The organism is Pseudomonas sp. 13B_2.1_Bac1 (genome assembly GCF_025466155.1).
Classification (GTDB): Bacteria; Pseudomonadota; Gammaproteobacteria; order Pseudomonadales; family Pseudomonadaceae; genus Aquipseudomonas; species Aquipseudomonas aylmerensis.
The window spans coordinates 57,672-115,342 of sequence record NZ_JANLOH010000053.1 but is presented as its reverse complement, the minus strand read 5'-3'; the positions used below and the strand labels follow the sequence as shown (position 1 = coordinate 115,342).

The 57,671-nt window shown below is 62.0% G+C and carries 51 protein-coding genes (2 of these 51 cut by a window edge); 18 read left to right on the top strand and 33 right to left on the bottom strand.

The annotated features are described in order from the left end of the window. On the top strand, positions 1-35 hold the 3' portion of the coding sequence (locus NTD80_RS13160; protein ID WP_262133949.1) for an RNA polymerase sigma factor. Its footprint begins 463 nt before the window's first position; the window shows 35 of its 498 coding nt (coding positions 464-498); the start codon falls outside the window, past its left edge; it ends in the stop codon at positions 33-35. Beyond that, positions 32-799: an anti-sigma factor family protein gene (locus NTD80_RS13155; RefSeq protein ID WP_262133948.1), complete on the top strand. Its 768-nt coding sequence runs from the start codon at positions 32-34 to the stop codon at positions 797-799. The genes NTD80_RS13160 and NTD80_RS13155 overlap by 4 nt, the downstream gene beginning before the upstream one ends. Before the next feature lie 2 nt (positions 800-801). Here the strand turns inward: NTD80_RS13155 and NTD80_RS13150 are convergent, their stop codons facing one another. From NTD80_RS13150 to NTD80_RS13140, 3 genes are all read right to left on the bottom strand, one after another. Continuing rightward, positions 802-1,821, bottom strand: coding sequence for an AraC family transcriptional regulator (locus NTD80_RS13150; RefSeq protein ID WP_262133947.1), 1,020 nt, complete (start codon positions 1,819-1,821; stop codon positions 802-804). Positions 1,822-1,839: 18 nt separating this feature from the next. Continuing rightward, positions 1,840-2,661, bottom strand: coding sequence for an SDR family NAD(P)-dependent oxidoreductase (locus NTD80_RS13145; RefSeq protein WP_262133946.1), 822 nt, complete (start codon positions 2,659-2,661; stop codon positions 1,840-1,842). 112 nt (positions 2,662-2,773) lie between these two features. Then, complete coding sequence (locus tag NTD80_RS13140) at positions 2,774-3,715, bottom strand: LysR family transcriptional regulator (RefSeq protein ID WP_262133945.1); 942 nt, start codon at positions 3,713-3,715, stop codon at positions 2,774-2,776. Positions 3,716-3,872: 157 nt separating this feature from the next. Here NTD80_RS13140 and NTD80_RS13135 point away from each other — a divergent pair, with 157 nt between their 5' ends. From NTD80_RS13135 to NTD80_RS13125, 3 genes are all read left to right on the top strand, one after another. After that, positions 3,873-5,192, top strand: coding sequence for an MFS transporter (locus NTD80_RS13135; protein ID WP_106804858.1), 1,320 nt, complete (start codon positions 3,873-3,875; stop codon positions 5,190-5,192). 13 nt (positions 5,193-5,205) lie between these two features. Beyond that, the gene (locus NTD80_RS13130; RefSeq protein ID WP_262133944.1) at positions 5,206-6,435 is read left to right on the top strand and encodes a Zn-dependent hydrolase; all 1,230 of its coding nucleotides are present in this window, start codon (positions 5,206-5,208) and stop codon (positions 6,433-6,435) included. 78 nt (positions 6,436-6,513) lie between these two features. Further along, a complete protein-coding gene (locus NTD80_RS13125; protein WP_262133943.1) occupies positions 6,514-7,539 on the top strand; it encodes a histone deacetylase family protein in 1,026 nt (341 codons plus the stop codon). Positions 7,540-7,673: 134 nt separating this feature from the next. On the opposite strand, the gene NTD80_RS13120 is transcribed toward NTD80_RS13125, so the two are convergent. The 7 genes from NTD80_RS13120 to NTD80_RS13090 form a co-directional block, all read right to left on the bottom strand. Further along, a complete protein-coding gene (locus NTD80_RS13120) occupies positions 7,674-8,558 on the bottom strand; it encodes a hypothetical protein (RefSeq protein ID WP_262133942.1) in 885 nt (294 codons plus the stop codon). A gap of 83 nt (positions 8,559-8,641) precedes the next feature. After that, a complete protein-coding gene (locus NTD80_RS13115) occupies positions 8,642-10,576 on the bottom strand; it encodes a response regulator (RefSeq protein ID WP_262133940.1) in 1,935 nt (644 codons plus the stop codon). Then, a complete protein-coding gene (locus NTD80_RS13110; protein ID WP_065899383.1) occupies positions 10,566-11,429 on the bottom strand; it encodes a sensor histidine kinase in 864 nt (287 codons plus the stop codon). The genes NTD80_RS13115 and NTD80_RS13110 overlap by 11 nt, the downstream gene beginning before the upstream one ends. Next, entirely contained in the window at positions 11,422-12,429 is a 1,008-nt protein-coding gene (locus NTD80_RS13105) for an ATP-binding protein (RefSeq protein ID WP_106804854.1), read from the bottom strand. The genes NTD80_RS13110 and NTD80_RS13105 overlap by 8 nt, the downstream gene beginning before the upstream one ends. Beyond that, positions 12,420-12,824, bottom strand: coding sequence for an ATP-binding protein (locus NTD80_RS13100; protein WP_065899382.1), 405 nt, complete (start codon positions 12,822-12,824; stop codon positions 12,420-12,422). Before NTD80_RS13100 ends, NTD80_RS13105 begins: the two co-directional genes overlap by 10 nt. After that, positions 12,821-13,183, bottom strand: a complete 363-nt coding sequence (locus tag NTD80_RS13095) for an STAS domain-containing protein (RefSeq protein ID WP_027604299.1) — start codon at positions 13,181-13,183, stop codon at positions 12,821-12,823. The genes NTD80_RS13100 and NTD80_RS13095 overlap by 4 nt, the downstream gene beginning before the upstream one ends. Before the next feature lie 2 nt (positions 13,184-13,185). Next, positions 13,186-14,037 (bottom strand): STAS domain-containing protein, encoded by an 852-nt coding sequence (locus NTD80_RS13090; protein ID WP_106804852.1) that lies wholly within the window; start codon positions 14,035-14,037, stop codon positions 13,186-13,188. Positions 14,038-14,370: 333 nt separating this feature from the next. Here NTD80_RS13090 and NTD80_RS13085 point away from each other — a divergent pair, with 333 nt between their 5' ends. After that, positions 14,371-15,273, top strand: coding sequence for a LysR family transcriptional regulator (locus NTD80_RS13085; protein WP_065899379.1), 903 nt, complete (start codon positions 14,371-14,373; stop codon positions 15,271-15,273). On the opposite strand, the gene NTD80_RS13080 is transcribed toward NTD80_RS13085, so the two are convergent. Both NTD80_RS13080 and NTD80_RS13075 read right to left on the bottom strand, forming a co-directional pair. Next, entirely contained in the window at positions 15,265-16,023 is a 759-nt protein-coding gene (locus tag NTD80_RS13080; protein ID WP_262134015.1) for a substrate-binding domain-containing protein, read from the bottom strand. The genes NTD80_RS13085 and NTD80_RS13080 overlap by 9 nt on opposite strands. Then, the gene (locus NTD80_RS13075; protein ID WP_065899377.1) at positions 16,023-17,327 is read right to left on the bottom strand and encodes an MFS transporter; all 1,305 of its coding nucleotides are present in this window, start codon (positions 17,325-17,327) and stop codon (positions 16,023-16,025) included. Before NTD80_RS13075 ends, NTD80_RS13080 begins: the two co-directional genes overlap by 1 nt. Positions 17,328-17,523: 196 nt before the next feature. On the opposite strand from NTD80_RS13075, the gene NTD80_RS13070 reads away from it, so the two are divergent. Beyond that, entirely contained in the window at positions 17,524-17,667 is a 144-nt protein-coding gene (locus tag NTD80_RS13070) for a hypothetical protein (protein WP_016971360.1), read from the top strand. Positions 17,668-17,743: 76 nt separating this feature from the next. Here the strand turns inward: NTD80_RS13070 and NTD80_RS13065 are convergent, their stop codons facing one another. Next, the gene (locus NTD80_RS13065) at positions 17,744-17,923 is read right to left on the bottom strand and encodes a hypothetical protein (RefSeq protein WP_065899376.1); all 180 of its coding nucleotides are present in this window, start codon (positions 17,921-17,923) and stop codon (positions 17,744-17,746) included. Between the two features lie 129 nt (positions 17,924-18,052). On the opposite strand from NTD80_RS13065, the gene NTD80_RS13060 reads away from it, so the two are divergent. After that, a complete protein-coding gene (locus NTD80_RS13060) occupies positions 18,053-18,976 on the top strand; it encodes a LysR substrate-binding domain-containing protein (protein WP_106804849.1) in 924 nt (307 codons plus the stop codon). Positions 18,977-19,055: 79 nt separating this feature from the next. Further along, positions 19,056-19,418, top strand: a complete 363-nt coding sequence (locus NTD80_RS13055) for a 5-carboxymethyl-2-hydroxymuconate Delta-isomerase (RefSeq protein ID WP_065899374.1) — start codon at positions 19,056-19,058, stop codon at positions 19,416-19,418. A gap of 15 nt (positions 19,419-19,433) precedes the next feature. Here the strand turns inward: NTD80_RS13055 and NTD80_RS13050 are convergent, their stop codons facing one another. The 4 genes from NTD80_RS13050 to NTD80_RS13035 form a co-directional block, all read right to left on the bottom strand. Further along, entirely contained in the window at positions 19,434-20,369 is a 936-nt protein-coding gene (locus tag NTD80_RS13050) for a LysR family transcriptional regulator (protein WP_262133935.1), read from the bottom strand. A 137-nt stretch (positions 20,370-20,506) separates the two neighbouring features. Beyond that, on the bottom strand, positions 20,507-21,694 hold the full coding sequence (locus NTD80_RS13045; protein ID WP_262133933.1) for a cyanate transporter: 1,188 nt from the start codon (positions 21,692-21,694) through the stop codon (positions 20,507-20,509). 217 nt (positions 21,695-21,911) lie between these two features. After that, a complete protein-coding gene (locus NTD80_RS13040; RefSeq protein WP_262133931.1) occupies positions 21,912-23,354 on the bottom strand; it encodes an aldehyde dehydrogenase family protein in 1,443 nt (480 codons plus the stop codon). Next, on the bottom strand, positions 23,351-24,976 hold the full coding sequence (locus NTD80_RS13035; protein WP_262133929.1) for a 5-guanidino-2-oxopentanoate decarboxylase: 1,626 nt from the start codon (positions 24,974-24,976) through the stop codon (positions 23,351-23,353). The genes NTD80_RS13040 and NTD80_RS13035 overlap by 4 nt, the downstream gene beginning before the upstream one ends. A 111-nt stretch (positions 24,977-25,087) precedes the next feature. Here NTD80_RS13035 and NTD80_RS13030 point away from each other — a divergent pair, with 111 nt between their 5' ends. After that, entirely contained in the window at positions 25,088-25,966 is an 879-nt protein-coding gene (locus NTD80_RS13030) for a LysR substrate-binding domain-containing protein (RefSeq protein ID WP_262133928.1), read from the top strand. A gap of 686 nt (positions 25,967-26,652) precedes the next feature. Here the strand turns inward: NTD80_RS13030 and NTD80_RS13025 are convergent. The 3 genes from NTD80_RS13025 to NTD80_RS13015 form a co-directional block, all read right to left on the bottom strand. After that, entirely contained in the window at positions 26,653-27,111 is a 459-nt protein-coding gene (locus NTD80_RS13025; RefSeq protein WP_106803884.1) for an REP-associated tyrosine transposase, read from the bottom strand. A gap of 623 nt (positions 27,112-27,734) precedes the next feature. Then, complete coding sequence (locus NTD80_RS13020) at positions 27,735-28,583, bottom strand: NmrA family NAD(P)-binding protein (protein ID WP_262133925.1); 849 nt, start codon at positions 28,581-28,583, stop codon at positions 27,735-27,737. A gap of 100 nt (positions 28,584-28,683) precedes the next feature. Then, a complete protein-coding gene (locus tag NTD80_RS13015; RefSeq protein WP_065905217.1) occupies positions 28,684-29,124 on the bottom strand; it encodes an Lrp/AsnC family transcriptional regulator in 441 nt (146 codons plus the stop codon). A gap of 109 nt (positions 29,125-29,233) precedes the next feature. Between NTD80_RS13015 and NTD80_RS13010 the strand changes: the two genes are divergently transcribed. After that, positions 29,234-30,139, top strand: coding sequence for a DMT family transporter (locus NTD80_RS13010; RefSeq protein ID WP_106803881.1), 906 nt, complete (start codon positions 29,234-29,236; stop codon positions 30,137-30,139). On the opposite strand, the gene NTD80_RS13005 is transcribed toward NTD80_RS13010, so the two are convergent. The 3 genes from NTD80_RS13005 to fabF all read right to left on the bottom strand — a co-directional run bounded on the left by NTD80_RS13005 (position 30,117) and on the right by fabF (position 33,889). Then, a complete protein-coding gene (locus tag NTD80_RS13005; RefSeq protein ID WP_106803880.1) occupies positions 30,117-32,096 on the bottom strand; it encodes a peptidase U32 family protein in 1,980 nt (659 codons plus the stop codon). The genes NTD80_RS13010 and NTD80_RS13005 overlap by 23 nt on opposite strands. Before the next feature lie 70 nt (positions 32,097-32,166). Further along, positions 32,167-32,547, bottom strand: coding sequence for a RidA family protein (locus NTD80_RS13000; RefSeq protein WP_065905223.1), 381 nt, complete (start codon positions 32,545-32,547; stop codon positions 32,167-32,169). 73 nt (positions 32,548-32,620) lie between these two features. Then, complete coding sequence (gene fabF, locus NTD80_RS12995) at positions 32,621-33,889, bottom strand: beta-ketoacyl-ACP synthase II (RefSeq protein WP_262133924.1); 1,269 nt, start codon at positions 33,887-33,889, stop codon at positions 32,621-32,623. Positions 33,890-33,996: 107 nt separating this feature from the next. Here fabF and NTD80_RS12990 point away from each other — a divergent pair, with 107 nt between their 5' ends. After that, positions 33,997-34,479: a winged helix-turn-helix transcriptional regulator gene (locus tag NTD80_RS12990; RefSeq protein WP_120448580.1), complete on the top strand. Its 483-nt coding sequence runs from the start codon at positions 33,997-33,999 to the stop codon at positions 34,477-34,479. Here the strand turns inward: NTD80_RS12990 and NTD80_RS12985 are convergent, their stop codons facing one another. From NTD80_RS12985 to NTD80_RS12960, 6 genes are all read right to left on the bottom strand, one after another. After that, positions 34,480-35,802: an OprD family porin gene (locus NTD80_RS12985; RefSeq protein ID WP_065905229.1), complete on the bottom strand. Its 1,323-nt coding sequence runs from the start codon at positions 35,800-35,802 to the stop codon at positions 34,480-34,482. It abuts the gene before it with no gap. A 337-nt stretch (positions 35,803-36,139) separates the two neighbouring features. After that, positions 36,140-37,267 carry a hypothetical protein gene (locus NTD80_RS12980; protein WP_162946085.1) on the bottom strand — a complete coding sequence of 376 codons (1,128 nt, stop codon included), beginning with the start codon at positions 37,265-37,267 and terminating at the stop codon, positions 36,140-36,142. Further along, positions 37,260-39,113, bottom strand: coding sequence for an AAA family ATPase (locus NTD80_RS12975; protein ID WP_262133922.1), 1,854 nt, complete (start codon positions 39,111-39,113; stop codon positions 37,260-37,262). The genes NTD80_RS12980 and NTD80_RS12975 overlap by 8 nt, the downstream gene beginning before the upstream one ends. Continuing rightward, positions 39,114-40,763 (bottom strand): hypothetical protein, encoded by a 1,650-nt coding sequence (locus NTD80_RS12970; RefSeq protein WP_262133921.1) that lies wholly within the window; start codon positions 40,761-40,763, stop codon positions 39,114-39,116. Further along, positions 40,760-42,505: a class I SAM-dependent DNA methyltransferase gene (locus tag NTD80_RS12965; RefSeq protein WP_262133920.1), complete on the bottom strand. Its 1,746-nt coding sequence runs from the start codon at positions 42,503-42,505 to the stop codon at positions 40,760-40,762. The genes NTD80_RS12970 and NTD80_RS12965 overlap by 4 nt, the downstream gene beginning before the upstream one ends. A gap of 216 nt (positions 42,506-42,721) precedes the next feature. Then, positions 42,722-43,135, bottom strand: coding sequence for a VOC family protein (locus NTD80_RS12960; RefSeq protein ID WP_065905231.1), 414 nt, complete (start codon positions 43,133-43,135; stop codon positions 42,722-42,724). A gap of 117 nt (positions 43,136-43,252) precedes the next feature. On the opposite strand from NTD80_RS12960, the gene NTD80_RS12955 reads away from it, so the two are divergent. After that, on the top strand, positions 43,253-44,578 hold the full coding sequence (locus NTD80_RS12955) for an LLM class flavin-dependent oxidoreductase (RefSeq protein ID WP_262133919.1): 1,326 nt from the start codon (positions 43,253-43,255) through the stop codon (positions 44,576-44,578). Between the two features lie 45 nt (positions 44,579-44,623). Here the strand turns inward: NTD80_RS12955 and NTD80_RS12950 are convergent, their stop codons facing one another. After that, positions 44,624-45,493, bottom strand: coding sequence for an oxaloacetate decarboxylase (locus NTD80_RS12950; protein WP_065905235.1), 870 nt, complete (start codon positions 45,491-45,493; stop codon positions 44,624-44,626). 227 nt (positions 45,494-45,720) lie between these two features. Here NTD80_RS12950 and NTD80_RS12945 point away from each other — a divergent pair, with 227 nt between their 5' ends. The 4 genes from NTD80_RS12945 (at position 45,721) to NTD80_RS12930 (ending at position 50,501) form a co-directional block, all read left to right on the top strand. Further along, on the top strand, positions 45,721-46,713 hold the full coding sequence (locus tag NTD80_RS12945) for a LacI family DNA-binding transcriptional regulator (RefSeq protein ID WP_262133917.1): 993 nt from the start codon (positions 45,721-45,723) through the stop codon (positions 46,711-46,713). A gap of 149 nt (positions 46,714-46,862) precedes the next feature. Beyond that, a complete protein-coding gene (locus NTD80_RS12940; RefSeq protein ID WP_262133916.1) occupies positions 46,863-47,696 on the top strand; it encodes an inositol monophosphatase family protein in 834 nt (277 codons plus the stop codon). A gap of 56 nt (positions 47,697-47,752) precedes the next feature. Next, a complete protein-coding gene (locus tag NTD80_RS12935) occupies positions 47,753-49,123 on the top strand; it encodes an MFS transporter (RefSeq protein ID WP_262133915.1) in 1,371 nt (456 codons plus the stop codon). 79 nt (positions 49,124-49,202) lie between these two features. Then, complete coding sequence (locus tag NTD80_RS12930; RefSeq protein WP_262133914.1) at positions 49,203-50,501, top strand: OprD family porin; 1,299 nt, start codon at positions 49,203-49,205, stop codon at positions 50,499-50,501. Between the two features lie 32 nt (positions 50,502-50,533). Here the strand turns inward: NTD80_RS12930 and NTD80_RS12925 are convergent, their stop codons facing one another. The 3 genes from NTD80_RS12925 to NTD80_RS12915 all read right to left on the bottom strand — a co-directional run bounded on the left by NTD80_RS12925 (position 50,534) and on the right by NTD80_RS12915 (position 56,376). Further along, entirely contained in the window at positions 50,534-53,584 is a 3,051-nt protein-coding gene (locus NTD80_RS12925) for an efflux RND transporter permease subunit (protein WP_262133913.1), read from the bottom strand. Positions 53,585-53,593: 9 nt separating this feature from the next. Further along, on the bottom strand, positions 53,594-54,706 hold the full coding sequence (locus NTD80_RS12920; protein WP_177343949.1) for an efflux RND transporter periplasmic adaptor subunit: 1,113 nt from the start codon (positions 54,704-54,706) through the stop codon (positions 53,594-53,596). Positions 54,707-54,819: 113 nt separating this feature from the next. Further along, positions 54,820-56,376 carry an efflux transporter outer membrane subunit gene (locus tag NTD80_RS12915; protein ID WP_262133912.1) on the bottom strand — a complete coding sequence of 519 codons (1,557 nt, stop codon included), beginning with the start codon at positions 56,374-56,376 and terminating at the stop codon, positions 54,820-54,822. Between the two features lie 329 nt (positions 56,377-56,705). On the opposite strand from NTD80_RS12915, the gene NTD80_RS12910 reads away from it, so the two are divergent. Further along, positions 56,706-57,671: the 5' portion of an LLM class flavin-dependent oxidoreductase gene (locus NTD80_RS12910; RefSeq protein ID WP_262133910.1), read on the top strand. It continues 360 nt past the right edge of the window; 966 of the gene's 1,326 nt are visible here — the first part of the coding sequence; its start codon is at positions 56,706-56,708; its stop codon lies beyond the right edge, outside the window.

The following is a 57,671-nucleotide window of genomic DNA, read 5'->3' as shown; positions in this document are numbered from 1 at the left end:
CCCACGCGGAACACGCCAGTGGAGAACGCCGATGACTCACACACACCTGCCTTGCGATGAGCAGTTGGTGGCTTATCTGGATGGAGAACTGGACGCCGACCAGCGCCGGGTCATCGCCGACCAGATCCACACTCACCCTGCGGTCGCTGCGCGCCTGGAGGTGCTGCGGTGCGCTGATATGCCGTTCAAGGACGCGTTCGACAGCGTGCTGGATCAAGCGCCGACCGACCGCCTGCAGTCGATGCTCAACGCCTTGCCGCCGGCAGCGGTCCCCGCCTTGAGTCGCCGCCGTTTCCTCGCCGTGGCCGCAGGGTTCGCGGTGGCCGGCGTGGTCGCCGATCGCCTGTTCCTGGTCTGGCCGCGTGGGGAACCCGGCCAGGGCTGGCGCGCCTCGGTGGCTGAATACATGGCGTTGTACACGCCGCAGACCCTGGACAATCTCAGCGCGGACCCGGCTGCCCACCTCGCGCAACTCAGCGCGGTGGGCACGCAACTGGGCCTGCCGTTGTCACCCGCTGCCGTGGCCTTGCCCGGCGCCGAGTTCCGGCGAGCGCAGAGCCTGGACTATGACGGCGTGATCATCGGCCAACTGACCTACCTGGATCCCCGCCACGGTCCACTGGCGTTGTGCATCACGGCCAACAAAAGAGCCCCGGCGACTTTCGCCACCGAGCAGCGCCGAGGCATGAACGTGGTGTATTGGGCCAGCGCGTCCCATGCCTTCATGCTGATCGGCCGAAACCCTTTCGAAGATTTGCAGATCATGGCCAGCAGCGTCGAGCGCAGCTTGCCGGCCTGATCTCAGTGACGGGTCTGCAATGCGCGCCAACGCGTTGGCGTGGTGCCTTCCCAGGTGCGAAACGCGCGATAAAACGAGTTGGTGTCTTCGTAACCGAGCAGGCAGGCGATCTCCTCTATTTCGATCGACGGCTCCGCCAGCAGATGGCGCACCACCTCCTGGCGGCTCTCCAGCAGCAATTGCCGAAAGCCCGTGCCTTCCTCGGTCATGCGCCGCTGCAAGGTGCGTTCGCTCAGACCCAGTTCGCGGGCCACGTCGACCATCTCCGGGCGACCACTGGCGAAGAGGCGCTTGAGGGTGCTTTTCACTTGGTGGCTGATCGTGGCCGGCGCGGTCGCTTCGGCCAACGCCGCCACCAGTGCCGGGTTCAGCAGGTCGAGCAGTTCCGGGTTATGGCCAGGGAAGGGCCGTTTGAGGTCGGCGGTGTCGAACACCAAGGCATTGCGCGCGGCACCGAAACGGATCGCACAGCCGAAAAACTCCGACAGTGCCGGGCTGTCGCTCCGGGGGCGGGCCAGTTCGACACGGCGCGCCGTGATGTGCACCCCCGAGCCGCGCCGGCCCAGCTCGACAAACGTCGCAAACGCCGCGTCGATCAACAGCCGCGGTGGCGGCTGCTGGGTGCGCAGCCAGTCGAGGGTGACCGTGCAGGTCGCGCCGTCCTCGCTCACCTGCACGCGTTCCGGTGTGCACAGTTGCTTGAAGCGTGCGAGGCGATGCAGGCCATCGCGAAAGTCACGGGCGATGAACGCGGCAAAACTGGACGGCGGCAGGGCGCTGCTGTCCAGTTGGGTGACCAGCAGGACGCCGGCCGCCGGATCGGGATTGAGCACGCCCACGGCTTCCCACAGGCGAAAATATTCCTCGGTGCTGACGTGGCGACGATCACCGCGCTCGCCCAGGTGCAGGGTCATTGGCAGCCGTGCCTGGCGTAACACCGCTGCAGGTTCCAGCCCGATGGTTGTCAGGGCGTGCCAGAACACCTGCGGAATGTTGAAGCGCGATTGGCGTGCGTCAGACATGGACCACCTTTGTTTCAATCAATCGGAGGCTGACACACTGAGGTCATGCCATTTCTCGTCGGAAGCTGCCAGGTCCGCCGCCGCCCGCGCGGCATATTGCACCGCATCGCTGCCGATCAACAGGCGCAGGGGCGCGTCTTCACGCAGGGCCAGTTCGAGCACGATCTCGGCCACCCGTTCCGGCCCGGTCGGCAGAATGCCGGGGGAGTTGAGCAACTCAACCAGTGCACCGACACTTTGCTGATAGGGCGCACTGATCGGCGCAATCGTCATGGAGCTGCCCGACCAGTCGGTACGCATGCCGCCCGGTTCCAGCACCGTCACCTGCACGCCCAGCGGGTTGACCTCTTGCGCCAGCACGGTTGAAAAGCCGCCCACGGCCCACTTGGCACTCTGGTACGCCGCCAGGCCCGCCATGCCAATCCGCCCGCCCAACGACGATACCTGAAAGATATGCCCGCGACCCTGGGCGCGCAGGATCGGTACCACGGCCTTGCTGACGTGCACGACACCATAGAAGTTGGTGTCGATCTGTGCCGAGAAGTCCTCCAGAGTGACATCCTCGACCGACGCCAGGTCGCCATACCCCGCGTTGTTGACCACCACATCCAGGCGGCCGAAATGCGCCACGGCGGCCTCCACGGCCTGTAGGACCTGCAGGTTGTCGGTCACATCCAGCTGCAGTGGGTAGATTGCGTCACCGTACTCGGCGACCAGCTCATCCAGTTGGCGGGGCGTGCGTGCAGTGGCCGCCACACGATCGCCGGCGCGCAAGGCCGCTTCGGTGATGGCGCGGCCAAGGCCACGGGAACTGCCAGTGATAAACCAGATCTTGGACATGCGAACACCTCTTCGTTTCGGGCGGCTCAAGCAGCCTGGGCACCCAGGATGGTCGATGAACGCGGTCCGGGCACTAGCAGAAGGGCGCCAAGTGACTTGCAAAAGACGCCAATTATTCGCGGGTCAAGCGCCCGGCCAGGCTCTGGATAAACACCGTCTCGGCCCGACTCATCTTCTGTTCGCGATTCCACAACAGGTGAATGTCCACATCGGCGATCCCTTCATCGGGCGGCAGCCGCCACAGCAGCCCGTTTTTGACGTCCTCCGCCACCACATGGATCGGCAGGCACCCCAGGCCGAACCCGGCGATCACCAGGCGCCGCACTTCTTCCAGGCTGGAGGACGAGGCCACGATGCGCCCGCTGAAGCCTTGCTGATCGCGAAAGATGGTCAGTGGCGAGAGCATCCCGCCGATCTGGTCGCTGGTGAAACTGACGAAGTTCTCCGACTGCAAATCACCTTCGGCCAAACCGGTACGGCCAAACAGCGGGTGGTGGCGCCCGCAAAAGAATGCGTAGCGCTGGCGCAGGAACAGATGCTGCTCCAGGCGCGGCTGCGGCCGGCGATTGAGGCTCAGCCCGAGGGTCGCGGTTTTCTCCAGCAGGGCGGCGACGATGTCGGAGCTGCGCATCACCTCGACCTCGAGGTCGACCCGCGGATGTTCGCGGTGGAAGCCTGCGAGGAAGTCATCAAACGTCTCTGAGTTGATGCGGCTGATCATCAGCAGGCGCACTTTGCCGATCACTTCATCGCCGGGTTTTTGCAGGGCGTTGCTCATCTGCGAGACCTGGCCGTACATCTCGCCGGCGATGGCGAAAATCTGCTCGCCGGCTTCGGTCAGTACAAAGCGCGGGCCACGGCGCACGATCAGTTGGCAGTCGAGTTGTTCTTCCAGGCGTTTGAGCGCCTGGCTGATCGCCGGTTGCGTCAGGTGCAGGCGCGCGGCGGCGCGGCTGATGCTCAGCTCCTGGCCGATCACGCGGAAGGTGCGCAGCAGGTTCCAGTCCAGCCGGTCGTTGAGCAGCGGGTGAATATCGCGGCGGGGTTCGGACATGCGCGGGCTCGATCATAAGCAGGATTTATAATCGGAATAATAAATAGAAAATTGACTAATCATAGCCCCGAGACGAAAAATTCTCCTCGACAAGCGCCATCAGAGCGCCTGCGTTTGACCTTTCTCCTGCCAAAAAAATAACCAAAGGAGCCCGCCCATGAAGCCTTCCGCTTCGCCCCAGCCTCGCCGTGCTGCGGCCGCCGCTTTTATCGGCACCATGATCGAGTGGTACGATTTCTACATCTACGCCACCGCCGCTGCACTGGTGTTTGGCCAACTGTTTTTCCCTTCCGAAGACAAACTGTTCAGCACCATGGCCGCGTTCGGCACCTTCGCCGTGGGCTTCTTCGCGCGGCCCTTGGGCGGCATTGTGTTCGGCCATATCGGCGACCGCATCGGCCGCAAGAAATCCCTGGTGATCACCCTGGTGATGATGGGCGTGGTCACCGTCTGCATCGGCCTGTTGCCGACCTATGCGCAGATCGGCGCCGCAGCACCGGTCTTGCTGGTGCTGTTGCGGGTGGTGCAAGGCATTGCCGTCGGCGGCGAGTGGGGCGGGGCGGTGTTGATGGCCGGCGAGCACGCGCCGAAAGGGCGGCGTAACTTCTTTGCGTCCTTCGCGCAACTGGGCAGCCCGGCGGGGTTGATCCTGTCCCTGCTGGCGTTCAGCGCAGTCACCCGCTTGCCCGAAGAAGACTTGCTCAGTTGGGGCTGGCGCCTGCCGTTCCTCGCCAGTGCCTTGCTGCTGGTGGTCGGCCTGGCGATTCGCCTTGGCGTCAACGAGTCGCCTGAGTTCCTCGAAGACAAGGCCCTCGCGGAAAAAGCCCGGGCAATCAAGCAGGACCAGGCCCCGGTGATCGAAGTGCTGAAAACCGCCTGGCGCCCACTGTTGCTGTGCATCGGTGCCAATACCCTGGGGATTGCCGGGGTGTATTTCACCAACACCTTCATGATTGCCTACAGCACTCAGCAATTGGGCCTACCGCGCTCGCTGATCCTGGAGTGCCTGTTCTTCGTGGCGATCATTCAATTCTGTGTCCAGCCCCTGGCGGCCTGGGTGGCAGAGAAGGTCGGTGCCACGCGTTTCCTGTGTGCGATGACCGTGCTGGCAATGGCCTCGCCTTATCCGATGTTCGTGCTGGTGAGCAGTGGCCAGGCGCCGTTGATCATCCTCGGCATCGCCTTGGCAGTGGTGTGCATGGCCTCGTTTTATGCGGTGATCGCAGGCTTTGTCAGCGGCCTGTTCGAAACCCGCGTGCGCTACACCGCCATCTCCCTGGCTTATCAGGTGTGCGGTGCGCTGGCCGGTGGCCTGACGCCATTGATCGGCACGTGGCTGGCCCACGAATACCAGGGCCAATGGTGGCCGATGGCAGTGTTCTACAGCCTGATCGCGGCGGTGTCGCTGGTGTGCGTATTGGCCTTGTCGCGCCGCCACGCCAGCGCGCACCGAATTGAAATGGCACAGAGTGCCTGAGGGAGATTGCAGCATGTTGAAGATTAACGGCGAACGCCTGTGGGCCAGCCTGATGGCCATGGCCGAGATCGGTGCCACTGCGCGCGGCGGCAGTTGCCGGCTGGCCTTGAGTGCCGAAGACCGGGCCGGTCGCGAGCTGTTCAGTCATTGGTGTAGCGCTGCCGGGTTGACCCTCAGCGTGGACGCCATCGGCAACCTCTTCGCCCGGCGCGCCGGCACGGACAAGGACGCTGCTCCGGTGATGATCGGCAGTCACCTCGACACCCAGCCAGAAGGCGGGCGCTTTGATGGCGTCTACGGTGTACTGGCCGGCCTCGAAGTGATCCGCAGCCTCGACGACCATGGCATCCGCACCCGCAAACCGCTGGAGATTGCGGTGTGGACCAACGAGGAGGGCGCGCGTTTTACCCCGGCTATGCTCGGTTCGGCGGTATTCACCGGCAGCCTGGCGCTGGCCCCGGCGCTGGCCACGACCGATGTCGACGGTATCAGCGTGGCCGAGGCCCTGCGCGCCACCGGCTATAACGGCGCGCGCCCGTTGGGCGGCGCGGTGGATGCGTACTTCGAAGCGCATATCGAGCAAGGCCCGATCCTGGAAGACAACGCCAAGAGCATCGGCGTGGTGACCGGCGGCCAGGCGATTCGCTGGCTCGATGTGCGCGTCGAAGGCATGGCCGCGCATGCCGGCACCACGCCGATGCCGCTGCGCAAAGATGCGCTGTATGGCGCGGCCCGGATGATCCAGGCGCTGGAGCAATTGGCCGCCGATTTTGCCCCCGAGGGCCTGACCACCGTCGGTGAGCTGAGCATTGCCAAATCGTCGCGCAATACCATCCCCGGCCTGCTGAATTTCACGGTCGACCTGCGTCATCACCGCGACAGCGCTATCGACGCCATGGAGCAACAGGTGCGCCAACAGTTGCAGGCCATCGCTGAACAACGCGGGCTCACCGTCACCGTCACCCCGCACTGGATCAGCCCGGCCACGCCCTTCGACGTCGAATGCGTGGCCTGCGTGCAAACCGCGGTGGATGCGCTGGGCTACAGTCAGCAACCAATCGTCAGCGGTGCTGGCCACGATGCCATCCACCTGGCGCGCTATTGTCCGACCGCGATGATCTTCATCCCCTGCGTCGGCGGCCTCAGCCACAACGAAGCCGAAGACGTGTTGCCCGAGGACGTGCGCCAGGGCACCGACGTATTGCTCAACGCCGTGCTGCAACGCGCCGGCCGGGCCGACTGACAACACCGTTCGGGAAGACTGAAGAAGCTCACCTGTGGGCAGCGTCTACCCGCAACCCTGTGTATTGAGGAGATTGCCATGCGTACTTTTTTCCACCCCGAACAACTGCTGCACCATCCACGCAGCTATTACTCCCGTGGCCAGATGCGCACGCCGCAGGAGGTCCCCGAGCGCGCGCGCAACCTGCTGCAGGCCGCGCAGACCCTTGGGTTCGACATCCAGCAGCCGGCGGACCACGGCCTTGAGCCGCTGCTTGCGGTGCACGGTGCGCCTTACCTGACGTTCCTGCAGGAAGCCCATCAGCGCTGGAAAGAAATCCCCGAAGACTGGGGCGACGAAGTCATGTCGAACATCTTCGTGCGCGAGCCCAACGCGCTGCGCGGCATCCTTGCCCAGGCCGCGCGCTACCTCGCCGACGGCAGTTGCCCGGTGGGCGAACTCACCTGGCGCTCGGCCTACTGGTCGGCGCAAAGCGCGGTTGCCGCCGCCCAGGACATTCTCGACGGCGCCCCGGCTGCCTACGCCTTATGCCGGCCACCGGGGCATCACGCGCGTTTCGAGGCGGCAGGCGGGTTCTGCTACATCAACAACGCCGCCGTGGCCGCGCAGGTGTTGCGCGGCGGCTTCCAGCGCGTTGCCGTGCTCGACACCGACATGCACCACGGCCAGGGCATCCAGGAGATTTTCTACACGCGCGACGACGTGCTCTACGTGTCGATCCACGGCGACCCGACCAACTTCTACCCCGGTGTCGCCGGCTTCGCCGAAGAGCGTGGCAGCGCGGCGGGTGAAGGTTTCAACCTCAACCTGCCGATGCCTCACGGCGCCAGTGAGGCCGTGTTCTTCGACAAGCTTGAAGTGGCGCTGAAGGCGCTGAAGGACTTTTCGGCCGATGTGCTGGTGCTGTCCCTGGGCTTCGATATCTACGAGTTGGACCCGCAGAGCAAAGTCGCGGTGACGCGCGAAGGCTTCGCGCGGTTGGGCGAATGCATTCGCGGGCTGGGCCTGCCGTGTGTGATCGTGCAGGAGGGGGGTTATCACCTGGAGACGCTGGACGCGAATGCGCAGGCGTTTTTCGATGGGCCACAGGCTTGGGTGAAGTAAGGCAAGAGTGACGTGGCACCTGCGTGACGATCTCGCGTTGTGATCGTCACGTGGCTTGTCATGAGAAGGCGGTCACGGGAAGCTTGAACGGTTTGACCAGGCGTTCTGCCGGGATACCAACTTCCCGATCACAATCAACGCGTCGAAGCGCCGTCGTCGCCCACCGCAACATGCGTCATGGGCGGCGTCAATTCCAGTACCCGGTCACGCCCCCCTTCGGCCAACAGGTAAGTGCCTCGAGTCGTCGGGACAATCGACTGCGGCGCCTTCAGGAATGACAGGATCGTCTGCCGGTGCCCCTGCTTGTCGATCAGCAGCAAACGCGCGCGGTGCGTGGCGTCCTCGTTGATCCACAGGCCCCGCGCATCACACATCAGGAACGTCGGCTGGTTCAGCCCGTCCACGACCATCGGGTCGCTGCCGTCCTCGGTCAGCTCGCGCACCATGCCTTCCCTCTTTTTGGTGTAGAGCATGCGCCCGTCGCTGCAGCGGATGATCGATTCGCCTTCGTCCATGCCCGTGCGTACGACGCTCAGGCTCTGGTCACTCCAGCGATAACGCAGCACACGGCCCTCGTCGCGCCGGTCTTCCATGGCATACAGGTAGTCGCCGTCGTCCCACAGGCCTTGCACGTTCTGGCCCCTGAACAGTTCGGTGACACGGCCGTCCTTGAGGAAACTGACGGGCGAATCGAGGGCTTCCTGGCTGAACACCCAGCCACCGCGCGTGGCAAACATGCCGTCGGGCTTGGACAGGTTGCCCACCACCACTTCGCGGCTGCCGTCGGGGTGGATGCGCACGATGCTGCCCTTGCCGTCGTCGAGTTCCTGGCTGACCATCAGCGAGCCGTCGTCCAGGGGCATCAGCGAGGCGGCCTTGGCCACGTCCGTGTGCAGGACCTGGTAATGCCACTGGCCGCTGGCGCTGACCGGGTAGTAAGTCTGCCAGGCAAAAAAGCCCAGGGCGGCGGTGCACACCAGGACGAGTGTGCACAGTGCGGTTTTCAGGATTCGGATCATTGCTTGGCGCCGACGGATCGAAAGGTCGACCACGTTACCAAGCATGCCGCCGAACATCACCCGGCAATTGCGCGATGTCCCCTTTATCCGGCGCCTGCCGCGCCATCCAGGCCACGGCGGATCTTCTCCAGCAACTCGTCGATATGAAACGGCTTGGAGATCAGGTCCATGCCTGCACCGAGAAAGCTCTGGCGATTTGCCGCGTTCTCGGCGTAGCCGGTCATGAACAGAATCGGCAGCGCGGGGTGCATTTCGCGTGCGATGTCGGCCAGCTCGCGCCCGTTCATGTAGGGCAGCCCGACATCGGTCAGCAGCAGGTCGATGCTCGGGTCGTTGCGCAGGCTGGCGACGGCTTCGTCGCCATCGGCCGCCAGGCTGCAGCGGTAGCCGGCGTCGACCAGCACCTCGGCGACAAAGCTGCGCACCGAGGGCATGTCCTCGACGATCAATACGTGTTCGCCGCTGCTCTGGCCGGGAGCTGCAACCGGCCTGGTCGCCGTGCTGGCGGGACCGCTGGCGGCGGGCAGCATGATGGTCACTTCCGTGCCCTGGCGGGTCACGCTGCGGATCAGTGCGTCGCCGCCGGACTGGCGCGCGAAGCCATAAATGGTCGAGAGGCCCAGCCCGGTACCCTGGCCCAGGGGCTTGGTGGTGAAGAACGGGTCGAAGACCTTGTCGATGACGCTGTGCTCGATACCCACGCCGTTGTCGCGTACCGACAGGGCGATATAGGGGCCGTTTTCCAGTTTCAGGTTGCCGTTGGAATAGGCCGGGTAGGTGGTCACCCAGATATTGCCGCCTTTGGGCAGCGCATCGCGGGCGTTGATCACCAGGTTGAGCACCGCGCTTTCCAGCTGGATCGGGTCGACCATTGCCACGGCGGGGTTGTTGGTCAGCTCGAGCTTCAGCGCGATATGTTCGCCGATGGTGCGCACCAGCAGTTCTTCCAGCGAGCGGATATGTGCATTGATGTCGATCGGCCGCGTGTCCAGCGGCTGCTGGCGGGCGAAGGCGAGCAGGCGGTTGGTCAGGCCGGCAGCACTCAGCGCCGAACTCAAGGCCGCATCGGCGTAACCCATGACCTTGTCGGTGCGCTGGCTGTCGATGCGTTTCTTGATCAGCTCCAGGCTGGTGATGATCCCGGTCAGCAGGTTGTTGAAGTCATGCGCGATGCCACCGGTGAGCTTGCCCAGGGCATCCATTTTCTGCGCTTGCAACAGCTGCGCCTCGGTGCGGGCCAGTTGGGTGGTGGCGTTGGCCAGTTCGGCCTGCTGATGACGTTCACGGTGGCGGTGTTCGGTCACGTCCTCGACAAACACCAGGCTCAATTCGGCGCGGCGATAGGGTGAAATCTGCCACTCGGTTTCGCGCAACTGGCCGTCGACCTTCATCTGCAGCGTGCCTTTCCAGCGCTCACCGGCGGCCAGGCGCTGGCACAGCTCCTGGAGTACCGTGAGCTGGTCGGCGGCGAAACACTCGAGCAGGGCGTCCGGGTTGAGGTTGTCGTGAATCAATTGGGCGAACGCGTGGTTGCATTCGTGCACCTTGAGCTGTGCGTCCATCACCGCAATCGGCGCGCTGATATTGAAAAAGATCTCGCGAAACCGCGCCTCGCTCTCGCGCAACGCGTATTCGGTATCACGCACGCGCAGCAGGGTGCGCAGGGTCGCGAGCAGCACATCGGGGTCGACCGGATGGATCAGGTAGGCATCGGCGCCGGCATCCAGGCCGGTGATGATGTCGCCGGTCTCGATGGAAGCCGCCGACACATGCACCACGGGCAGCAAGGCAGTGACCGGGTCGGCGCGCAACACCCGCACGATGTCGAAGCCGCTCATGTCCGGCAGGTTGACGTCGAGGATCAGCCCGTCGATCTTTTCGCGCGCGATCAGGTCCAGCCCTTCCTGGCCGGTGCCGGCTTCGAGCACGTGATAGTCGTGGCTTTCCAGGCGCCGCCGCAGGGCGTAGCGGGTGGCGGCATTGTCGTCGACGATCAGCAGTTGAATGTCACGATTCATCGACGGGTCCGCCAGCGATAGAGAGAGGAATGATCACAAAGAACATCGAGCCCACGCCGGGAGTACTTTCGACGCCGACCCGGCCGCCAAGCAGTTCGGCAAAACGCTTGCACAGCGACAGGCCCAGCCCGGTGCCGCGCAGGCGTTTTTGCAGTGGCGAGTCGATCTGCGAAAAATCTTCGAACAGGTTGCTGTGCAGTTGGGCGGGAATGCCCAGGCCGGTGTCCTGTACGGCAAAGCGGATTTCTGCCTCGCCGACCCGTTGCGCCGACACGCGGACCTCGCCTTGCACGGTGAACTTGAGGGCATTGGAAATGAAGTTGCGCAGGATCTGCGCAAGCTTCTTGTCATCGGTGTAGAGCTTGGGCAAGCCGACGGGCTCTTCGAAGATCAGGTCCACGGATGACGCGTCGACAATCGGCCGGAACATGCCGCGCAAGGCCGAGAACAAGTCGAACATATCGAACCAGGCCGGCGAGATAGTGATACGGCCCGCCTCGATCTTGGCCAGGTCGAGCAAGTCGTCGACCATTTCGCGCAGTTCGCGCGCCGAACTGCGGATAAACCCCACCTGGGTGTGTTGCTCCGGGCTCAGCGGGCCATCGAGTTCATCGGCCAGCAGGCTGGTGATGCTCAGGATCGAGCCCAGCGGCGTGCGGAATTCATGGCTCATGTACGACAGGAAGCGGCTTTTCAGGTCCGAGGCCTGGCGCAGTTGATCAGCCTGCATGTCCAGCTCGGCATACAGCGCCAGGACACCCTGGTTGGTCTCGTCCAATTCCGCGCGCAACGCCTCCGCTTCCTGGCGCAGGCGCAGCACTTCATCGGCGAGGGAAACAGTGGCTTCAGCCATCGATGGCCTCCAGGGCAATCACGAAGACGGTGACGTCATCCCGTCCGCGACAGAAATCACGGTGCAAAATGGCGGCAATCAGGGCGGGGTGGCGGTGAGAAAGCCCAGGATAGTCGGCAAGGTTCCAGCGTGACTGCAGGCCGTCGCTGTAGAGAATCAGCAACTGGCCGCTGACCTCAGCGTAGTCGAAGGGCTGTGCCTTGCGAAACTGCACGCCGACAATGCCCGGGTGGGACGCCAGCCCGCGCGACTTGCCGGGACCGATCAGGCTGGCGCCGATATTGCCCACTCCGGTAAAGCGCAGGCTGTCGGCCGTGGCGTCGTATTGCGCGACCGCCACGGCGCCGCCGCGGGTGCCGGTCATGCCGATATGCAGGTCGTTGAACAACACGCCGGCGTCGAGGAATGCGTCATGGGCAAACACTTCCTCACCGGCGCGCGCGGCCCGTTCGGCCTCGCTGCCATGACCCAGGCCGTCGGCCACCATCACGCTGAAGCGGCCCGGTTGGATTGCCAGGTGCCAGGCATCGCCGCAGGCCGGGTCGTGGTGCAGGGAATGCTGGCTGACGCCGTAGCGAATGTCCTTCGCGCCGGCCGCCCGTGGGTACAGCCGCGCCAGCATCGCCGTGCCGCGTTGGTCGGCGTACACATCGAAGACCTGGGCCACGCGGGAGATCGCGCCCATGCCGATGCCCTGGGTGCCGCCGGTGGAAAACCCATCCACCAGGCAGCTGTCCAGGTCGAAACCCTGGCCGCGGTCCACGGCGATCAGCTCCACGCCCTGGTTGCCGGTGGCGCGCAGATGTAACTCGCCATGGGCGGCATGCTTGAGGATATTGCTGGCCAGCTCTGTAGCCACCAGCGCGACGCGACCGGCATCGGTTTCGTCAAAGCCCAACTGCTCGGCGAATTGTTGCGCGGTACGCCGAGCGTAGCCGACCTGGCTGACGTCTTCGATCAACAGCACCTGGGTCAGGGCGCTGGGAATGTTCACGTCCATCGGGTGATCGTCACGCGGGTACCCTTGCCGGGTGCGGTGTCCAGTTCGAACTCGTCAACCAGGCGCTTGGCGCCGGTCAAGCCCAGGCCCAGGCCGCTGCCGGAGGTCCAGCCGTCGGTCATCGCCAGCTTGAGGTCGGGGATGCCGGGGCCTTCATCGCGAAAGGTCAGGCGCAGGCCGGGGCGGTGGTCTTTCTCGACCACGGCCCAATCCATATGGCCGCCGCCGCCGTAGACCACGGTATTGCGCGCCAGCTCGCTGACGGCGGTGACCAGTTTGGTCAGGTCGATCAGGCGCATGCCGCATTCCTGGGCCAGCTTGCGCACCAATTGTCGGGCCAGCACCACGTCCTGTTCGATGAGCACCGGGTGGGTGCCGCTGCTGGCCTGGGTCATGAGTGGTCTACCCGGTCACGCAGCAGTTTCATGCCGCGCTCGACGTTCAACGCGGTCGCCACGCCCGGCAGGGTCATGCCCAGTTCCACCAGGGTGATGGCCACGGCCGGCTGCATGCCGACCAATACGGTCTGGGCATCCATGATGCGCGACAGGCCGGAAATGGTGCCGATCATGCGACCGATGAACGAGTCGACCATGTCGAGTGCCGAGATATCGATCAACACGCCCCGCGCCGAGGTGCGGCTGATGCGTTCGGACAGGTCGTCCTGCAACGTCAGTGCGAGTTGGTCATGCATGTCGACCTGGATGGTCACCAGCAGGAATTCGCCCATCTGCAAAATAGGGATGCGTTCCATACTTAAACAGCCTTGCTGATGGTGACGCCCAGGCGCTTCAGGGCCAGCGCCAGCGCATCGGCCAGGTTGGCCTTGGTGACCACGCCCTGCAGGTCGAGGCCCAGGTGCACGATGGTCTGGGCGATTTGCGGACGCACGCCGCTGATGATGCAGTCGGCACCCATCAGGCGGATGGCGGTTACGGTTTTGAGCAGGTGCTGGGCCACCAGGGTGTCCACGGTCGGTACGCCGGTGATGTCGATGATGGCAATTTCCGAGCCGGTGTCGACGATGCGCTGCAACAGCGACTCCATGACCACCTGGGTGCGTTGCGAATCCAGGGTGCCGATCATCGGCAGGGCCAGTACGCCGTCCCACAGCTTGACCACCGGGGTAGAGAGTTCGAGTAACTCTTCCTGCTGGCGCTTGATCACCGACTCACGGGATTTCTGGAACGTACGGATGGTGTGCATGCCCAGAGCGTCGAGCAACTCGGAGATTTCCCACAGCTGTTCGGCGAGTTGCGTCGGTTGCTCGGCGTATTCACGCTGCAGCAAGGCGAACAACGGACCCTTGAGGGCGAAGATAAAGCTGGCGGTCTGCTGCGAGTCCTGGCCGACCAGGGCACGGCTATGGGAGAGCTTTTCCAGGAACACGCGGGTCTCGGCCCAGTTTTCCTGGCCGACCTGCTGGGAACCGCCTTGCTGCAATGCCGCGATCAGCAGGTTGAGGAAGTCGTTGGCCTGTTGCTTGGCGTCCTCACCCTTGACGTTGCGTGTGGCCCCCGAAGCTTCAAGGCTGGCAACCCACTCGGTCAGCAGGGTAGGGCGATGGGTGTGGAGCGCCTGAATGGTGTGAGCTTGCAAAGTTGCCACGGGGAATCTCCTTGAATGCCTGGGTGAATGGCATGCAATTTATACTAAAACGGACTGTTTTGAATTGTTTCGAGTGTTTTCGTTCAATTCGTAGAGGCCCTATGGATTGGGCGCTCCAGCGGGTTTTGGGGTTGACAGGGGAAAGGTCTCTGCAGGCTCGAAAATTTAGGTGCGGTGACGCGGCTTTCTCTGGCAAATCAACCGCATGGGGCAAGTGGACTTTTTGATCGTGGCAAGCCTGCTCATCCCAACACGCTTGCCCTTCACAATCATGGCGCCCCATCGTCTCTAGGACGATAATGCCCCCCACCCCGACTCAACTGGCCGCCTCCCGTGATCATCAACTTCGACCTCAACGACCTCCAAGCCTTCCGCGCCGTGGTAGACAAGGGCAGTTTTCGCGGCGCCGCCGAAGCGATTCGCATCTCGCAGCCGGCGCTCAGTCGCCGTATCGAGAAGCTTGAGTCCGCGCTGGATGTGAAGCTGTTCGAACGCACCACGCGGCGGGTCAGCCTGACCATGGTCGGCCGCGCGTTCCTGCCGCAGGTCGAACGCATGCTCGATGACCTCGACGTCGCCCTGATGGGCATCAGCAACGTCGCCTCCACGCGCATGGGCAACGTGACCATCGCCTGCGTGCCGTCCACCGCGTACTACTTCATGCCCCACGTGATCTCCGAATTCCACAAGCTCTACCCGAAGATTCGCCTGCGGGTGCTCGACGCCAGCGCCGGTGAGGTGTGCAACGCGGTGGAAAGCGGCGAGGCGGATTTCGGCGTGAGTTTCAGCGGCAGCCTGGCCGATGAGGTGGAGTTCGAGTTGCTGCTGCAGGAGCGCTATGTGCTGGCCTGTCGGCGTGACCACCCGCTGGCCGGGCGCGACAGCGTGACCTGGGCCGAAGCCTACGAGCACGACTACATCACCGTGGACAAGACCTCGGGCAACCGCTTCCTGCTGGACCAGGCCCTGCGCGGGGTGCGGGTGAAAAAACCGAGTATCTGCGAGACGCACCACGTGACCACGATGATCGGGCTGGTGGAGGCGGGGTTGGGCGTGGCGATGGTGCCATCGATTGCGATGCCGGCGAGCGATCATCCGATCCTGCTGAGCGTGCCGTTGGTGGAGCCGCAGGTGATGCGCAATGTGGGCTTGATCAAGCGCCGCGGGCGGACGTTGCCACCGGCGGCGCTGGAGTTGGAGCGGTTGGTGCGCGAGACACCGTTTCGGTCAGTGTGATACCGAGTCCAGCCCGGTCGATTGCACCACCGGTTGGGCTTCGGGCGACGCCAGGTAGCGCAGCAGCGCCTTGGCCTGCGCCGGGTGTTCGGCGTTGACCGGAATGCCCGCGGCAAAACGCGTCACCGATTGCACGTCTTCCGGGATCTTGCCGACGTAGGTCACACCCGGTACCGGCAACAATTCCGCGACCTGTTGCAAGCCCACCTCGTAGTCACCCTTGGCGACCTTCTCGGCCACCGGAATGCGTTCGACCATCGTGCCTTTGGCCGGCATGCCGAGTTTCTTGAACAACTCCTTCTCGACATACACACCGCTGGCGCTGTCCGAATACGCCACGGACTTGGCCTTGAGCAGCACCGCCTTGAGTTCGGCGTCGGTGCTGATCGCAGGCTTGGGCGCGCCGTCCTTCACCACCAGGCCGATGCGCGAGTCAGCCAATTCGACACGGGAGGCCGGATCGACCTTGCCCTGCTTGATCAGGTCGTCGAGGGCGTAGCCGACCATGATCACCACGTCGGCGTGTTCGCCACGGGCCAGGCGGTTGGGAATCGCTTCCGGCGCCTTGCCCATCGACGGGCCGAGGATGGTATCCAGGCTGTCACCGCTTTGCTTGGCGTACTGCGGGCCGAGCAATTTGTAGGCGGCGGTAAAACCGCCGGACGTCATCACCTTGAGTTCCTCGGCCTGTGCCGTCAGCGCCAGCGCGCCGAGGGCCAGGGCCGTCAGGGTCGTGAGCAGCGGCTTCATCATGCCGCCCCCTGCATCACCTGCCCGCGAGTGTTGGCGCGACGGTACAGCGCCAGGGTCGAGCACAGGGCGCACAGGGCTGCAAACATCATCCAGTAGGCCGGCGAGGCCTTGTCTTCGGTGATGTGGATGAACCAGGTGGAGATCGCCGGGGTGAAACCACCGAAGATCGCAGTCGCCAGGCTGTAGGCCAGCGAGAAGCCCGCCACGCGCACTTCCACCGGCATGATTTCGGTGAGCGCCGGGATCATCGCGCCGTTGTACATGCCGTAGAGGAACGAGAACCACAGCAGGGTTTCGAGCATGTGGGCGAAGCTGGGCGCATTCACCACGTAGGACAGCGCCGGATAAGCCGTGAGAACGGTCAGTACCGTCATGGCGATCAGCACCGGTTTGCGGCCGAAGCGGTCACTCAAGGTGCCACCGATCGGCAGCCAGACAAAGTTCGACACCGCCACCAGCAGGGTCACCAGCAGCGCATCCGAGGTGCTCAGTTGCAGCACGGTCTTGCCGAAGGTCGGCGCGTAGACGGTGATCAGGTAGAACGCGGTGGTGGTCATGGCGACCATCAGCATGCCGCCGATGACCACGGTCCAGTTCTTCACCAGGGTCGCCAGCACTTCACGCATGCTCGGGCGATGCTTGCGGTTGGCGAACTCTTCGGTCTCTTGCAGGTTGCGACGCAGCAGGAAGATGAACGGAATGATCACGCAACCGATGGCGAACGGAATGCGCCAGCCCCAATCGGCTACCACCGAAGGCTCCATCCACACGTTCAGGCCATAGCCGAGCGCGGCGGCGACCACGATGGAGATCTGTTGGCTGCCCGACTGCCAGCTGGTGTAGAAGCCTTTGCGGCCCGGGGTGGCCATTTCGGACAGGTAGACGGACACGCCGCCCAGTTCCGCGCCTGCCGAGAAGCCTTGCAGCAGACGGCCGAGCAGCACCAGCAACGGCGCCCACAGGCCAATGGTGTGGTAACCCGGTACCAGCACGATCAGCAACGTGCCGCTGGCCATGATCGACAGGGTCACGATCAGCCCTTTGCGGCGACCGACGTCATCGATGTAGGCACCCAGGATGATCGCGCCCAACGGGCGCATCAGGAAGCCTGCGCCGAATACGGCGAAGGTCATCATTAATGACGCAAACTCATTAGCGGCGGGGAAGAACGCGGCAGCGATATAGGTGGCGTAGAAACCGAACAGAAAGAAGTCGAACTGTTCGAGGAAGTTGCCCGAAGTAACGCGGAATACCGCACCAACTTTCGAACGGGCAGAGTCGGGCCGGGTAGGGCTAGTCATGGTTTTGTGTCTCCAGCGTTCTTTTTAAAGTGCTTGTTTCGCTTAAGATCTAGAATAGTGGCTGACACATTTAGAAATGATAAGTGACAAATTTGGATAGATTGATGTGTATTGGCTATCAATCCGAGTGTCCGTCGAAATTCCAGCCCTGCTCTATGCTTGAAGGTGTGACCAATTCTTATCGATGGAGGTGGCAATGGCTGACGAACATAAGCGCCGCGATGAGCCGGAGCGTGAGCAACCCCGGCGGCGGGAAGAAGAAAAACCGCAGACCTGGAAGCATCCCGATGATGGGACAGAACTGTCCGAGCGCGACCAGGAGCGTCCGCTGAAGCCTTGATATCAGGTCAAACGCGGTGCAAATGTGCGGGTGTTCGCCGCGCTGGCAGCGCGGCGTTCGCGTCAGGGGCTGGGCGTCATGAAACCAGCAAAGAAATAGGAAACCCCGACGCCAGCACCAGGAACGCCACCACTGCCGCCAGGCACAGGCCAACAAACACCCGCAACAAAGTGCGGGCGGTGGGGTGGGCAATCAACCGGATAGCCCAGAGACAGAACCCGGCCACGACAATGGCCAGGGCGAGAATGACCAGCACGGAAGATGCTCCAGCGACCCTGAAGAGCTGATTTATAGTCGCAAAGGCTTACGATGAACAGTGTGCACATAGACGCAGCCCCCCGGGCTTTCTAAACTGCGGCTTGTCTTGGGGAAGGGGCAGGCGCCGATGAATCGCAATGAATTACGCAAGGCCGACATCAACCTGATGGTGGTGTTCGAAGCTTTGATGCTCGAGCGCAACGTGACCCGGGTCGCCGAGAAGCTGTTTCTCGGCCAGCCGACCATCAGTTCGGCACTCAACCGCTTGCGCACCTTGTTCAACGACCCGCTGTTCATTCGCGTCGGCCACCGCATGGAGCCCACCGCGCGGGCCGAGGAAATCATCCAGCACCTGTCGCCGGCCCTGGATTCCCTGTCGTCGGCACTGAGCCTGACCCACGATTTCGACCCGTCCATCAGCACCATGACCTTTCGCATCGGCCTGTCCGACGATGTCGAATTCGGCCTGTTGCCGCCGCTGTTGCGGGCCCTGCGCCAGGAAGCGCCGCAGGTGGTGTTCGTGGTGCAGCACGTGGACTATTGGCGGATCCCCGACCTGCTGGCATCGGGTGACATCACCGTCGGCATCACCCAGACCCGTGGCCTGCCGGCGAACGCCAAGCGCAAGCTGCTGCGCCACATTCATCCGCGCATCCTCAGGGCGGACGCCAGCGATACGCCGCTGACCCTCGATGAATATTGCTCACGCCCCCACGTGCTGGTGTCGCACACCGCCAACGTGTCCGGGTTTGCCGATGAGTGGCTGGCCGAAATCGGCCGCAAGCGCCATGTGGTGCTGTCGGTGCCGCAATACAGTGCGCTGCCGGCGTTGCTTGCCGGCACCGACTTGATCGCCAGCCTGCCGGACTACACCGCCGAAGCCATGGCGGTATCGGGCAAGCTGTTCTGCGAGCCGTTTCCGTTCCAGACCCCGACCCTGGATTTGTCCATGGTCTGGCTCAGCCACGTCGACACCGACCCGGCCGAGCGCTGGGTGCGTTCACGGCTGGAGGCCTTCATGAGTGATCGAGGGTTGGCGGGTAAAACCTGACTGACACAGCTTTCATGCCTGGGGCGTTGCGCCCCGTGCTATATCTACGAATCTTCCTACAACAAACTTGGAGAAACCCATGCCGCACCTGCACCTGGAATACACCGCGAACCTCACAGGCCTGGCCGTCGAGAAAACCTTGCTGCGGCTGAACAATGTGCTGATGGTGTCCGGGCAGTTCGCTTCCGAGTTCGATATCAAGAGCCGCGCGGTGAAGGTCGAGAGTTTCCAGGTCGGCACCTCCCTCGGCCCGCGCGGTTTCATCGCGGTGAAGCTGTCGTTGCTCAGTGGGCGCTCACCGCAGGTCAAGCAGCAGTTGTCGCAGAGCCTGTTGGCGGCGTTGCAGGATCTGGGCGACTGGCCAGAAGGGCTGCAGGTGCAACTGAGTGTGCAGTTGGTCGACATGGATCGCGATTCCTACAGCAAAGCCGCGATCGGCTGACCGTCCCAGCAGCCGCTATAACAAGCCCTGATCGGCGCAGACCTTAACCACCTGTTCCCGAAACCAGGTATTGGCGCTGTCCTGTTGACTGCTTTCATTCCACTGCATGTCCAGGGTGAAGCCCGGCAAGCCGTTAGGCGCTTCGCAATGCCCATACAGGGTGGCCGGTGCCAGCAGCTTCTGCACGCGACGCGGCAGGGTGACGACGAAGTCGGTGCCGGCAATCATCTTCAGGGCGGCGCTGTAGCTGTTGGCCCGCGCGACCACTTGGCGCTTGTGGGCCTGGCGCGAAAGCCAGCCATCGATCATGTTGGTGTCGGAGGTCCACGGCGTCGGGAACACGTGGCGCCGTGCCGTGAAGGACTGCAGGCTGAGCGCCGGCTCGCGGGGCGTCGAGCGTTTGTCGAAGACACACACGAGGTCGTCCTCCAGCAGCATCTGGGTCTTGAAATCCTTGTGGGCGCGGTGAAAGTGCGGGCCGAAGCAGACCACCAGGTCGAGGCGGCCTTCGCGCAGGTCGTCGGCGGGAATATCGGTTTCCAGCTTCTGCACATTGACGATCACCGGCAGGTCGGCGCGGTCGAAGCTCTTCAGCAGGCGCGGCAGGATCAGCTGTTCGAAGTATTCCGGCGCGCAGACGTTGAAGGTCACGGCCTTCTGGGTGGGGTCGAACGCTTGGCCACCGGCGTGGCACAGGTTGATGCTTTCGAGGATTTTCTGCACATGGCCGTACATGGTGCTGGCCTTGTACGTAGGACGCATACCCGCCCGCGTGTTGATAAAAAGCTCATCTTCGAAGCTGGTGCGCAGTTTCTTCAGGCTGTAGCTGACGGTGGACTGGCTGACGAACAGCGTTTCTGACACCTCGGTAACGCTGCTCTGGTCGTAGACGGCGATGAACACCATCAAGTCCTGCATATCGAGCTTTCTGAGCAAGTTACTGTTTAGCATCCATTCCGTCCGTAAGCCCGGTGCACCGAAGTCAGTACAAAACCGTGCAAAAGCTTAACGGAACGGACGTGCCAATAGAAAGTGCTGTAGGGCGTTTCTATGTTTGGAGTGGGACAAATACTTTTGGCAATACGACCTCAGCGGATATGCCGCGCGTAATGCCTTGGGTTGAAGCGCGTGACGATCACCAGCATCACTACGATCACGGCGGTGAGCGACCACCAGGCCCATTCAAAGCTGCCGAGTTGGTCGCGGATCATCCCGGCAATCAGTGGCGACAGGCCAGCAATCATGTAGCCGATGCCTTGCACAAAGGCGGTGAGGCCGCCGGCGCGGCGCGGGTTGTCCAGGTGGTCGAGCGAGAGGATCAGGCTCATCGGAAACAGGCCGCCGATGCCCAGGCCCAGCAGGCATGGCCACAGCAGGCTCAAATGATGAGGGCTGAGGATCAGGCCGCAGAATCCCAGGATGATCAGCACCAGCAGCACCGCGACCACGCCGCGTTTATCCTGGCGACGGTTGGCGATGGCCGGGGTGACCAGCCCGGATACCACTTCCATGGCGGTCAGGAACCCCAGCAGCAACCCGGCGTTCTGTTCGCTCCAGCCCAGCTCCACGTAGTACGGCGCCAGCCACGCCAGCACGCAGGTGTAGGACGCGGTGCCGAGGCCGAAAAAGATCGCCAGCAGCCAGGCGCGTCGATTGCCGAAAAACGATTCCTGCGCGCCCGTGCCGGCCTGGGGCATCGGCGGCACTGCCGCGCGCTGGGCATACCAGAACATCAGGGCGAACAGGGCCAGCGCGGCCCAGATCGCCAGGCCGATGCGCCAGCTGCCGGTCTGCACCTGCACGAACGGCGCGAACGCAGCCGCCAGCGCCGCGCCGCCCATGATGGCGGTCACATACAGTCCCATGAACAGCGACACGTTATCGCTGAAGCGCGACTTGATCAGCGCCGGCATCACTGCCTGGATCAGCGCAATGCCGACACCGGCGGCAACCGCACTGACGATCAACTCCAGGGCCGAATCCAGCCACAACCGCGACAGCGTCGCCAGGCCAATCACCAGCAGCGACAGCACAATGCTGCGGTGCTCGCCCACCCGCTTGGCCAGGCCCATGCCAAAGAACATCGCCAGGCCCATGGCCATGACCGGCAACATGGTCAGCAACGCCGCACTGCTGAAACTCAACGGCACGTCACCGCGAATCGATGACAGCAACGGGCCAACGGCGGCCATCGACGGGCGCAGGTTCAAAGCGACCAGTACCACGCTGATCATCAGCCAGACGGCGGTGGTGGGTTTTGCGTAAACGTTTTCCATGGGCAGGCCTTGAATGAACAAGGGCGAATCAGGCCATGTACGGGGGAGGGGGGGCAAATGAGAAAGTCGTTAGGCTTATCTAAAAAATCCAGATGACTGCAGCACCACGGGCAAAGTGCGGGAGCTGGCTGGCCGGCGATGGCGGTCTATCAGTCAAGCCTGCTGCAACTGAAAGAGCGCTATCGCCGGCAAGCCAGCGCCTGCAGGGGGCGCGGTATCAGACCGATCTAATCACGTGCTTGATCTCCTGAAACGCCGCCAGCCCCCACGGCCCCAGCTCGCGGCCGATGCTGCTCTGCTTGTAGCCGCCCCACGCCGTCTGCGGGAAGATCACTTGCGGGGCGTTGATCCACACCATGCCTGCCTGCAACCCATTGGCCACGCGCTCAGCCGTTTCTGCATCGCGGCTGACCACGCTCGCGACCAGGCCGAAGTCACTCGCGTTGGCCAGTGCGATAGCTTCGCCCTCGCTGGCAAAGCGGCGTACGCACAGCACCGGGCCGAAGATTTCTTCGTTCCACAAGGCGCTGTCCAGCGGCACGTCGGTGAACACCGTGGGGCGGATGAAAAAGCCGTTGGGCAGGTCCGCCGGACGCGCGCCACCACACAACAAGCGCGCCCCCTGCTCAATGCCTCGCTGGATATGCCCAAGCACCCGCTGGTACTGCGTGCGGTTGATCAGCGCGCCCATTTCCACGTCTTCGGCAAACGGGTCCGCCACGCGGATCGCCTCCGCCCGTGCCTGCAAGCGCTGCAGGAATTCATCCGCCAGGCTGTCCGCCACCAGCACACGGCTGGTGGCCGAACACATCTGCCCAGCGTTGAAAAATCCACCGCCACACGCCAGTTCCACCGCCAGGTCGAGGTCGGCATCGGCGAGCACCAGCAGCGACGATTTACCGCCCAGTTCCAGGCTCACGCCCTTGATGGTTTCGGCGGCGCGTTGCATCACCTGCACCCCGACGGCGTTGCTGCCGGTGAAGGAAATCTTCGCCACGCGACGGTCTGCCGCCAGCGGTGCGCCCACCGCCAGCCCGGTGCCGCAGACCAGGTTGAAGACGCCCGCCGGAAAACCGGCCTCGGCAATGATGCGCGCCAATTGCAGCTCCGCCAGCGGCGTGACTTCCGAGGGCTTGAGCACCACGCAGCAACCAGCGGCGAGGGCTGGGGCGAGTTTCCAGGCGGTGGTCACCATGGGGAAATTCCACGGAACGATCAGCCCCACCACGCCGCACGGTTCGCGGCGCAGGCGGGCGCTGAAATCTTCGCTGGGCAGCGCCACCGAGGCGTCCTGGCTGGCGTCCATGGCATCGCAGACACCCGCGTAATACTCGAAGGTGGCGATCACGTCATCCACATCGATGCCCGCTTCAAACAGCGGCTTGCCGTTGTTGCTCGACTGCACGTGCATCAGCTGTTCGCGCTGCTCGCTCACTCCCTGGGCAACCTTGCGCAGCAGCGCGCCGCGATCACGGCCGGTGCTTTTCGACCAGTCGACAAAGGCCGCGCTGGCCGCATCGACCGCCTCGGTCACGGCATTCGCATCGCCAACGCTGACCTGCGCCAGGGTGGCTTCGGTGGCCGGGTTGATCACTTCCAGCACCGTTTCGCCTGCTCGCCACGCACCGTTGATATACACACCGTTCACGACTGCGCTCATAGCGCTACCTCCTTCATCCAAAGACCCTGGTCGATTTCAATCAGCGTCGGCCCCTGGCGGTCAGCGGCGACGCGCAAGGCGCGGCGTAAAAGGTCGGGGCTGTGCACGCTTTCGGCCGCGCTGCCGAGCGCCTTGGCCACGCCGATGAAGTCCGGGGTGTAGATGTCCACACCGACGGGCTCGATGGCGCGGTTGAGCATGTATTTCTTGATCTCTTCGTAGCCCTGGTTATTCCACAGCAGCACGATGATGGGCGTACGCGCCTCGACCGCACTGGCCAGTTCCGGCAGGGTGAATTGCAACCCGCCGTCGCCGATCAGGCACACCACCGGCTGCCTGTCGCCACGCCCGAGCCAGGCGCCGATCGCAGCGGGGAGGGCGTAGCCGAGAGTGCCGTAGCCGGTGGAGGAGTTGAACCAGCGGCGTGGGTGGTCGAGGTTCAGGGTCAGGTTGCCGCTGTACACCGGCTGGGTGGAGTCGCCCACCAGCACGGCGCCGGGCAGGGCCTCCAGCACCGTATTGAGGAACAGGGTCTGCGCGCGAGTGGCGGCGTCCCAGGTGGGCGCAAGGTCTGCCCACAGGCGGGCGACGCGTTCAGCCCCCCACTGTGGATCGCGATGGGGTAACGGCTGGTGGCTCAGTTCGGCCAGCAAGGCTTCGGCGGCAATCTGCGCGTCGGCCACCAGCGCCACCTGTGGCGGGTAGTTGCGCACGGTCTGGTCCGGATCGATATCGACGCGCAGCAGCGCACCGGGAATTTCAAAGCCGCCGGCGAAGGTCACGTCGTAGTCGGTTTCAGCCAGCTCGGTGCCAATCGCCAGCACCACGTCGGCCTCGGCGACCAGCGCGCGGGTGGCGACCAGGGTCTGGGTCGAGCCGATCAGCAACGGGTGCGCGGCGGGTAGCATGCCTTTGGCGTTGATGGTCAGGGCCACTGGCGCGCCGAGCCGCTCGGCCAGACGTGTCAACTCGGGAGCCGCATCAATTGCGCCGCCGCCGGCGAGGATCAACGGCCGCTTGGCCGCTGTGAGCAACTGGCTCATCTGCTTGACGGCCGCTGGCGCTGCACCGGCACGCGCCACACTGACCGGCTCGCTGCCGAGCAACGCGTCGGCGTTTTCCACCAGCACGTCCAGCGGGATCTCGATATGCACCGGGCGTGGCCGACCGGCCTGGAACACCGCAAACGCGCGCGCCAGGACGCCGGGCAACTCCGCCGCCGACATCAGTGTGTGCGAGAAGGCGGCCACGCCGGCGATCATCGCGCCCTGATTCGGCAGCTCGTGCAACTTGCCGCGCCCGCCCCCCAACTGGCTGCGCGATTGCACGCTGGAAATCACCAGCATCGGGATCGAGTCGGCGTAGGCCTGGCCCATGGCCGTGGTGATATTGGTCATGCCCGGGCCGGTGATGATGAAACACACGCCCGGCTTGCCGCTGGTGCGCGCGTAACCGTCGGCCATGAAGCCGGCGCCCTGTTCGTGGCGCGGGGTGACGTGGCGGATGCTGGACCGCGCCAGGCCGCGATACAGCTCCACGGTATGCACGCCGGGGATGCCGAACACCTGGTCCACGCCGTAGCTTTCCAGGAGGTTGACCAATACTTCGCCGCAGGTCGCCATAGATGTCGCTCTTGTTATTGATTCGAGGCGGTATTGGACCGGCTGGCCCGTAGCGGCAACAATCGATAAAAAGTCATACTAGCCATGTCCTCACGTCATGGCTGCGCCCCGATGAAACGCCTTCCGCCCCTGCCTGCGCTGCACACCTTCTGGGTCACGGCCCAGTGCTGCAACTTCACCCGCGCCGCCGAGCAGCTGCACATCACCCAGGGCGCGGTGAGCCGGCAGATTGCCGGGCTTGAAAGCCACCTGGGCTATGCCTTGTTCCAGCGCCAGGCCCGCGGCTTGAGCCTGACCGAGGAAGGGCGTGAATGGTCGCTGCGCGCGCAACAGGTGTTCGGCCTGATCGCAGAGGCGGTGGAGCAGATCGGCAGCCGGCGCGAGACCCTGCAACTCAAGGCCTCCACCTGCGTGATGCGCTGGCTGTTGCCGCGCCTGATGCAGTGGCAACGGGAGCGCCCGGATGTGCCGGTGGAACTCACCACCACCGTGGCCTACACCGTCGACTTTCGTCGCGAGGCCTTCGACGCGGCGGTGATCTACGCGCCCATTGCCGAACAGTCGGCCGAGGCCCGGCATTTGTTCGATGAACAACTCACCCCCGTGTGCGCGCCGGGATTGCTCGGCACATTGCTCACGCCTTCGGACCTGCAGCAGCAGGTCTTGCTGCACCCCACGCGCGATGAGCGCGATTGGGCGCTGTGGCTGCAGGCTGCGAATACACGCCTGAGCAATCTGGCCCAGGGGCATCATTTTGAAACCCTGGACCTGGCGATGACCGTGGCGTCACAAGGCTCCGGCGTGGCGATTGGAGACAGCGCGTTGATTGGGGAGGATTTGAAGGCCGGGCGTTTGGCGACACCGTTTGAGCTGAGGGTGCCGACGGGGATGGGCTATTACCTCGTGTACCCGCCGGGGACAGCCCCGTCGGCCGGGCTTGAAGCGCTGATGGAGTGGCTGGTGGGCCAGGCACAACAGGCGGCGCGCTGAGGAGCGAGTGGGGTGGTGGGTTTGTTCGCGAGGGCGGTGGTTCAGGGGATGTTTTCGGTGACTGGCAAGCAGCCTTCGCGGGCAAGCCCGCTCCCACATTTTTAGTCGGTGTGAGGGCTGGGGTGTGGTGGCGTGGCCTGAATAGTCAGGCCGTGCACCGCAGTCATGGACCACGCATCCCCCACTGTGGGAGCGGGGGGGGGGGGGGGGCGGGGGGGGGGGGGGGCGCCCCCCGCGCCCCCCCCCCCCCCCCCCCCCCCCGCCGCCCCCCCCCCCCCGGCCCCCCCCCCCCCCCCCCCCCCCCCCCCCCCCCCCCCCCCCCCCCCCCCCCGTGATGGGGTGAGCAGGCTTTGTGTGGGAAGTAGGTTTCATGTGGTTAGCAGGCTTTGTTGGTTGCAGGCTTCTTGTGGTGAGCAGGCTTTGTAGCTTGTAGGTTTTTTTGTGGTGAGCAGGCTTGCCCTGCGTTGGGGCGCGAAGCGGCCCCTGGTCCAAGCGCCCCGGGGTGTCTGGATAACCCTATGGGGCTGCTGCGCAGCCCAACGCAGGGCAAGCCTGCTCACCACAGGAAACCTGTTCACCACATAGAGCCTGCTCACCCCATAAAAGGGCTGTTCGCCACATAAAGCCTGCTCCACCCAACAAAGCTGTTCACCCCCCAACACACTTTCTCTTCCCAGAGGCCAGGGTCACAGCCAAGCCGCATCCCACAACGGGTAATCGCCAACACGCTCGACCAGACCCGCCCGCAGTGGGTTGGCAATGATGTAGCGAGCCATCTTGCGAAGGTCTTCCTCCACCCGAACCGCGCGGTCGTGGTAGCCACGCTGCCAGAACCTTTCCCGGCTGCGTCGCGCCCGGTTCACGCTCAATGTGCTGCGTGACTTGGTCTGGCGCATGACATCCGCCAGCGTCGCGTCGTTGAGGTCGAACAACCAATGGAAATGATCCGGCATGATCACCCACGCCCACGAGTTGACCATGCCGCTGTCGTGGGCCCGTTTGAGTTCAGCGACCAGCAATCGGCCCAGATGAAAGTCACTGAACAAGGGGAAGCGTGGATGGACCACGGCGGTGACCAGGTAAGCACGCCCGGTTTCCGAGTATCGGCCCCGGCGTAAAAGGTGAGAATTCGGCTGACGAAACAATCCGTTGCTCCTTGCAGGGATGGGAGACTTTCACGTTAGCAGCGCAGGTGAAGTACGCATGGGGAGATCCGTGTCGGCCTGTTTCATCGTGGCAAATGGTCTTGTTGTGGCAAGTTGATTCCGGTGACAAGCAGGTTTCATGTGACAGACGGGGTTGTTGTGGTGAGCAAGCCTTCTGTGGTCAGCAGAACCTTATGGTGAGCAGGCCCTCTGTGGTGATCAGAACCTTGTGGTGAGCAGGCCCTCTGTGGTGATCAGAACCTTGTGGTGAGCAGGCCTTCTGTGGTGAGCAAAAACTTTGTGGTGAGCAGGCTTGCCCTGCGTTGGGGCGCGAAGCGGCCCCTTGGCCAGACGATTGAGTCTTTCTGGAAGCATGCGGTGACTGTATTGGGGCTGCTGCGCAGCCCAACGCAGGACAAGCCTGCTCACCACAAAGGTTCTGCTCACCACACAGAGGGCCTGCTCACCATGTAGGTCCCACTCTCCACAACAAGCCTGGTTGCTACAGCGAGTTTGTTCACCACAAAGGGCCTGCTCACCACAAAAGGCCTATGCCATATAGCGTTTGCTCACCACAACAAACCTGCTGGCCACATAAAGTGTTTCAACCACAACAAACCTATTCAGCCAGCCAACTTGCGCAGCACACTGTCCAGTGAGGTGCTGCCCTTGAGCACCTGATCGTGCTCGAAGCAGATCCAGCCTTCGTTGAACCCGTCGACCATGCGCATGCGCGGTGTTGGGTTTTGTGCGCCTTGGGCACGCAGCAACGCTTCCCAGGTGTCACGCTCGACCACTTCGGCGCGTACGTCACGGCCGAGGATCTGCGTCAGGCTGCGGGCGATGTCGTTGGGGCTGACCCATTGGCCTTCCAGTTCAACCACGCGGCGGCCAGCCCAGTCCTGCTGCAGCAACTGCGCCGCCAGGGCGCCGATGTCGGCGGTGGCGATCATCGGCACGGCCTTGTCCAGGGGTTGCAGGAAGCTATGGATGACGCCGGTTTCCCGGGCGGCGATCACATCGTAAAGCGCGTTCTCCATGAACCAGGCCGGGCGCAGGAAGGTCACCGGCAGGTCCAGGCCACTCAGCGCCTGTTCCATCAGGGTGCGCTGGGTCAGCAGGTTGAGTTCGCGGGCCTGGGCGCCGATGGTGGACAGGCACAGCACTTTCTTCGGCGCCGCTGCCTGGAGTGCCTGGCTGACGGCGGCAATCACCGCGCGCGCTGCGGGAAAGTCCGGCAGCGGGTCGAAATCCGAAGGCGGTAGGATGAACACCCCCGTCGCGCCCCGGAAGGCCTCGGTCAGGGCCTGGGCATCTTCCATTCGCGCCAATGCTATCTCGCAGCCCAGGTCCGCCCAATAGGCCGCCTTGTCCGCGTCACGCATGACTGCGCGTACCGGTTGGCCCGCTTCGATGAGGTGATGCGCGAGGGCGCCGCCGACTTTGCCTGTGATTCCAGTAATGACGTACATGAGCTTTATACCTGCGGTTCCAATGAGTAGAGCCCAGCATAAAGATCGGCCAATGTTGACAGAATAGCGATCCAGTCACTGCGTTGATGACGCCTGGTCACTAATCCGCAAGCGGCGGCAGCCGTCGCTTGACCGGGGTTTTCTTGACGATCGCGGTGTTGGTTTCGGCATACGCGTTCAGCCGGTCGAGGAGGGTGTCGAGGTGGTCCATGGTGCGCACGTGCAAGCGTGCGATAAAGCAGTCATCGCCGGTGACCTTGTCGCACTCGGTGAACTCGGGGATCGCCTGGATCTGGCGTTCAACCTCCTGCAATTTGCCCGGCAACGGGCGGATGCGCACGATGGCTTGCAGCAGGTAACCGAAGTGTCTGGGGTCGATGTCGACGGTGTAGTGGGTGAGCACGCCGCGTTCTTCGAGGCGGCGCAGGCGTTCGCCGACACTCGGCGAGGACAACCCGGTGATGCCGGCCAAAGCCTTGAGGGACAGCCGCGAGTCGTCCATCAAGGCGGCGATCAGTTGCTGGTCGATGGTGTCGATCATGGGGTGCGCCTAATTAGTAAAGGTGAATACGAGGTTTTGCCTTTTTTAGTCGCTGGAGCGGCTGCCAAGCAGATTGCCATAATTGAGCCTCATTTGAGGAGCCTCCATCGTGGACACATCTATCCGTCGCGGTTCGTGGGAAATGGTCGCCGCCATGCTGATCTCCGGCACCATCGGCTGGTTTGTATTGGTGTCGGGCGTGTCGGTGATCGAAGTGGTGTTCTGGCGCTGCGTGATCGGCGGGCTGGCCCTGTTGCTGGTGTGCGCACTGCTGGGCTACCTGCGGCGCGACCTGCTCAGTTGGGCGAAACTCGGCCTGGCGATGCTCAGCGGCGTGGCCATCGTCGGTAACTGGTTGCTGTTGTTCGAGTCCTATTCCCACGCGTCGATCGCCATCAGCACGGCGGTGTACAACGTGCAGCCGTTCATGTTGGTGTTGTTGGCGGCGCTGTTTCTGGGTGAAAAGATCACCGTGCAGAAGTTGGCCTGGTTGAGCGTGGCGTTCCTGGGGATGCTGGCGATTGTCACGGCCCATGGCGAGCAAACGTCGGGCGGTGGCGACTATCTCGCCGGGATCGCCCTGGCCTTGGGCGCGGCCTTTTTGTATGCGATTGCCGCGCTGATTATCAAGCGCTTGAAAGAAGTGCCGCCGCATTTGATGGCGTTGATTCAGGTCACCACCGGCGCGGTACTCCTGGCCCCCCTGGTGCCCTGGAACAGCCTGCCGGCATCGACCAACGCCTGGTCGGCCTTGATCACGCTCGGGGTGGTACATACCGGGTTGATGTATGTGCTGCTGTACGGCGCGATCCAGAAATTGCCCACGGCCATCACCGGCGCGTTGTCGTTCATCTACCCGATTGCGGCGATCCTGGTGGACTGGATCGCCTTCGGGCACCGCCTCGGCTGGCTGCAATGGCTGGGTGTGGCGGCGATTCTGCTGGCAGCGGCAGGGTTGCAGCGGGGCTGGTGGTGGCCCCGCTCCCGCAGCGTCAGTGCGTGCCCTGGTAGATGAGGTTTTCGGGATCGAAATGCGCCACGCCACTGCCCGGTTGCGGCAGGCCGAGGATATGCCCCTTGATCTTGCCCACCACGTGCATCTCGCAGGGTTTGCAGTCGAACTTCAGGGTCAGCACTTCGTCGCCATGGATCAGTTGCATCGGCGCAACCTTGGTTTTCACCCCCGTCACGCCCTTGGCCTGTTTAGGGCACAGGTTGAACGAGAAACGCAGGCAGTGCTTGGTGATCATCACCGGCACTTCGCCGGTTTCTTCATGGGCTTCGAAGGCGGCGTCGATCAACTTCACGCCGTGGCGATGATAGAAGTCGCGGGCCTTCTGGTTGTAGACGTTGGCCAAGAACGACAGGTGCGCTTCCGGGTACACCGGCGGCGGCGTGGTTTCGGCCTTGCGCCCGCCACGCGGGTGCGCCGCGACGCGAGCAGCGGTCAGGGCCTCGATCACTTCGCGGCGCAACGCCTTGAGCTGCGAGTTGGGGATGAAGAACGCCTGCGGCGCATCCAGCGCAATGTTGGTCGCGTGGTATTCGGTGGTCCCGAGTTGGCCGAGCAGATCGCGCAGGGTGTCCAGCGCCTGTTCCGGCTTGTTGGCCACACCGAACGGGCCGGGCAGGGTGACGCTGGCGCTGATGCCTTCTTCGCTGGTCGCGGTGACGTGCAACTGCTCTTCACGCAGGCGCGCCACCCATGACAGGCCGATCCGGCGTTCAGCCGAGGTCTTGAGCAAGGCCTGCTGCCAGTTATGGTCCAGGTTGCGGTTCAGCGGATGGTTGGGGCGCAGTTGATGCAGGCCGGCTGGCATTTCGTTCGGCTCGACGCGGTAGCGATAGCGTTTCTCGCCGTCTTCCTCGAATTCGCCCTTGGGCTCGGCGATGTTCGCGCGAAAACCCACCACTTCACGCTTGACCAGCACATTGAGGCCGTCGCCGTTGGACAGCGGCTCATGGGTCACCACCTGCAGGTCGCGCTTGCCGGCTTTTTCCACCACACCCACCGGCAGGCCGGTGAAGGTTGGGGTGTCGAAGGCGCCGATGTCGATCTTGCGGTCGCTGACAAAGTAATCGGTGCTGCCCCGGTGGAAGGTTTTTTCCGGGTCGGGCAGGAAGAAGTGCGCGGTACGGCCGCTGGAGGCGCGGGCCAGGTCCGGACGGTCTTCAAGAATCTCGTCGAGGCGCTGGCGGTAGTAGGCGGTGATGTTCTTCACATAGCCCATGTCCTTGTAGCGGCCTTCGATCTTGAACGAGCGCACGCCGGCCTCGACCAGGGCGCGCAGGTTGGCGCTCTGGTTGTTGTCTTTCATCGACAGCAGGTGCTTTTCAAAGGCCACGACGCGGCCCTGGTCGTCCTTCAAGGTGTACGGCAGGCGGCAGGCCTGGGAGCAATCGCCACGGTTGGCGCTGCGGCCATTCTGCGCGTGGGAGATATTGCACTGCCCGGAGAACGCCACGCACAGGGCGCCGTGGATGAAGAACTCGATGGCGGCATCGGTTTCGTCGGCGATGGCGCGGATTTCCTGCAGGTTCAGTTCACGGGCCAATACCAGCTGCGAGAAACCGGCCTGGTCGAGAAACTTGGCGCGGCCCAGGGTACGGATATCGGTCTGGGTACTGGCGTGCAGCTCGATAGGCGGGATATCCAGCTCCATCACGCCCAGGTCCTGCACGATCAACGCGTCGACACCGGCGTCGTAGAGCTGATGGATCAGCTTGCGCGCAGGTTCCAGTTCGTTGTCATGCAAGATGGTGTTGATGGTGGTGAACACGCGCGCGTGGTAACGGCGGGCGAATTCCACCAGTTGAGCGATATCGCTCACCTCGTTGCAGGCGTTATGGCGGGCGCCGAAGCTCGGGCCACCAATGTAGATGGCGTCGGCGCCATGCAGGATAGCCTCGCGCGCGATGGCGACATCGCGGGCAGGGCTGAGCAATTCCAGGTGATGCTTGGGCAAGGACATAGTTTTTTTAGTCAGGCTTGTCACGGTTGAGGCGCGCATTGTAGCCGTGAAATGCCTGACCGGCATCACTTCAGGCTTGAGCGGCCATCGCGGTGACTTCCACACGCATGCCGTCGACCGCCAGGGCGGCGACGCCAACAGCCGCGCGCACGGGCCAGGGCTTGGCGAAAAAGCGTTTGTAGACTTCATTGAAGGCGGCGCGGTCGGCCATGTCGGTCAGATAAATGGTCAGGTGCATCACCCGGTCCATCGAGCTGCCGGCCTTTTCCAGGGCGACTTTCAAGGCCTGCAGGGTGCATTCGCTTTGCGCGGTGATATCGCCCAGTTCCAGGCTGCCGTCGGCGCGGGTCGGGATCTGGGTGGAGACCAGGATGCCATTGAAGCCGATGACGTCGGAGGAAATCGAATCGGCATCCGGATCGGGAGTGTAGGACAGGTCGTGGTTGGCCATGGGCGCCTCTGGTTGGCAGTCAAGGAAAGGCGCCCATGGTCCCCGAAAATCACAACAGGGGCAAACCGGCGGGTCAGTGCCAGCGGCGGAACAGCACGCTGGCATTCACGCCGCCAAAGCCGAAGCCGTTGGACAGCGCGTATTCAATGGCCATCGGCCGTGCCTCACCGCGCAGCAGGTCCAGGCCCTCGGCGAGGGCGTCAGGGTTGTCCAGGTTGAGGGTGACCGGGGCGATCTGATCGCGCAGGGCGAGGACGGTAAAGATGGCTTCGATGCCGCCCGCAGCGCCCAGCAAGTGGCCGGTGGCGGATTTGGTCGAGCTGATCGCCGGGCTGCCCGTGGCGCCGAACACCGTCTTGATCGCGGCCAGCTCGCCTTTGTCGCCCACGGGCGTCGAGGTGGCGTGGGCGTTCAGGTACTGCACCGCAGACGCCTCGATTCCGGCCTGGCGCAAAGCCTGGGTCATGGCCCGGCGTGCGCCGTCACCGTCTTCCGGGCCGGCCGTCATGTGATAGGCATCGGCACTGGTGCCGTAGCCCACCAGTTCGGCAATCGGCTGGGCGCCGCGTGCCAGGGCGTGTTCGAGTTCCTCGATGACCAGGATGCCGGCGCCTTCGCCCATCACGAAGCCGTCGCGCGCCTGGTCGAAGGGGCGCGAGGCACGTTCCGGGGTGTCGTTGAAGTCGCTGGACAGCGCCCGCGCCGCTGCAAACCCGGCGAGGCTGACCCGGTGGATGGCCGCTTCGGCGCCCCCGCACACGGCGACATCGACTTCACCGGCACGGATCATCCGCGCGGCGTCGCCAATCGCCTGCACGCCGGCCGCACAGGCGGTCACCGGTGCGCCCAGCGGGCCTTTCAAACCGTAGTTGATCGATACATGCCCGGCGGCCATGTTGCTCAGGAACGACGGAATAGTGAATGGCGACAGACGCCGTGGACCCTTGCTGTCAGTGGTGCGCACCGCATCGGCAATCGCCGGGAAACCGCCTACGCCCGAAGCAATGATGGTCGCGGTGCGTTCCTGTTCTTCCGGGGTTTTCGGTGCCCAGCCGGCTTGCTTCAACGCCTCGTCGGCCGCCGCCAGGGCGAACAGGATAAAGCGGTCCATCTTGCGCTGTTCCTTGGCCGCCAACAGCCGATCAGGATCAAAACCCGCCTCGGCATCCTGCTGCGCACTCTGGACTTGGCCGCCGATGCTGACCGCCAGGTTGCCAATCAATTCTTCAGGCAGGCGACGGATGCCCGACTGGCCTTTCAACAGGCGCTGCCAGGTCGCTTCCACGCTGGCGCCCAGCGGCGTCAGGGCGCCCATGCCCGTCACAACGATACGTTTACTCATGATCAATCGACTCCGGTTGTGTTGAGGGTACAGACCCTATGGACGTCACTATCATGATGAAAGTAACATGGCGTCACACAACTTTATAGCGACTCACAGGAACCCCTATGCAACGCAAGTCCCTGACCCGCGACGAATGCCCCATCGCCCGCAGCCTCGACCGGGTAGGGGAGTGGTGGAGCATCCTGATCATGCGCGACGCGCTGCAAGGCCTGCGCCGTTTCGATGAGTTTTCGCGCAGCCTCGGCATCGCGCCGAACATGCTCACGCGCCGCCTCACCGCCCTGGTGGACGCCGGGATGCTCGAGCGCAAGGCCTACAGCGAACGGCCGCCGCGCTACGAATACGTACCGACGGCCAAGGGCGAGGATTTTCGTATGGTGCTGATGTCGCTGGTGGCGTGGGGCAACCGGCACTACGCCGAGGAAGGCGCCAGTGTGCAGGTGGTGGAGCGCGGGACGGGGCGGTTGGTGCAGCCGATGATGGCCGATGCCGATGGGCAGGTGGTGCCCCTGGATGCCTGCACGTTGCAGGCCGGTCCAGCCGCCAGCGCGGGGATGCGCGAGCGGCTGGAGTCATTCGGGCAGTGATTACAGCAGGGTGAACGGGTAGTCGACGATCAGTCGCAACTCGTTCAAATCGCCATCGCGCTGGTCGGCGTTCGACGCCACGATCGCATCGCGCACGCGCAGCGACAGGTTTTTCGCCGGGCCGCTCTGAATCACGTATTTGGCCTCAAGGTCAGTCTCGTGGTGAGCGCCATCGGCACCATAGTCGCCGGCATACGCGCTGTTGACCGGCGTATGGGTGCCGTTGATGTCCGAGCCATTGATGTAACGGCCCATGAAGCTCAGGCCCGGCACACCATAGCTGGCCATGTTCAAGTCATAGCGGATCCCCCAGGACTGTTCGCCCGGGCCGTTGAAGTCGCCCCATTGCACCGAGTTGGCCAGGTACACCGAGTCGCCGCCTTCACCCGCGCCGTTGTTGCCGGTGCCGATGTAGTCAAAGGGCGTGTCGCCGTGCACTTTCTGGAACGACAGCGTCAGCGTGTGGGCCTGCAGGAACGAATACGCCGCCGCGACCGAATACGTGGTGTTGTTGATCGCGCCGGCCTTGGCGCTGCCGGTGTCGAGGGTGCGGTAGAGGTTGCCGTCCAGGGCCAGCGACTGGTCATGGCCCAGCGGGATGACGTAGTTGAGGTTGGTGTAGTACTGACGCCAGATATCTTCCAGTTCGCTGGCGTACAGCGTTGCGCTCAGGGACGGAGTGAAGGCGTATTTGCCGCCGACAAAACTCGCGCTGTTGGCCGGCACGTTGGCGTAGGTGGCGTAGATATCGTGGTCATGGTCGCTGGTCATGCCGCTGTTGGTACTGGTGAAGTGCCCGGCTTCCAGGTCCAGCCCGGCGATCTCGCTGCTGGTCAGGTCAAAGCCGGTGGCGGTCTGGGGCAGCAGGCGCGTACCGCCGGTGGCGAACACCGGTGCAGTGGGCTGCATGTCACCGAACTTGAGTTGGGTCTTGGAGATTTTGATCTTCACCGCGGCACCGACGGAGCCGTAGGCATCTTCGGGATCGCCATGCCGGTCGGTCGGCAGGTTGCCGGTGCCGGCGTCCGCATGGGTAGCGTCGAGTTTCAGCCCGCCGTAGGCGTAGGCATCCACGCCGAAACCAATGGTGCCCTGGGTAAAGCCCGAGGCGTAGTTGAGCATCGCGCCCTGGGTCCAGTCACGGTTGTCGGCCCTGCCGCCTTCGCGGTTGCGGTCGAAGTAATAGTTGCGCAACAGCCCGGTGACACTGCTGCCCTCGATAAACCCTTTGGAATCGGCCTGGTCGGAGACGGCGTCGGCTTGCGCGAATTGGCTGATACTGGCGCACACCGCCAGCGCTAACAGGCTGCACTGTTTGATCATGTTGTGACTTCCCCGGAATAATTAACGCGCACAGAAACATCGCACTGACTGGATGGCGCATAAGAGCGTATTGGCAGATGTTTTTCAGGTGAGGCGTTACGATTCTTATTGTGTTCGGCGAGTTTGCCGAGGTTGATTCTAAGCACAGTTCACGCGGCCTGCAGCCAGGCGCTGGATTAAACTCGATTAATTAAACTTCACACTATTTAATCAAGCAGGGGTGTAGCGTTGGACCTGTCTTAGCCGCTCTGCTTCGACAATAACCTTTGGTTGCCGCCGCAGATTCTGCGGCGGATTTTTTATGCGTGGACTAATTGTGCGGGGAGGCCGTCCAACGTTAAGACTGATGCCCTGTGCCTGTGTCTTCCTTGAAGTCTTCTTCGATTTCCGTATGCCAAGCCAACAAGCGAGCGGGGTCCTGCAATGCTTCGGCGAGCACCTGATGAACCTCATGGTTTGGCTCTGCATCCGACAGTTCATCGATCCAATCGACGACCACCTGGTAAAGCTCGATCAGTGTGAGTGGTTGTTGTTTTTTTGATTGCCGCCTTTCAAGGATGCGTTGAACCTTGCGGTATTCGGCACGCAACTCTTTGCTCCAGCGCGTATCCAACTTCAAGACTTTGTTCAGATTGGCGACGCGACCCACGTCAGCGGGGTCGGTGCTTGCCAGTCTGACCCCCAGTATCGGCTCGTTCAGTTGAAGAACCAGCTTGCCTCCTGGATGTCGCTTGTAAGGATGAAACCACTCTTCAAAGGAACCATTTGTATGAACCTTTTCCGAGCCCTTATTGGGTGCTTCATTGCATTCGTCACACATCGGAACAAGGTTGTCTGCGCACACGGAAAGCATCGGGTAGGACGCCTTTGCGACCCAATGATCAATGTGGGCTTTGCGTAACTCTGCGCCGCACATCACGCACGCCGCTCTCGCGTCCTCATCCTTGTCGACCTTGTGCAGCAGCAGGAAGTCCGTTTTGAATCGTTCGTAGTTGACGTGCTGTGATGGATCGCTGGTGGCAACTCCATCTGCACCATAGGGCAGACCGTGCCTCAATCCCGGCGAGTAAAACGACTCCATGAGTATTTGCAGTGCGTGTCTATCCGCTTTGTTTTTTAGGGGGATTTCCAGCGGTAGTGGAGGTACCCCAGGGTTCAGCGAAAAGTGACTGCCAATGTCGGTAGTGGTCGTGACCCATCGTGTTAACAACTGTTTTTCGGCTTTATCCAATCCTGCAATTGTTTCTGCACGCACCTTCAAGGTTACTTTGCCAACTTCACGCTGCAGAAACTGCCAAAGCCATTCCGCTTCAACAGGTGTGCTGAGTAGGCCAACCAGACTTTTTTTACTCACGTGCACCTTTTTAACGGTCGGCTGACAAAGCCACAATGCAAACGTGCGCATCAGTTTTTGACCCGCTGCCAGCGCGGGTGACCATTTGCTGTAGCGAATAGGTTTAAGCATCTGGAGCGTTGCTCTGTATGTGCTTCTTGAGCAGTTCCAACACCCCTTCTTTCATAGGGCCGCCCAACGTCGGCAGTAGCTGATTGAGTGCTCTGACATCGTCCGACTGCTTCCAACGATATAATACCGTGCGCAGTTCCGAACGATAGAAACCAGTGCCCAGGCTGTTGATCACCGATTCGAGTTTCGAGATGTCCTCGCGTGTCGGCGCTGCAGTCTGGCTCACGTGTGTGAGGAAGGCCTCTATTCGTTGTTTCGCGCGTATACCAATACTGTCTTCAGCGTCGAATACCTTCATGACCAGCGCACCAGGGTCTGTGCCGAATGTACGGGTGTTCAACGGTCTTGCAGTCGCGTGCCCCTCTGTATCCTTACTGATATGGATAACTTCTTGATCAAACACGTCTGACAGCACGATCGAAGAGTGGCTAGCCACTAGCACGGCGCTGTTATCTTTTCCCATTGCGTGCTCAATGATGCTGACGATCTGGCGTTTCCAACTGTCGTTAAAGTGTGTTTCCGGTTCATCCAGCAGAAGCAACGAATCGGGTTCGCCTGCCAGCAAATAGAAGAGCGCCCAACGGCGCAAGACCATTTGCTCTCCGTCCGACATCTCGCTGTAGGCCATGATGCCTTTGTCATGCCACGCTTCATCGTCATCAGGTTTCACATTGCGTCGGATGCACATTTCAACGTCATCAATCAGACCCAACGCCATCCAACGAATTAATTCGTGGAAACGACTGAATGGACTTTCGCTACGTTCCCCTAGCATCAGGGTCAGGGCATCTCCCTGATACTTGACGTTGTCCGTACGCAATTGTTCGTCGAGACACTTCACTCGGGTGTCAGGAACCACACTGTCTACATCGAAGTACGCCATACGCAAGAGTCGGGTCGGATGAGGCAAGCTTATAACTTCACCTGCTATCAACAGTAAATCGTGAATCTTTCTCTGGAAGGTTGCGGGAGCGTTTTTTACTTTATCGAGGTCGATTCGTAGCCGCACACATACCAATTGCTGCCATCCTGCTTTCTGGAGCAATTGCGTCAGGCGTGGTTTGGACTGAGCGTTGCGACTGGCCAGCCCATCGTGAAGCGCAACTGCCAACAGTGCGGCATCAGGCCGGTTATCACTCAGCAGGAAAGGTCGACTGAGCAGATCACTGGCATCGTTATTAACGTGAGCGACAGGAGTCGACTGAAGGTAAGAGGCTCCAGCGAACCGCGCAGCACTTTCATCGCGGTCGGTCCATCCCGCAGGACGCTCCATGACCGCATCGTAGAGTTCTTCAGCCTGAATATCTGGGCGCTCGTCTGCGGAGAGTGGTGGCTGCCAGATTGCTTGCCAGGGCTTCCAGGAACCCGAGGTGTAGGCGAGTACTTTGGGGAGCAGGTCTTTCACGCTTTGAGGGTAGCTGCCTTTCGGCACCCGAGCAGTTAAACCTTGCAGGTCACCCATTCGCAATGCTGCGAGGTGCCGCTCAAAAGCATCCAGGTCCCAGTTTTTCTTGAAGGTTGGTTTATTCCGTTGCCAGATGGCAGCCTCGTTTTTTCGACCATCCCTGTTATCAAAAATGATCTCAAGAAACTGCTCACCCTTGCCCAATTCGTAGACGAGCGTGAAAGGAAAGCCAGGAAGCTCGCCATCTGCCATGCCCAAGAAAATTGACGAGATCGCTCGCAGTAAATGGCTCTTGCCGCTGCCATTGAGGCCAGCAACAAAATGAATGCCGCAATCAATCGATTCGCCTCCCAGTTCGTCCCAAGGGGCGTCAGCAGAAAAACAGATTCTCACGTTGGAGAGTGGCGGATATCGATCAATGCTCAGGTAACGTAGGCGCATTTATAAACCGATCTCCTCTTCTAATATGCTGGCGCGCAACATTTGAGCGTCAGTTAATTTCGTATCTTCATCTATTCGCGCACTGACCTCTTGCCGGAACGCGCGGAACGCTAACAAATAAGGTTTCGCATCCCCTTTGCCGCGAGGTGGCAGGCTCATTTTTTGAATGAGGCCCAACGAGGCGATCTGCTCCAGCGTGCGGCGAACTTGGTTATGGCTGACGAATTCGCGTAAGGGGGCCAGAGAGCGCGAAGTACAGAACATCTCGAAGCTTTCAGGGTCATCAACGATCAATGCCTGGTTATTTTTTCGAAGCGCGCGCCAGACCAGGCGCTGGAACCTGGATAAGCTGACGATGGCGCCCGCACGATTACCGCGCTTGAACGGCATTACGGCCAGGGGCGCAACAGCAATAATTTGCGTGCGATCATCAATCGTGTGGAGGGCGGCAGCAGAGTTTGAGTTGCCCGCAGGACGCCAGCGTTTTGACCATTGGCCATCGAAGGCATCACGCGCCAATGCGTGATAGATCGATCGAGCCGTCGCCACGGTATTCTTGACTTCTTGCACAGGGACTTGGGACAGGACATCGACAATGTGCTTTTGCTTGTACCTGTTGGGCAGTGTGAGTTTCAGGCGGGCGAGCATGCTTGTATCGTTGGCAGACCTGTGCGATGGCGTCGCCTGGCGCTGTACGTGGTTGTTGAACCAGGTAGATTGCAGAAGTTCGGCGAGATAATGCGACGATACTGTAGGTTCGGGTCTCAATACGGTGAGTGCCCGTGCCACAAACTGTGGCGTATCACTCTCGGGCACCACCACCGCGCCACCGTATCCTGTTTTGTCTGTGTATGCGCCCACTAACAAGTCACCTGCTTGAACCGGACGAATAGGTAAAGGAATGTCGCGATAACGAACCGATGTTGCAGCCAACTCGTTTGTCAAAAGGTCCTGCCCTGGGAAGTACACCACTTCATCATCTAATGACGGAGCGGGTGCCCCTGATAGATGCTCTGTCGGATTGATCTGGCAGATGTCGTCAATCTTGAACAGCGACCAACCGGGTTCAAATGAGCGCTGAGGTAGCATCAGGTGAGCAGCCAACTCGCCTTTAAGTTGCTGGACACGCTGCAACGCGTGGCGATAGGGGACGATACTGGCCTGTTCTAATGCGTCCACGATATACAGCTGTTCATCGAATGGCGGCAAAGTGATGCGTATGTTCTTGAAAAAGGAATGCGGCAAGATCGGTTGGCTGAGGGTGGATGTGTTCATGCGTGACGCTTGCTGCCTTATCCAAGGCTGTTGAAAAAAGTGCCAAAGGTAAGCTGCCGAAAGTTCTGGGCCAGGGCGCAAGACGGTCAGATTAGGCCCCTTTCCATACTCATGCTTCAAGTCGGATACCAACGCCGACTTCCAATGCTCTGCGGTCACACCAGCAAATAACACATCCCCATTCCGGAACGTCGACGCGCCTCTTGGCACTTCTCCGGATGCTCGATCTCTGCTTGAGGTAATGACGCCTGTGGCATCGTCAATATTCGAATAGTCGACATAATCTACTTTGACATCAGCACTCAATCGGGGGCGCGGGTTCAGTGTGCATACGTCCAGAAGGCTCACTCGGCGCCAATGGGCAGGCGCATTCATCGGTCCTCTCCTGCCAGTAGCGAACGCAGGCTTTCCAACCTGTTAAGTATGTCCTTTTCAATTCCCACCAATTCGTCAATCAGCTCCAGTGCGCTGGTTCCCTCACTGGCGAGCGGCGCCTCTGGCCATCGATAGTCATTGATATCCAGGCTCCAGCGTCGCGCCTCAATACAACCGGGCTCGAGTAAACCTGGTTTTAACTCTTGATTAACGTACAGATGCGATTCGTGAAAGGCCTCGTACTCCGGGCGAACTTGATGATCACTATCGTGGGAGCCCACTGTGCGGCCTTCCGCATCACGCCATTCAGGGTTATGGATCCATTCACGAACGGGTATCCGCCATTGCTTTGTCCGGGCGGCGGGGCGGCGCAAAAATCGCATCATCTGACGATAAGCAACGTCTGCATCCAGGTCACTGGTGTGCAGGCTCACATGTTCACTGGACTGATCGTCATCAAGGGCCGGCTGGTAATAATATTCACTTTCCAGCTCATGTCCCTGCAGTTGACGTCGGTAGTGCACAAGTGCGTCATAAAAATCATCATCGCCAGACGCGGAGGAATGCTCTGCTCCAATCTCGTAGAACCAAATGCTTGTCGTACGTGGCCGCGAGCCTGAGGATGTGTCATAGGTGGCTGCTGATGAGACTGTTTTTTTGAAAAGCAGCAATGCCATCGGGTTCGATTGTTGAGGCATCCACTCGGGGAGCAGAATCACACCCTCAACGATCTGCTGGGTCATCAGCTCCTGGCGCAACCTGCGTTGTTCCTTGGCAGTCCCGTACAATACGCTTTGGGGAATAACCAATGCAGCCCGCCCACCGACGACGAGTAAGTCGAGGGAGCGCCAGATGAAAAGTAACTCCATCCGTTGTATGAGTTTTTCTTTCTCGTTGAGTGTGTGAGAAGGCAGGAAATTAGCTTTGTCATCTTGTACGCGGTCACCGATAGTGCCAAATGGCAAGTCACTCATGACAAAATCATAGTGTCCCCGGTGCAGGAGCCTGCTGAGTTTCATCGTTGATTCTTTAGCACCGGCGATACTATTGCCCACGTGCAGCGGTACCGGATCCAAATCGTGCAAGAGTAAATTTACCCAGCCAATGCGCGCCACCGACTTATCGACGTCAACACCGGCAGGCGTCTTGGGTACCTGGCCTCCCATGCCACTCACGTAATGCTCTGCGTCGAGCAATAATCGTGCGGTCCCTACGGCCGGGTCTATCCAGCGCTTGCCTACGGTCGGATCGAGTAGCGCCACGACAAAACGTGACAGCGCGCGTGGCGTGGTATTCAGCGAATTCCCACCGACAGCGGCGATGCTCAGCAACTCGTCGAATGCATCTCCAGCGGAGGGACGGCTGGACACCTCTGACTCGCCAAAAAAAAATAACTCGTCGACGGCTTCCAACAACCGGATCAATGCCTCGGGCTTGGTGGTCTCAAGCTGAAAATAGGCATCATTGAACAGGCCATTGGGATCCACGCGAATGACGGACTGAGAAGTGTCGGTTTCCGCTCTGCGTAAGGCGGGAAACCCGTCTTTAACTAGAAATGCCGCCGGATCGCGCTTTTCAAGCAGTGAAGACCACAGTGCTTCATGACCAAGGTGCTCCAAGTACTTGATTGTGATCAGGCAAGCTATTTGCTCTACCGCAACGTGAGGCGATGAAGCAAGCCCAGATGCCGAGATGATCTCCCAAAGCACAGTCACTGGGTTACGGCGAATTGGGGTCGACATCGGAGTCCTTTTCGATAATTGATACAGGTCGGCGGTAAAGAATAGAGGCAAAAGGCCAGAATTGGCAGAGTTGCAAAATGCCCCAAACCGTGTAACCAGGCTGTTGCGCGTTGCCGTCAATCCTCCTTTCTACAGTGGCATGTCAGCGGACAAGGCGGTGATTCAGTCCGGGTTGATCGGCGGGATCGTCACCGTAGGCGGACTCACCCACGCGATTCAACGCGTATACAACGCACTCATCGACCTGAACCCCTTGAACTCGATTGGGTTGCCAAACGGATCGAGGAAAAACATCGTCCACTGCTCGCCGGGCTCACCGGCAAAGCGTACTTGCGGTTGCAACACAAAGTCGGTGCCGGCTTGGGTCAGGCGTTCGGCGGTGGCTTGCCAGTCTTCCAGGGCCATGGCCAGGCCGAAGTGCGGCATCGGCACCAGGTGCTTGCCGACATGCCCGGTGTTTTCGGTCTTGAACGGTGTGCCCAAGTGCAATGACAGCTGGTGCCCGAAGAAATCGTAATCGACCCACGTCTCGGTGCTGCGGCCTTCCTCGCAACCGAGTACGCCGCCGTAGAAGGCCCTGGCGCGGTCCAGGTCGGTGACATTGAAGGCAAAGTGGAAAACGGTCTGCATGGCTAAACCTCACGACAGGGCACGGTTGTACTTCAAGGAATAAGCCAGCACGTTTGATTATTGGACAGCAAAAGTCCAGCCGGACGATGCTTGAGGACTATTTCCTGGGAGTGCTTCATGACTGCACAACGCCAACTCAAGCTGGGCGCGTTCATGCGTCCGGCCAGTATCCACACCGGCGCCTGGCGCTATCCCGGCGCTTTTCGTGACGCCAATTTCAATTTCGCGCACCTCAAGCGCTTTGCGCAAACCCTTGAGCGCGGTCGGTTCGACGCCTTCTTCATGGCCGACCACCTGGCCTTGCTGAACATGCCCACCGAGGCGCTCAAGCGCAGCCATACCGCGACCTCGTTCGAGCCGTTCACCCTGTTGTCGGCCTTGAGCCAGGCGACCGAGCACATCGGGCTGGTCGCCACCGCATCCACCACCTATGACGAACCCTTCCACATTGCCCGGCGTTTTGCCTCCCTGGACCACCTGAGCAATGGCCGCGCCGGCTGGAATATCGTCACCACCGCCAACCCGGATGCCGCGCTGAATTTCGGTCTGGACGAGGCCTACTCGCACGATCAGCGTTACGCCCGTGCCCGCGAGTTCTACGACGTGGTCACCGGGCTGTGGGACAGTTGGGCCGACGATGCGTTTATTCGCGATGCCGACAGCGGCGTGTTTTTCGACCCCGACAAGCTGCACACCCTGGATCACAAGGGGCGCTACCTGAACGTGCGCGGCCCGCTGCACATTGCCCGCCCGGTACAGGGCTGGCCGGTGATCGTGCAAGCCGGCTCCTCCGAGCCCGGGCGGCAATTGGCGGCAGAAACCGCCGAAGTGATCTTCGTCGCGCCGGGCAACCTGGAGGAGGGCAAAGCCTTCTATGCCGATATCAAACGGCGCATGCGCCTGAACCAGCGCAACCCCGACCACCTGAAGATCCTGCCTGGCGCCTTTGTGGTGGTGGGCGACACGCTTGAAGACGCACGCCGCATTCGTGCGCACCTCGACAGCCTGGTGCATGAGCAGAGCGCAATTGCCTCGCTGTCGGTTGCGCTGGGTACGGACGCGTCCAAATTCGACCCGGACGGCTACCTGCCGGCAATTCCCGAAACCAACGGCAGCCAGAGTTCACGCGAACGTGTGCTGGCCCTGGCCGATCGCGAGCAACTGACCGTGCGCCAATTGGCCCAGCGCCTTGGCGGGTATGCCGGCCTGTCGTTCGTGGGCACCGCCCAGAGTATTGCTGACGAGATGCAGCAATGGCTGGAGGAGGAGGGCAGTGACGGCTTCAACGTGATGTTCCCGTGGCTGCCGGGCGGGCTCGATGATTTTGTCGACCACGTCGTGCCTGAGTTGCAGACGCGGGGGATTTTTCGGCGCGAGTATGAAGGGGCAACCTTGCGCGAGAACCTGGGATTGCCACGGCCGGGCAACCGGTTCTTCAGCTGAAGCGGGGTGTGGAGGAGGGGGTGACCCCCTCGTTCCGCCCGGGTATTACTCTTTGACGTCCATGAACTCTTGCGCCCAGGCCACGTAGTTTTCCGGCAACGTGTAGGTGTGCGTCAGTTCGGTGGCACTGAGGTTGGAGGTGCTGTGAGTCAACTGGCGCTGGGCGCGCAGGCTGTCGTAGGTGGCCTTGATCGCAGCAAAGTAGGCGCCGTGACCCGCCACGACCACGCGTACACCGAGGCTTGCCAGGCGTTGGCTGTCATTCAGCTTGGGATTGCCGTAAGTCACCAACATCAGCGGCACGGTGAGGTTTTCGGCGATTTTCTCCAGGTGTTCGAAGTCGCTGACACCGACCATGCAGATCCCGTCCGCACCGGCCTTTTGATAGGCCAGGGTCCGCTCGATTACGGCTTCGGTGGGCAAGACGCCGGCGTTGGTGCGGGCGATGATCGCCAACTCCGGATCGACGCGTGCTTCCAGGGCTGCCCTGACTTTGCCGATGCCTTCCTCGATGGAGATCAGGTCGGTGGATTTGCGCCCGAATTGCGCGGGCAGCAACGTGTCTTCGATGGTGAGCGCGGCGACACCGGCACGTTCGAGTTCTTCGACGGTACGCATGACGTTCAGGGCATTGCCGTAGCCGTGGTCGGCGTCAGCAATAAACGGCAGCTGGGCGACGCGGCCGATGCGGGTGGCCTGTTCGACGAACTCACTCAGCGTGATCAAGGCAAAATCGGGCGCGGCAAGTACCTGCAACGAGGCGACGGAGCCACCCAGGATACCTACCTCAAAACCCAGGTCGGCGGCGATGCGCGCCGACATCGGGTCGAATACAGAAGCGGTTTCAACGCACGTAGGCGTTGCAAGCAATTCACGGAAATTACGACGCAGGGCTGAGTGTGACTTTCTTGGCATGATCTTTCCTGGTTGGGGCCATTGTCGACAAACGATCAATGCCTATTGGTAGGGATGTGAGATTACCATGTAGGAAAACGTAGGATTATGACGTTTGAGAATGGGCTATGCCTCTAGCACATAGGTTAGCCTGTGTTTTTTCCTGCCAGCAACTGCGCCGTTGCCGTCGACTTCAGGTTTTTGCGCTGCCAGAATGCTGCCTTCTCCTTCAGGCCGACTTTGCCTACATGCCTAGCCCGGACATTATCAACGCCGAAGCCGTCGCCCTGCATGCAGGGGTTTCACGCTCTGCCGTCTCCCGTACGTTCACGCCGGGCGCCAGCGTGTCGCCACGCATGCGCGAACGGGTGATGAAGTCCGCCGAGGCGCTGGGTTACCAGGTCAACCTGATTGCCAGGACCATGAACAAGGGCAGCAGCAATTTTGTCGGCATCATCACCGCCGGGTTCGAAAACCCTTTCCTCGCGAGCCTGCTGGGGCCCTTGACTCACCATCTGAGCCTGCAAGGCTTGATGCCGCTGCTGATGAACGCCAATGACCCGGAACAACTCGAACGCTCGATGCAGGAATTGCTGAGCTATCAAGTGGCCGGGGTGATCCTCACCTCGGCGGCAGCGTCGAGCGAGCAGGTGGAGCGCTACCTGAATCGTCAAGTGCCGTTGACCATGATCAATTGCGATGCACACCTGCAGGGCGCCAACCTGGTGGTCAGCGACCATGTCGAAGGGGGCCGGTTGGCGGCGCGTGAATTGCTGCGCAGCGGCGCGACGCGCCTGGCCTTCGTCGGCCAGAGCGAGGGCAATTACAGTTCACGACAACGCTTGCAGGGATTTCGCCAGGTCGTCGCCGAGGCTGGCCTGGCGCCCTTGGCCGAACATTACGAGGGCGTCGGGGGTTACGCCGCAGGCGTGGACGCCGCGCTGGCCCTGTTTGCACAGCCCACGCGCCCCGACGGGATTTTTTGCGCCACCGATCTGCTGGCCCTGGGGGTGATGGACGCCCTGCGATTCAAGCTGGGCCTGCAGGTTGCCCGGGATGTGGCGGTGGTCGGTTTTGACGATATTCCCCAGGCGGGCCACGATGCCTACGCCCTGACCACCGTCCGCCAGGACCCCGAGGCGTTGGCCCGGCAGGCAGTGGCCGCCACGCTCGACGCGGCCGTGGAGCAGCCTTTCGTGGTGCCGGTGCAGTTGATTCAACGGCGCAGCACGTTGGAATAAATAGTTTAAAAATGTGTTGAAACGAATATTTTTTTCGTGCCTTATACAGCGGTTCAGTGTGAGTGGCGGCAGGTCCGCCATTTTTTTGCACTCGTCTTGCACACGTGTGCAAAGCGCTGAAAATCACACATCCAACAAGGGGGTAGCCCATGCAAAGTAGCCAACAGCGCTGCACACCGCTGAGTCCTGAAGACCTGCAACAGCGTTATGCCTGTGCGCAGGAGCTGGCCATGCAAGCCGCGCGGCGCGCACTCGAGCCTTACCGGCAGCGCGACAGCCTGGTCGTCAGCCACAAGGGCGACCAACTCCAGGACTTGGTCAGCATCGTCGACCAGGACACCGAGGCCTACATCAAGCAGCGCTTGGCCGAGCGGTTTCCGCAGGATGGGTTCCTGGGGGAAGAGACAGGCGGCGCGACCCTGGATGCGCAGTGCATCTGGGTGGTCGATCCTATCGATGGCACCAGCTGTTTCGTCAACGGCCTGCACAGTTGGTGCGTGTCCATCGGCCTGTTGGTCGACGGCGAACCGTGGTTGGGCGCAGTGGCGGACGCGGTGCACGACGAGTTGTTCCATGCCTGCACAGGCCAAGGTGCCTGGCTCAATCAGCAGCGGCTGAGCGTGCACACGGCGCCCGACATTGCTCACGGCGTGATGGGCGTAGGCACCTCCCATCGGCGCGGCAAGCAACATTTCATTCCCTTTATCGCGCAGTTGCTGGAGGAGGGCGGTACCTTCATTCGCAATGGCTCGGGCGCGCTGATGGTGGCCTACGTCGCCGCAGGCCGGCTGATCGGTTACTACGAAACCCACATCAACAGCTGGGACTGCCTCGCCGGGCTGGTACTGGTGAAGGAGGCGGGCGGCGTGAGCAATGACTTTCTGCGCAACCACGGCCTGACCGAGGGCAATCCGTTGCTGGTGGCCAACCCGCAGGTCTACGCCCAAGTCGCCTCGATGCTTGGGAATGCCCTGGACGCCTGATCGCAGCAGCACCTTTTAAAGCACGTACAGCACAATAAAAACAGGAACTGTCGGCTATGAAATCTCTATTGAGCTTGCTCAAGGCTGCACCAGCGCGCGCGCTGGAGCCCGAAATCGACCCCAAACTCTTCAGGCGCATCCGCCTGCAAACCTTGCTGTCGATGTCACTCAGTTATGCATTGTTTTATGTCTGCAGGTTGTCGTTCAACGTGGTCAAGCCCGCGCTGGTGTCCCAGGACATCCTCAGCCCCAGCGAATTGGGGATGATCGGCTCGGCGCTGTTCTTCACCTATGCCATCGGTAAATTGGTCAACGGCTTTCTCGCCGACCATGCCAATGTGCGCCGCTTCATGATGCTTGGCCTGGCCCTGAGTGCGCTGGTGAACGCTTGCATGGGCTTGACTACCAACGCGGTGATCCTGACCCTGGCCTGGGGCATCAATGGCTGGGCGCAGTCGATGGGTGTCGGGCCATGCGTGGTGTCCCTGGCGCGCTGGTACGGCGACCGCGAGCGCGGTACCTATTACGGCTTCTGGTCGATTGCGCACAACCTCGGCGAAGCACTGACGTATGTCGCCGTCGCGGCGGTCGTGGTCACGTGGGGCTGGCAGTATGGCTACTGGCTGGCAACCGCCATGGGCTTGCTCGGCATCGTGCTGGTGTTTGCGTTCATGGCCGACTCGCCGGAAAGCGAAGGCTTTGCACCGGTCAATTCCAAGCCCGCACTGGAAATCAAAGGCACCGTCACCAGCGTTGCGGCGATTCAATGGTTATTGCTCAAGAGCCCGGCGCTCTGGCTGCTGGCACTCGCTTCGTGCCTGATGTATGTCGGTCGCTATGCGGTCAACTCCTGGGGCGTGTTCTTCCTGGAAAACGCCAAGCACTACGACACCCTGACCGCGTCCACGCTGATTTCCGTGGCGAGCATCTGCGGGATTGCCGGTACGGGCTTGAGCGGGCTGATCTCCGATCGCTTTTTCGCCGGCCGCCGCCATGGCCTGGCGGTGGTCTTCGGCATCATGAACGCAGGGGGCCTGGCGTTGTTTCTGTATGGCCCCGCCGGGCATTACTGGATGGACGTGCTGTCGATGGTGATATTCGGCAGTTCGCTGGGGGCATTGCTGTGCTTCCTCGGCGGCCTGATGGCCGTTGATATCGCCGGCAAGGCGGCGGCTGGCGCGGCATTGGGCATGATCGGGATTGTCAGCTACATCGGCGCGGCAGCCGGCGAAATGCTCACCGGCGTCATCATCCAGCGTGGCACCACGCTGTCGGCCACCGGCCTCAAACTCTACGACTTCAACACCCTCTCGCAACTGTGGGTCGGCGCGGCCATCGGCTCGGTGCTGCTGACCTGCCTGTTGTCCTGGGTGGCACGGCGTCCACGACGCCCCTCGTCACTGGCGGCGCTGCCTGCCAACAACTGACCTTTTCTGTGTAAACCGCCCCGGCGACGGTGGTCGGGGACGGGATCGCTGCGCTCAAAAAACAATGGGAAGCATAATAATGAGCCTCAATTTTCAGCGTGTGAAAAGCAACGTCGTGATCATTGCACTGGGCTTCTCGGGCCTGGTGCAGGCCGATGGGTTTATCGAGGATGCGAAGGCCAACCTGGTGCTGCGCAACTTCTACATGAGCCGTGACTTTGTCGATAACGGCGCCTCCAAAGCCCTGCCGGGGTCGACCGGGCATGGCCAGGCTGCGGAGTGGACACAAAGTTTTATCCTCGATGCGAAGTCGGGTTTTACCTCGGGCACCGTCGGCTTTGGCCTGGATGCGCTGGGCATGTTGGCGATTAAGCTCGACGGTGGCCGGGGCACTTACGGCACGCAGTTGTTGCCGACTCACGACGGCAACCGGCCGGCTGATGACTTTGGCCGCTTGGCTGTCGCCGGCAAGGCGCGGTTTTCCAAGACCGAGCTGAAAATCGGCGAGTGGATGCCGGTCCTGCCGATACTGCGTGCCGACGATGGCCGTTCGCTGCCGCAGACCCTCGAAGGCGCGCAAATCACCTCGTGGGAAATCCCCAACGTGAACCTGTACGGCGGCCAATTTCGCGGCAACAGCCAGCGTAACGACGCCAGCATGCAGAAGCTGTCGCAGAACAGCGTCGGCACGGTGTTGCACGGCAGGAACAGCATCGAATCGGATGCGTTCGATTTCATCGGCGGCGACTATACGTTCAACCACGAACACACAGTGGTTGCGGCCTGGTACGGCCAACTCGAAGACGTCTACCAGCAGCAATACTTCCAGCTGCTGCACACCCAGGCGATCACCGAGAGCATCAGCCTGGGTGCCAATATCGGCTATTTCATCGGCACGCAAGACGGCGCCGCGCTGGCCGGCAGCGAGGACAACCGCACGCTGTCGGGCCTGTTTTCCCTGAAGACCGGCGGCCACACGTTCTACGTCGGCCTGCAACGTCTCACCGGTGAAACCGGCCTGCAGCGGGTCGCCGGCACCAGTGGGGCGACCCTGGCGAACGACAGCTATGGCTCCAGTTACGACCTGGCCAACGAGCGTTCCTGGCAGGTGCGGCATGACTACAACTTTGCGGCCGTCGGAGTGCCGGGGCTGACACTGATGAACAGGTTCATCAAGGGCAGCAATGTGCACGCCGGCGCCGTGAGTGATGGTCGCGAACGCGGGCGCGAAACCGAAGTGGGCTATACGCTGCAGAGCGGACCGTTGCGCTCATTGAACCTGCGCTGGCGCAATGCGACGCAGCGTCGAAGCTTTGGTAACACCAACAGCTTCAACGAGAACCGCCTGATCGTTCAGTACCCGATCTCGATCCTGTAAGCGCGTCAGTGCACAGCGGGCTGTGCACTGGCTCAACTCTCAAACACCGGTTGTTCGACCTCTCGATGGTGCGTGGCACCGATAAACAGGTACATCGCCGGCACCATGAACAGCGTCAACAGCGTGCCGATCGACAGCCCGGCAAAGATCACCAGCCCCATGTCATGTCGACCCGCAGCCCCGGCGCCGGAGGCCCAGACCAGCGGCACCACGCCCAACACCATGGCCGCCGTGGTCATCAGGATCGGCCGCAGGCGCACGGCGGCCGCTTCTTCAATGGCCTCACGTTTGCTGTGGCCTGCGCGCTGCAGTTCGTTGGCGAACTGCACAATCAGAATCCCGTGCTTGGTGATCAGCCCCAATAGCGTCACCAGGCCCACCTGGGTGTACACATTGATCGAGGCGTAACCCATGGTAATAAACGCCAGTGCACCAAACAGTGCCGGTGGCACCGAGAACAGGATCACCACCGGGTCGCGAAAGCTTTCAAACTGGAAGGCCAGCGCCAGGTAGACGATCAGGATCGAGAACATCAGCAGCCCGACGAAGCCACCGGATTCCTGCATGAACTGCCGCGACTCGCCGGAAAAGTCGGAGGTATAGCCCGACGGCGCCACGTTGTTGAGGATCGTATTGAGTTTGGCCAGCAGTTCGCCCTGAGCCACGCCACTCACGCCGGAAAGCGTGGCCGAATTGAGTTGCTGGAAGTGGTTGATCGACTCCGGCTGTGTCGACGTCTCGATGTGCGCCACGGTGCGCGCGGGGATCATGGCGCCGGCGGGCGTACGAATGTAGTAATCGAGAATCTGCTCCGGGTTGAGGCGGTTGACCTGCAGCACCTGGGGAATGACTTTGTACGAGCGCCCGGCAGTGGAGAAGTAGTTGACGTAGTTGCCGCCCAGGGCCGCCGACAACGCCGCGCCGACATCGGCCTGGGTCATGCCCAATGCAGCGATTTTTTCCCGGTCGACCACCAGTCGCGCCTGGGGCTTGTCGAGTTTCAGGTCCATGTCGGAGAACCAGAACAGCTGCTGCTTCTGCGCCTCGGCCATCACCGCTTGCGCGACCTCATTGAGGTTTTCCACCGAATCAGTGGTGGTAATCACGAACTGTACCGGCAACCCTTGGGCCCCCGGCAGCGACGGCAACGGAAAGGCGGCGATGGTTGCGCCGGGCACCTGGTTCCACTTTTGCTGCAGGTCAAGAATCAGCTGGGCCTGGGAGCGGGTCCGATCATCCCAGGTCTTGAGCAGCACGCCGCCCAGGCCTTGATTGAGCGCCGGCAGGCCGGTGAGCTGGAACATTTGCGCGTACTCGGACTCCTTGCTGGCGATCTGGAACGCCTGGTCGGCAATCCGCTCCATCTGCTGCGGCGAGGCGGTCGGCGGGCCTTTGATCTGCATGAACACCAGGCCCTGGTCTTCGGTCGGCGACAACTCGCTCTTGGCGGTCATGCCACTGGCGGCGACCAGCAGGAACAGCACAAAGCCAAACGTCACCAGCACCGGCCAGATGTCCAGCCCGCCGGACAGCACGCGGTGATAACGCCCGCGCAGCCAGTCAAAATACTGATCGAGGCGGCGCGCGAAGCGACCTTCCTCCTGGCCGGTCTTGAACAGCTTGGAGGTCATCATCGGCGACAGCGTCAACGCCACCACGGCCGACACCGTGACCGCGCCCGCCAGCGAAAAACAGAACTCCTTGAACAGCGCGCCCGTCAGGCCGCTGCGCAAGCCGATGGGCACGTACGCCGCAATCAGCACCACCGTCATCGCAATGATCGGTCCGCCCAGTTCGCGCGCCGCCACCAACGCGGCCTCCAGCACACCTTTGCCTTCTTCCTTGATATGCCGGTCGACGTTTTCCACCACGATGATTGCGTCGTCGACCACCAGACCGATCGCCAACACCAGCGCGAGCAGGGTCAGCAGGTTGATCGAGTAACCAAGCAGGTACATGACGAAGAAGGTGCCGACCAGCGACAGCGGGATCGCCACCAGGGGCACAATCACCGCCCGGAAAGAGCCGAGGAACAGGTAGATGACCACCGAGACAATGATCATCGCCTCGACCAGGGTCTTCACCACCTCGTAGATCGAGGTGTTGATGAACGCGGTGGAGTCATACACGATGTCGCCGCGCACGCCGGTGGGCAGTTGCGATTGCAGCTCGGGGAACGCCTGGCGCACGCTGTCGGCGACCGTGAGGATGTTCGCGGTGGGGGCCACCTTGATGCCGATGAACACCGAGCGCTTGCCGGAAAATGCCACGCTGCTGTCATAGCTCTCGGCGCCGAGGGTGACCGTCGCCACGTCCGCCAGGTACACCAGTGCATCGCCTTTCTGCTTGATCACCAGCTGTTTGAACTCATCTACCGTGTGCAGATCGGTGCCGGCGGTGAGGTCCACGGTCACGGTCTGCCCGCGCGTGGAGCCGACGGCCGACAGGTAGTTGTTGTTGGCCAGCGCCGTCGACACGTCCTGCGCGGTGACGTTATGCGCCGCCAGTTTGTCCGGGTCGAGCCAGGCGCGCAGGGCGAACTGGCGTCCGCCGAGAATTTCGGCGGTCTGCACGCCCTGGATCGAATCCAGCTTGGGCTTGACCACGCGCACCAGGTAGTCAGTGATGTTGTTGGTCGGCAGGGTGTCACTGTAGAAACCCAGGTACATCGCATCGGTGGTCTGCCCGACGGCAATGGTCAGCACCGGCTCCTGGGCCTGGGCCGGCAACTGGTTCTTGACCGAGTTGACCTGGGTGTTGATCTCGGTCAGCGCCTTGCTCGCGTCGTAGTTCAGCCGCAGCGTGGCGGTGATGGTCGAGATCCCGGTGATGCTTGAAGAGGCCAGGTAGTCGATGCCCTGGGCCTGGGCAATCGCCGACTCCAGCGGCTGGGTAATAAAGCCTGCGACCGTGGACGCGTCCGCCCCGTAGTAGGAGGTGGTAATGGTCACCACGGTATTTTCGGTGCGCGGCCATTGGTTGACCGGCAATTCGAAGATCGAGCGCAGCCCCAGGATCAGGATGAACAGTGACACGACCACGGCCCACACCGGTCGCTGGATAAAGGTATCGGTAAGCTTCATGGGACACCTTTAATGTTCTTGGGGAGTCGGGGCCGGGTCATTGAGCGGTGCCGCGCTGTTATCGACCTTCACCGGCGAGCCATTCTTGAGTTTCATCTGGCCGCTGGTGATCAAAAGGTCGCCTTCCTTCACGCCGGACAGGATCGCTACCTGGTCGCCACGGGTCGGACCGGTCTGGATAAAGGTCTGTTGCGCCGTCAGCACGTCCTCGCCCTTGTCGTTCTTGGCCGACGTCGCGATGAATACGGTGGTGCCGTAAGGGTTGTAGGTGACTGCGGTCTGCGGCACGGTGAGGTAGCGCTGCGGCGTCCCGGAGGTCACGACGGCGCGGGCAAACATGCCGGGCACCAGGCTTTGCCTGGGGTTCTCGACGGTCGCTTCGACGGTGACGTTGCGCGTGGTCGAGTCGAACTGGGTATCGATGGTGCTGACGCGCCCGGTGAAGGTCTGGTTGGACAGGCCGTCGGCGGTCACTGCGACGGGTTGGCCGATGGCGATGGCTTCGAGCTGGGTTTGCGGCACGGTGAAGTCGATGTAGATCGGGTCGAACGTCTGCAGCGTGGCGATTTTGTCGCCGGGGTTGAGGTATTGCCCCGGGTTGACGCTGGTAATGCCGATCCGCCCGGCAAACGGCGCGCGAATGGTTTTTTTCGCCACCAGCGCGCGCTGTTGCTCGGCTGCCGCTTGCTTGGCCTTCAGGTCGGCGGTGTCGGTGTCGACCTGGGCCTGGGACACAGCGTTGACCGCCAGTTGGGCTTTGTCGCGCTTGAGCACGATCACCGCCAGGTCGGCCGTGGCCTCAAGCGAATGCAGTTGCGCGATGTCGGAATCGGCATTCAGTTGCACCAACAGGGCCTGGGCCGGCACCTCTTGGCCAGGTTTGAATCCGAGGGTGCGCACGATACCGCCGACCTCGGTGGTCACATCCACGCCGCGAACCGCCTTCATCGACCCCACGGCCGAGACGCTCGGTTGCCACTCGCTGAACGGCACGTGCATGGCCGTCACTACGGCGGCGGGCAACGGCGCCTTGGACTGGGCGATCAGTGCCGAAATCTGCACGAATTTCACCCCGGCAATGATCGCCACGATCACCAGCACCACCGCGACCATGATCAGCATCGGCCGCCATAACCGGCGCTTGCGTGGGCTGCCCGGTGCGCCGGGCTCGGGAGGCAGGGGAGAGGCAGTCTGGACGTCAGCCATGGAGAATCTCACTGTTTCAATGATTCAGTTCAGTCGAACCGCGCCGAGTCGCGGGGCGCAGGCTTTTTCGTGGCCGGCATGATTTCCTGCCACGACGGCAGGCCGAAGCGATCCGGACGGCCCTTTGTCGCGGGGTCCACATCCGTGCGGTTCCACCAGCCGCCACCCAGTGCCTGGAACAGCGCCGTGGTGTCGCTGTAGCGCGCAGCCTGTGCCCTGACACGTGCCAACGCAGTGTTCTGGTAGGTTTGCTGGGCGTTGAGCAGGTTGATGTACGCCACGGCACCGAGACGGAACTGGGCTTGCACCAGATCCAGGCTGGCTTGCGCGGAGCGTTCCGCCACGACCTGCTGGTTGAGTGCGTCAGCGTCGGCTTCCAGCGCCCGGAGCGCGTTGGCCACGTCCTGGAACGCGGTCAGCACGGTGCCGCGATAGCGCGCCGCCGATTCGTCATAGGCCGCCACGGCCGCGCGTTTGCGGTGTTCGAGCGCGCCGGCATCAAACAGTGGCTGAGTGATCGAGCCGGCCAGGCTCCACACGCCGGAGCCGGACGAAAACAGCTTGGTGCCGCCCGCCACCGTGGAGCCCAATGACCCGGTGATGCTGAACTGCGGCAGTTGGTTGGCCACGGCCACACCAATGTCAGCGCTGGCCTGGTGCAATTGCGCCTGTGCAGAGCGCACATCCGGCCGCTGCGCGACCATGTCGGAAGGCAGGCTGACCGGCAGTGCCTGCGGCAGTTGCAGGGAGGCCAGGTTGAAACGCTCACCCTGATCCTGATTGGGGAAGCGACCGAGGTAGGCCATCAGCTGGTTGCGCGTCTGCGCCAATTGCTTTTGCAACGGCGGCAAGGTCGCGCGGGACTGTGCCAGCGCGGTCTGTTGCGTGAGCACGTCGGCATCACTGATGGCGCCCAGGCGCCGCTGGGCTTGCAGCAAGTCGAGCTGGCCGCCCTGCAGGCGGATGATTTCCTCGGTGACGGCGATCTGGTCTCGCACCGACGCCAGGCTGATCGCGGTATTGACCACATTGGCGGTCAAGGTCAGGTACGTCGCCTCCAGCTGGAAGCGCTGGTACTCGGCCTGCGCCGAGGTGGCTTCGATTTGCCGGCGCGTACCGCCAAACACATCGGGCGCATAGGACACGCTCAACGAGGCCGAACTGACGGTGAGAATCGGCGACTCCGGCAACCCAGAAGTGACGCCGGAGACTTTCTCGCGGGCTTTTTGCACATTGCCATTGACTGAGGGAAACAGTGACGCCTGGTCGGCATACACCAACTCGTTGGCCTGGCGCAGCGCGGCTTGCGCGGCGCTCACGTCCGGGTTGGCGCGCAAGGCCTCTTCAACCAGGGCATTGAGGGCTGGCGAACGGAAGAGCGCCCACCATTGACCGGGAATATCCATCCCGGCGATCAACCGCTGCGCCGCGCCCCCGGTGTCGATATCGGCCTGGGCAGTGGTGCTGAGCTTTTCGCGAGAGTAGTCGGCATTCGCCGGCGCATCGGGGCGCACGAAATCCGGCCCGACCGTACAGCCGGCGAGGGCGAGGCATAGCAGGCTCAAGGGCGCCAGAAGGTGTGCCACGTGTTGCGGTCTGAATACACGCTGCCGCGGGTGCTCTTTCATAGTTACTCTATTAATCAGTTGGTTAACTGCTTTTTTTGTCGAGCAATGCGTGCAGGTGCAACGGACCGGCCGGGTATCAAGGGCGCGGCGTCACAGGATTCAGATGAGTGTAGGTGGTGCCGGGCGCTGCGCAATGTCAGTGCATGAGGTCGCACAGACAGGACAGGCGCATTAAATGCGCATTCGGCATTGTTAATGAATTAGGTTATGCATTGTGGGTATTTTACACGGCGAGGCGAGTCACTCACTGTATGCGCCCTTAGTCACTTGGGCTGGAATACGTGGACATGAGCAAAAGACAGCTGAAACTGGGCGCCCTGACCATGGGCTGCGGAGGGCCAGGGCGCCACAACCTGTGGCTTGACCCACACCTGCCGGCCGATGCCAGTGTCAACGTCGACTGGTATATCGACATTGCGCGCCAGGCAGAGGCAGCGCTGTTCGACTTGATGTTCATCGTCGACAGCCAGTTCATCACACCGGGGTCGCCCTCCCATTACCTCAATCGCCTGGAGCCATTGACCCTGTTATCGGCGTTGGCCGTGAGCACGCGGCATCTAGGCCTGGTCGGCACGCTGACGACTTCCTATAACTCGCCGTATAACGTCGCGCGGCGCCTGGCATCGTTGGACCTGATCAGCAAAGGCCGCGCCGGCTGGAACGTGGTCACCAGCGGCGACGCCGGCACGGCCGGCAATTACAGCCGCGACGAGCATTACGATTACGACACCCGCTACGGCCGCGCCGCTGAACACGTGCAGGTGGTGCAAGGGTTGTGGAACTCCTATGAAGACGATGCCTTCGTGCGCGACCGCTCTACGGGTCAGTTCCTCGACCCGAGCAAACTGCACAGCCTGAACCACAAGGGCGAGCATTTTTCCGTGGTTGGCCCCTTGAACATACAGCGTTCACTCCAGGGCCAGCCGGTGATCTTCCAGGCCGGTGATTCGGAACAAGGCCGCGCCCTCGGTGCCGCTACCGCCGACGTGATCTTCACCCACGCCGCCAGCATCGAGCAGGGCCAGGCGTTTTACCAGGATGTGAAGGGCAGGGCAGCGCGGTTGGGCCGTGACCCGCAGCACCTGCTGGTAATGCCCGGCGCAGAAGTGTATGTCGGCGACACCGACGCGCATGCGCGTGAAATCGAGCAGCATTACCATCACGTCGACCATAGTTTTGAACTCGCCCTGAAGGAGTTCGGGCGCAACTTCGGTTGGCATGATTTCAGCCAGTACGACCTGGATGCGCCGTTT

Coding starts and splice junctions, on each gene's coding strand:
- NTD80_RS13095 (WP_027604299.1), bottom strand. CDS start 13,183: ATGGAACGCATCCCTATTTTGCAGATGGGCGAATTCCTGCTGGTGACC.
- NTD80_RS12955 (WP_262133919.1), top strand. CDS start 43,253: ATGACTGCACAACGCCAACTCAAGCTGGGCGCGTTCATGCGTCCGGCC.
- fabF (WP_262133924.1), bottom strand. CDS start 33,889: ATGAGTAAACGTATCGTTGTGACGGGCATGGGCGCCCTGACGCCGCTG.
- NTD80_RS12940 (WP_262133916.1), top strand. CDS start 46,863: ATGCAAAGTAGCCAACAGCGCTGCACACCGCTGAGTCCTGAAGACCTG.
- NTD80_RS13060 (WP_106804849.1), top strand. CDS start 18,053: ATGAATCGCAATGAATTACGCAAGGCCGACATCAACCTGATGGTGGTG.
- NTD80_RS12985 (WP_065905229.1), bottom strand. CDS start 35,802: ATGATCAAACAGTGCAGCCTGTTAGCGCTGGCGGTGTGCGCCAGTATC.
- NTD80_RS13100 (WP_065899382.1), bottom strand. CDS start 12,824: ATGACCCAGGCCAGCAGCGGCACCCACCCGGTGCTCATCGAACAGGAC.
- NTD80_RS12920 (WP_177343949.1), bottom strand. CDS start 54,706: ATGCTGATCATGGTCGCGGTGGTGCTGGTGATCGTGGCGATCATTGCC.
- NTD80_RS13015 (WP_065905217.1), bottom strand. CDS start 29,124: ATGATCGACACCATCGACCAGCAACTGATCGCCGCCTTGATGGACGAC.
- NTD80_RS13020 (WP_262133925.1), bottom strand. CDS start 28,583: ATGTACGTCATTACTGGAATCACAGGCAAAGTCGGCGGCGCCCTCGCG.
- NTD80_RS13070 (WP_016971360.1), top strand. CDS start 17,524: ATGGCTGACGAACATAAGCGCCGCGATGAGCCGGAGCGTGAGCAACCC.
- NTD80_RS13045 (WP_262133933.1), bottom strand. CDS start 21,694: ATGGAAAACGTTTACGCAAAACCCACCACCGCCGTCTGGCTGATGATC.
- NTD80_RS13110 (WP_065899383.1), bottom strand. CDS start 11,429: ATGGCTGAAGCCACTGTTTCCCTCGCCGATGAAGTGCTGCGCCTGCGC.
- NTD80_RS12935 (WP_262133915.1), top strand. CDS start 47,753: ATGAAATCTCTATTGAGCTTGCTCAAGGCTGCACCAGCGCGCGCGCTG.
- NTD80_RS13040 (WP_262133931.1), bottom strand. CDS start 23,354: ATGAGCGCAGTCGTGAACGGTGTGTATATCAACGGTGCGTGGCGAGCA.
- NTD80_RS13055 (WP_065899374.1), top strand. CDS start 19,056: ATGCCGCACCTGCACCTGGAATACACCGCGAACCTCACAGGCCTGGCC.
- NTD80_RS13105 (WP_106804854.1), bottom strand. CDS start 12,429: ATGGACGTGAACATTCCCAGCGCCCTGACCCAGGTGCTGTTGATCGAA.
- NTD80_RS13080 (WP_262134015.1), bottom strand. CDS start 16,023: ATGAAGCCGCTGCTCACGACCCTGACGGCCCTGGCCCTCGGCGCGCTG.
- NTD80_RS13125 (WP_262133943.1), top strand. CDS start 6,514: ATGCGTACTTTTTTCCACCCCGAACAACTGCTGCACCATCCACGCAGC.
- NTD80_RS12960 (WP_065905231.1), bottom strand. CDS start 43,135: ATGCAGACCGTTTTCCACTTTGCCTTCAATGTCACCGACCTGGACCGC.
- NTD80_RS13130 (WP_262133944.1), top strand. CDS start 5,206: ATGTTGAAGATTAACGGCGAACGCCTGTGGGCCAGCCTGATGGCCATG.
- NTD80_RS13155 (WP_262133948.1), top strand. CDS start 32: ATGACTCACACACACCTGCCTTGCGATGAGCAGTTGGTGGCTTATCTG.
- NTD80_RS12945 (WP_262133917.1), top strand. CDS start 45,721: ATGCCTAGCCCGGACATTATCAACGCCGAAGCCGTCGCCCTGCATGCA.
- NTD80_RS13005 (WP_106803880.1), bottom strand. CDS start 32,096: ATGTCCTTGCCCAAGCATCACCTGGAATTGCTCAGCCCTGCCCGCGAT.
- NTD80_RS12930 (WP_262133914.1), top strand. CDS start 49,203: ATGAGCCTCAATTTTCAGCGTGTGAAAAGCAACGTCGTGATCATTGCA.
- NTD80_RS12980 (WP_162946085.1), bottom strand. CDS start 37,267: ATGCTTAAACCTATTCGCTACAGCAAATGGTCACCCGCGCTGGCAGCG.
- NTD80_RS13035 (WP_262133929.1), bottom strand. CDS start 24,976: ATGGCGACCTGCGGCGAAGTATTGGTCAACCTCCTGGAAAGCTACGGC.
- NTD80_RS12970 (WP_262133921.1), bottom strand. CDS start 40,763: ATGAATGCGCCTGCCCATTGGCGCCGAGTGAGCCTTCTGGACGTATGC.
- NTD80_RS13150 (WP_262133947.1), bottom strand. CDS start 1,821: ATGTCTGACGCACGCCAATCGCGCTTCAACATTCCGCAGGTGTTCTGG.
- NTD80_RS12990 (WP_120448580.1), top strand. CDS start 33,997: ATGCAACGCAAGTCCCTGACCCGCGACGAATGCCCCATCGCCCGCAGC.
- NTD80_RS13140 (WP_262133945.1), bottom strand. CDS start 3,715: ATGTCCGAACCCCGCCGCGATATTCACCCGCTGCTCAACGACCGGCTG.
- NTD80_RS12925 (WP_262133913.1), bottom strand. CDS start 53,584: ATGAAGCTTACCGATACCTTTATCCAGCGACCGGTGTGGGCCGTGGTC.
- NTD80_RS13075 (WP_065899377.1), bottom strand. CDS start 17,327: ATGACTAGCCCTACCCGGCCCGACTCTGCCCGTTCGAAAGTTGGTGCG.
- NTD80_RS13135 (WP_106804858.1), top strand. CDS start 3,873: ATGAAGCCTTCCGCTTCGCCCCAGCCTCGCCGTGCTGCGGCCGCCGCT.
- NTD80_RS13115 (WP_262133940.1), bottom strand. CDS start 10,576: ATGAATCGTGACATTCAACTGCTGATCGTCGACGACAATGCCGCCACC.
- NTD80_RS12975 (WP_262133922.1), bottom strand. CDS start 39,113: ATGCGCCTACGTTACCTGAGCATTGATCGATATCCGCCACTCTCCAAC.
- NTD80_RS13000 (WP_065905223.1), bottom strand. CDS start 32,547: ATGGCCAACCACGACCTGTCCTACACTCCCGATCCGGATGCCGATTCG.
- NTD80_RS13145 (WP_262133946.1), bottom strand. CDS start 2,661: ATGTCCAAGATCTGGTTTATCACTGGCAGTTCCCGTGGCCTTGGCCGC.
- NTD80_RS12950 (WP_065905235.1), bottom strand. CDS start 45,493: ATGCCAAGAAAGTCACACTCAGCCCTGCGTCGTAATTTCCGTGAATTG.
- NTD80_RS13030 (WP_262133928.1), top strand. CDS start 25,088: ATGAAACGCCTTCCGCCCCTGCCTGCGCTGCACACCTTCTGGGTCACG.
- NTD80_RS12965 (WP_262133920.1), bottom strand. CDS start 42,505: ATGTCGACCCCAATTCGCCGTAACCCAGTGACTGTGCTTTGGGAGATC.
- NTD80_RS13120 (WP_262133942.1), bottom strand. CDS start 8,558: ATGATCCGAATCCTGAAAACCGCACTGTGCACACTCGTCCTGGTGTGC.
- NTD80_RS13050 (WP_262133935.1), bottom strand. CDS start 20,369: ATGCTAAACAGTAACTTGCTCAGAAAGCTCGATATGCAGGACTTGATG.